This window comes from Nocardioides sp. URHA0032, from assembly GCF_000620645.1.
Lineage (GTDB): Bacteria > Actinomycetota > Actinomycetes > Propionibacteriales > Nocardioidaceae > Nocardioides.
The window spans coordinates 110,898-166,478 of the sequence record NZ_JIAV01000019.1 but is presented as its reverse complement, the minus strand read 5'-3'; the positions used below and the strand labels follow the sequence as shown (position 1 = coordinate 166,478).

Below are 55,581 nucleotides of genomic sequence, written 5' to 3'. Positions count from 1 at the left end.
ACGAGCCCCGGCACCCGACGGCACTCGACCTCGGCTGATCCGCGCACCTCGCTCAGCACGATCTGCCCGATCAGGGGCGCCCTTGCCGGTCTCATGTTCCGGGCGCACCATGAGGAGTACGGCGCCCGGAAGTTGGTGATGACGATGGGCACGACCGATGTCCTTCGCAGTTCCCTCCAGCACACGCACTCGCGGATGGCGGAGCGGCTCGAGGCCGCGCGGGCGATGGAGGCGCCGGCCAGTCGTCCCCGGGACGGCTACGAGCGGATCGACGCCTTCCTCGCCACCACGAGCAAGCACCTGCACGCCGTCGACGCGGTGCTGCTCCCGCCGGCCCGCAAGCAGGTGCCGGACGGCTCCACGGTCGTGCACGACTACGTCCGCACCGTGAAGGAGCTGGAGATCGTGCTCGCGCACGTGAAGGCGCACGAGTACGGCTCGGTGTACGAGACCTCGTTCGCCTGGCCCGAGGTGTGGTCGGACGTCGACACGGCGCTCGCCGACAACCACCGCCAGGAGCAGGCGCTCGGCGTCCGGCTCACCGCGGTGCTCGCCGACGAGGAGCTCGACCGGCTGACGCAGCGGCTGTACCACGCCGAGCTGGTCGCGCCGAGCCGTCCGCACCCCTACACCCCGCACACCGGGCTCCTCGGCCTGGTCGCCCGGAAGGTGATGCACACGGCGGACTCCTTCTGGGACACCGTCGAGGGGCGGATGGTGCCGGTGCCGCGGCCGGAGCCGAAGAAGCCGCCCGGCCGGATCGCCCAGTACTTCCTGGCGGACCCGCGCTTCGACGAGGAGGAGCAGACTCCGGCGCCCTAGGCTCGGCCCATGACCCGAGTCGCGGTGGTCGGAGGCCACGGCAAGACAGGCCGCGCGGTCACCGCCGCGCTCCCGGACGCCATACCGCTGGGCCGCGCCGACTGGGACGACCTTCCCGGCGCGCTGGCGGGCTGCGACACGGCGTACCTGATCGCGCCGAACCTGCATCCCGACGAGCCGACGTACGTCGGGGACGCGCTCGCGGCGCTGACCGCGGCGGGCGTCGAGCGGGTCGTCTACCACTCGGTCGCGTCGCCGTACGTCCCCGCGATGCCGCACCACGTCGGCAAGGCCGTCTCGGAGGACCTGGTCCGGCGCTCGGGGCTCGCCTGGACGATCCTCCAGCCGGGCGCCTACCTGCAGAACCTCGACCTCTCCGGGCCGGTGGTCCGGGTGCCGTACGACGTGGACGCGCCGTTCGGCTTCCTGGACCTGGCGGACCTCGGCGCCGCGGCGGCGCGGGTGCTGCTCGAGGACGGCCACGCCGGTGCGACGTACGAGCTGGCCAGCCGGCAGGCGACGGTGCGCCGGCTCGCCGGCGAGGCCGGCTTCGCCGCCGAGAAGGTCGCGGACCCGCGCACGCACCCGTGGCTCTCGGCGATGTTCGACTACTACGACGAGCACGGGCTGCCGGTCGGCACCCTGACCCTGCAGGCGCTGCTGGCATGACCCGCGCGGCGGCCCTCGTGCTCCTCGGCGTGCTGCTGCTCGCCGGCTGCTCGGGAGATCCGCCGCCGGAGGATTCGCCCCCGCCCTGCAACGGCCACGTCGAGCTGTGCGACCGCGGGTACGACGAGGTCGCGTACGCCGCCACGCACAACTCGATGTCCGCGGCGTCCGAGCGAGGATGGCTCTTCGCCGAGCAGCCGGACGGGATCATCGCGCAGCTCGACCACGGGATCCGGGTGCTGCTGGTCGACAGCTGGTACGGCCAGGCCACGGAGCGCCAGGGCATCGTCGCCACCGCGGACCAGCAGCGCCGGGAGGCGTTCGAGCAGGCGAAGGCCGACTTCGGCGCGACGCCGGTCCGGGCTGCGCTCCGGCTCCGCCGCGCCGCCGGGCTCGCGCCGCGCGGCGAGGTGCGCCCGTACCTGTGCCACTCGATGTGCGAGCTCGGCTCGACGCCCTGGTTGCAGAACCTCCGCGACATCAAGGCCTGGCTGGACGGGCACCCCCGGGACGTCGTCACGCTGTTCGTGCAGGACGAGGTCACCCCGGCCGACACCGCTGGCGTCGTCGAGGCCGCCGGGCTCGAGCCGTACGTCTACACACCCGCGACCGACGGCAGCTGGCCGACGCTGGGGCAGATGATCGACGCCGGCACCCGGCTGGTGGTGCTGATGGAGAACCGCGGCGGCGGGGACCGCTGGCCGTGGCTCATCCCCGGCTTCGACGTCGTCCAGGACACGCCGTTCCTGTTCAAGAGCCCGGCGGACTTCAGCTGCGCGTCCAACCGAGGGGACCCCGACGCGTCGCTGTTCCTCGTCAACCACTGGATCGACGAGAAGGGACGGGTCCCGCAGAACGCGGCGCTCGTGAACGCCCGCGACGTGCTCCTGCCGCGGCTCGAGGAGTGCGAGCAGGAGCGCGGCCGGCCGCCGAACTACGTCGCTGTCGACTACTACGACCGCGGCGACCTGTTCTCCGTGGTCGACGAGCTGAACGGGCTCGACTAGTCCGGTTCGGGGGAGGCGGCCAGGCGCCTCGAGGAGCATCCTCCTTGTCGCCATGAAGGATGCCGAGGCCGCGCTGGAGCGGGATCCGACTCTCGCGGATGCGCTGATCCCGCTGGGGACGCTTGCCGCCCTCATCGGCGTCTCGACGCTGCTCTACCTGCCGCACGCCGTCTCCTGCTACGCACGTCCTGTGCTCAGCGTGCTGGACGGCTTCACCGGGTTCCGGGTCGAGCGGACCGAGCCCACCCAGCTGGAGGAGGACGCATGACCCGGACCGAAGAGGCGACGGCTCCCGCCGGTGCCGTCGCGAAGATGAGCGTCACGACGCTGACCGCGATGGTGGTCGGCGGCATGGTGGGGGCAGGCGTGTTCTCGCTGCCGGCCCGCTTCGGCGTCGCCACCGGGATCCTCGGCTCGCTGATCGCCTGGGCGGTCGCGGGCACGGGCATGCTGATGCTGGCGTTCGTCTTCCAGAACCTCGCGATCCGCAGGCCCGAGCTCGACTCCGGTGTCTTCATCTACGCCACGGCCGGCTTCGGCGACTACGCCGGCTTCAACTCCGCGATCGGCTTCTGGGCCAGCACGGTGGCCGGGAACACCTTCTACTGGGTGTTCATCGGGTCGACGCTCGGCGCGTTCTTCGACAGCTTCGGCGACGGCGACACCGTGCTCGCCGTGGCGTTGGGAACCGTGGGCGTCTGGACGTTCCACTACCTGATCGCCCGGGGAGTGCGCGACGCCGCCGTGATCAACCGGATCGTCACGGTCTTCAAGGTCCTGCCGATCCTGGTCTTCATCGTCGTGCTGTTCGTGAACTTCGACGCCGGCGTCTTCGCCGACAACTGGACGGCCACCGGGTACGGCGAGCTCGGCTCCCTCAACGAGCAGGTCCGCAACACGATGCTGATCACGACGTTCGTCTTCATCGGGATCGAGGGCGCCAGCGTCTACTCCCGCTACGCGAGGCGCCGCGAGGACGTCGGCCGGGCCACGGTGATGGGCTTCCTCAGCGTGCTCTCGATCTTCGCGCTGGTCACGCTGTCCAGCTACTCCGTCGTCCCGCAGCCCGAGCTCGCCGACACCCGGCAGCCGTCGATGGTCGGCGTCTTCCAGTCCGTGGTCGGGGACTGGGGCGAGTGGTTCATCAGCGTCGCGGTGATCGTGTCGGTGCTCGGGGCCTACCTGGCGTGGACGCTGATGGCCGCCGAGGTCATGTACATCCCGGCCCGGCAGGACGACTTCCCCGAGTTCCTCGGCCAGGAGAACGAGAGCGGCACGCCGATCACCGCGCTGGTGGTGACGTCGCTCGCGGTCCAGGGCCTGCTCGCGCTGACGCTGTTCGTCACCGACGCGCTCAACTTCATGCTCGACCTGTCCACCAGCCTCGCGCTGCTGCCGTACCTGCTGGCGGCGGCGTACGCCCTCAAGCTCGGGTTGACCGGCGAGGCCTACGAGGGCGTCACTCGGCGTGTCAGGCGCAAGGAGACGATCGTCGCCGGCGCGGCGACGGCGTACACGGTCTTCCTCTTCGACGCGGCTGGCATGAAGTTCGTGCTGCTGATGACCGTGCTGCTCGCACCGGCGTCGCTCCTCTACGTCAAGGCGCGCAGCGAGCACGGGCGACGGCTGTTCAGCCCGGCCGAGATCGGGCTGTTCGCACTCATCGTGGTCGGCGGCGTGATCGGGGCGGTCGGGCTCTGGACCGGCCGCATCACCATCTGAGACCGATGACAGGAAGGAAATGCCCATGAGCACCTCATCGACGTACGGCGTCCACTCCGAGGTGGGCCGGCTCCGCAAGGTGCTCGTGTGTGCGCCGGGGCTCGCCCACCGCCGGCTGACGCCGACCAACAACGACGAGCTCCTCTTCGACGACGTGATGTGGGTCGAGAACGCCCAGCGCGACCACGCGGACTTCGTGAACAAGCTCACGCAGCGGGGCGTCGAGGTGGTGGAGCTGCACGACCTGCTGGCCCAGACGATGGAGGTGCCGGGCGCCAGGGACTGGCTGCTGGATCGCAAGATCGTCGCGAACCGGGTCGGCCTGGGCCTCGTCGACCTGACGCGCTCCTACCTGGAGTCGCTCGGCTCGCGCCAGCTGGCGGACTTCCTGATCGGCGGGCTCGCGACCCAGGACCTCCCCGACGAGCACCGGACGCCGTACCTCGCGCTCGTGCGGGAGTCGACCGGCGCGCGGGAGTACCTGATGCCGCCGCTGCCCAACACGCTCTACACGCGGGACACGACCTGCTGGCTGTACGGCGGCCTCACGATGAACCCGCTGTACTGGCCGGCCCGCAAGGACGAGACGCTCATCTACAAGACCATCTACCAGTTCCACCCCGACTACGTCGGCTCGACCGTCTGGTGGGGCGACCCCGAGGTCGAGTGGGGCCAGGCGACGTTCGAGGGCGGCGACGTGATGCCGGTCGGGAACGGCGTGGTGCTGGTGGGCATGAGCGAGCGGACCTCCCGGCAGGCGATCACGCAGGTCGCCCGGGCCCTCTTCGAGCAGGGTGCGGCGACCCGTGTGGTCGTCGCCGGCATGCCCAAGCTGCGGGCGGCGATGCACCTCGACACCGTCTTCACGTTCGTGGACCGCGACATCGTCACGCTCTACCCGACGATCATGGACGCGGTGCACACCTTCACGCTGACGCCGTCCGACGCGGCGCCGGGCGTGGAGGTCCGCGACGAGGGGACGACGCCGTTCGTCGACGTGGTGGCCCGCGAGCTCGGGCTGCCGTCGATCCGGGTCATCGACACCGGCGGCGACGTCTACCAGTCCGAGCGGCAGCAGTGGGACAGCGGCAACAACGCCGTGGCCGTGGAGCCGGGCGTGGTGTTCACCTACGACCGCAACACGCTGACGAACACGCTGCTGCGCAAGGCCGGCGTCGAGGTGATCACGATCGTCGGCGCCGAGCTGGGCCGGGGCCGCGGGGGCGGCCACTGCATGACCTGCCCGATCGTCCGGGACCCCGTGCAGTTCTGAGCAGCGCCATCGGCGCGGCTTGCCGCCGGGCCGATCTCGTGGTCAGGTGGGAGGACGACCTTCTCGGGGAGCTGAACCGAATGCGCATGCTGCTGGGCCTCGTCGCCCTCACGCTGCTGACTGCCTGTGGCTCTGACGACCAGGACGGTGCCGCTGCGCCGGACACGTCCGACCTCGAGGCCTCGACGTACTCCTCGACCGACGTGAGTGGTCACGACCTCGTGGAGGGCACGACGCTCACGCTGTCCTTCCAGGACCAGACGATCGCGGTCAAGGCCGGCTGCAACACCCAGACCGGCAGGTACGACGTCGTCGACGGCGTGCTGAAGTGGACCGCTCCGGCCGCGTCCACGACGATGGCGTGCCCCACCTCGGACCTGGCCGACCAGGACCAGTGGCTGGCCGGCGTCTTCACCGACGGCATGGACGCGTCACTGGACGGTGGCACCCTCACGCTGACGAACGACGACGACGTGAAGCTGGTGCTGACGTCCGGCTGACCGGAACGTCGGCCGGTCAGCTGTTGTTCTGCGTGGGCAGTCGCGGGATCAGCCAGTCGAGGAACGCGTCCTGGCTGCGCGTCTGGAGATAGATCCGGCCGGGTCCGGTGAGGTCGCAGACCAGGCCCTCGCCGGAGAAGAAGGTGGACTTCCAGCCGCCGACCTTGCGCACGGCGTACTGGATGCCCTCGGTCCACGCGACCATGTGGCCGGTGTCCACCGTGTAGGTCTGGCCGGCCTGCAGGTCGACGGCGTGGATCGCGCCGTAGCTCGAGAGCACCAGCTCGCCCTGGCCGGAGACCCGCAGCATGAACAGGCCCTCGCGGGAGAAGAACGTCTTGGCCCCGCCCCAGTCGGTGTCGACCTGGACGCCGGCGGAGCTCGCGACGAACGAGCCCGACTGCACGTAGAGCGTGCCCTGGTGCGGCCACGCGACCATGTCGCCGGGTAGGGAGGGCGCGACGAACAGCTCAGCGCCGTCGACCTGGGCGGTGAAGGTGTTCATGAAGAACGACTCGCCCCCGAGCACGGAGCGCTTCAGGCCCTTGAGGAGCCCACCTTGCGTGGACGTCTCGAGGGTGATGCCGGGGGACATGGCGAGCATCGCGCCGGCCTCGGCACGCACGGTCTCGCCCTGGGCGAGGGTGAGCTTGGCGGCGGCGTACGCGGGGCTGTAGAGCACTTCGGTCTGCATTGCGAGTTCTCCTGAGCGGTCCCGAGCCGGATGGGTGTGCGGCGAGCGTAGCGACCGCTCCCCGCCCGCGGTCAGCCCCAGACCTCGTCCGCGAGCTCGACCAGCAGGGCGAGCTTGGCCCTCTCCTGGTCGACGCTGAGGGAGTTGCCCTCGGACGTCGAGGAGAAGCCGCACTGCGGCGAGATGCAGACCTGCTCGAGGTCGACGTACTGCGCGGCCTCGTCGAGCCGGCGTCTGAGCACGTCCCTGGACTCGAGCTCGCCGTGCTTGGTCGTGACGATGCCGAGCACGACGAGCTTGCCGGCGGGCACGTGCCGCAGCGGCTCGAACGAGCCGGACCGCTCGTCGTCGTACTCGAGGAAGAAGCCGTCGACGCCGAGCTGGGTGAACAGCGCCTCGGCGACGAAGTCGTAGCCGCCCTCGGCGACCCACGAGTCGCGGAAGTTGCCGCGGCACATGTGCGTGGTGACGGTGAGCCCCTCGGGCCGACCGTCGAGCGCCTCGTTGAGGTGCCGGATGTAGGCCTCGTGGAGGTGCTCGGAGTCCTCGCCGCGGTCGGCCATCGCGCGCCGCTGCTCCGGGTCGTTGAGGTACGCGAGAGAGGTGTCGTCGAGCTGGAGGTAGGTGCAGCCGAGGTCGTGGACGCGGCGCACCTGCTCGCGGTACGCCGCGGTCAGGTCGATCCAGAAGTCCTCGATGCCGGGGTAGACCGCCGGATCGATGGCCGCCGCGCCGCCGCGGTAGTGGACCATGCTCGGGGACGGGATCGTGAGCTTCGGGGTGACGCCTTCGGCGACGTGGTCGCGGAGGAAGGTGAACGCGTCGCCGAAGATGGTCTCGGAGACGCCGAGCTTCCCGTCGACCCGCAGCGCTGCCGGGGTGAAGTCGATCTCGCCCGCGGCGTTCTTGAAGTGCACGGTGAGGTTGTCCTGGGCCTTGCTGACGCCGTCGAGGCTGTAGATGAAGTCCATGTGCCACGACCCGCGGCGGAACTCGCCGTCGGTCGCCGACCGCAGCCCGGCCGCGCGTTGCAGCTCGATGACCTCGACGATCGCCTCGTCCTCGATCGCGCGGAGGCGGTCGGCGTCGATCGTCCCGGCGGCGTGGTCCTCCCGGGCCCGCAGCAGGTGCCGCGGGCGGAGCAGGCTGCCGACGTGGTCGGCCCGGAACGGCGGCGTGTCACGGAGCACCTCCCCACCATGCCACGCCGCGCCGCGCGGGCTGAGAGACTCGGGTGCGTGAGCGTGAGCGAGACCGACCTCCAGCACCTGCGCCGCTGCGTGGACCTGGCCCGCGAGGCCCTCGACGACGGGGACGAGCCGTTCGGCTCGGTGCTCGTCTCGGGCACCGGCGAGGTCCTGTACGCCGACCGCAACCGGGTCAAGGACGGCGACCAGACCCGGCACCCCGAGTTCGACATCGCCCGCTGGGCGGGCGAGAACGTCCCGGCCGCCGACCGCGCCGCGTGCACCGTCTACACGTCCGGTGAGCACTGCGCGATGTGCTCGGCCGCGCACGCGTGGGTCGGGCTCGGCCGGATCGTGTATGCCGTCTCGACCGAGCAGCTCGTCGGCTGGCTGACCGCCTGGGGCGTGGCACCCGGACCCGTGCGACCGCTGGCCGTGAACGACGTCGCCCCCGGCGTACCCGTGGACGGGCCGGCGCCGGAGCTCGAGGCCGAGGTCAGGGCGCTGCACGCGCGGCTGCACGGGGTCGCACCGTGACCCGCCCCGCTCTCGCCGAGGCGCTCGACCTCGAGCCGCACCCCGAGGGCGGGTGGTACCGCCAGACCTGGGTCTCGCCCGAGACCGTCACGCTGCCCGACGGCCGGGCGCGGCCGGCCGCGACGCTCATCCACTTCCTGCTGCCGGCAGGGGACTCTTCCGCGTGGCACCGGGTGACCTCCGACGAGGTCTGGCTCGCGCACCGGGGCGCCGTGACGCTCGAGCTCGGCGGCGCGGGTGGCACGCCGGAGACGGGCGCGGTCGTCGAGATCGACGCCGGGCACCCGCAGGCGCTGGTGCCGGGCGGGACCTGGCAGCGCACGGTCCCGCGCGCAGCCGACGCCCTGGTCAGCTGCCTGGTCTCGCCCGGCTTCGACTTCGAGGACTTCGAGCTCGCATGAGGACCCTGATCACGGGAGGCACCCGCGGCATCGGCGCCGCCACCGCGCTCCGTCTCGCGCGTGACGGGCACGAGCTGGTGCTCGGGTACGCCCGCGACGACCGGGCGGCCGAGGAGACCCGGCTGGCCGTCGAGGACGCCGGTGCCCACTGCGAGGTGGTCCGCGTGGACCTCACCGATCCGTCGGCCGTGGACCGCCTCTTCGAGGAGGCGGGCGCCGTCACCGGTGTCGTGAACAACGCCGGCGCCACCCTGCACATCGGACCGCTCGCCGAGACCCCCGTCGACGTGATCGCCGCGACCGTCGACCTCAACCTCACCTCGGCGCTCTACGTCGCCAGGGCCGCCGTCCGCGCCATGGGCACGTCGTACGGCGGCTCCGGGGGCGTGCTCGTCAACGTCAGCTCGGGCGCGGCGACGCTGGGCTCGCCGGGGGAGTACGTCCAGTACGCCGCCGCGAAGGCCGGTGTCGACACGCTGACCGTCGGGCTCGCCCAGGAGGTCGCGGGCGAGGGCGTCCGCGTGGTCGGCGTCGCGCCCGGCATCGTGCGCACCACCATCCACGCCGACGCCGGCGAGCCCGGCCGCCTCGACCGGGTCGGCCCGTTGGTCCCGCTCGGCCGTGCCGGCGAGCCGCACGAGGTCGCGGACGCGATCGCGTGGCTGATGAGCGACGAGGCGTCGTACGTCACCGGCACGACGCTGCGGGTCGCCGGCGGTCGCTAGGTCGTCCGCCCCGGCGTGTCGGCGTTCGCGGATTGGTCACCAACCGCACGTCCGGCGCCGGAAATGCTGCGGTTTGGTCACCAACCGCGGGGCTGGGGACGGACACCGGGCCCGCCGCGTCGCCCCGTGGACAGTTGTCGGGCTCCGGCCCGTCGACTCCTCCGACGGTGACGGCGCGACCCCCACCGGCCCCACCCCGCCAGCGCTGGCAACAGTTGCCAGCGAAACCGCTTCGGACTCGTGGAGCGGCGACGGTGCCCGGCGCCCACGCGGTCACTAGGTTCGTCGCATGAGGGTCCTGCTCGCGCTCGGTGGCAACGCCATGACGAACGCCGACGGCCGGGCCCGTCCGGAGGACCAGATCGCCGCCGCGCAGGTCGCGATGGCCGCGGTCGCCGACCTGCTGCGCCGGGACGTCGAGGTGGTGATCACCCACGGCAACGGCCCCCAGGTCGGCAACCTCCTGGTCAAGAACGAGCTGGCCGCGGCGGTCGTCCCCCCGGTCCCGCTGGACTGGTGCGGCGCGCAGACCCAGGCGACGCTCGGCTTCGTGCTCATGAACGCGCTCGAGGGGGCGATGGCCGACCGCGGCGTCGACCGGCGGGCCGCCGCTCTCGTGACCCGCACTCTCGTGGACGCGGACGACTCCGGGTTCACGCACCCGACCAAGCCGATCGGCCGGTTCCTGCCGGCTGCCGAGGCGGCGCTGCTGGTCGAGCACGGCGAGACCTGGGAGGACCGCGGTGAGAAGGGCTGGCGGCGCGTCGTCGCCTCGCCCGCGCCGCTCGAGATCCTGGACGCGCCGGCCGTCCGGGCGCTGGTCGACGCGGGCTTCGTCGTCGTCGCGAACGGCGGCGGCGGCATCCCCACGGTCCGGGACCCCGACGGCTCGCTGCGCGGGGTCGAGGCGGTCATCGACAAGGACCTCGGCGCGGCACTGCTCGGCCGGACCGTCGACGCCGACGTGCTCGTGATCGGCACCGACGTCCCGAACGCCGTCCTCCGCTTCGGTACGCCGGACGCGGAGGCACTCGGCACGGTCACGCTCGCGCAGATGCGGGAGTACGCCGCGGCGGGCCACTTCGCCAGCGGCTCGATGGGCCCCAAGGTCGACGCCGCGTGCCGGTTCGTCGAGCAGGGCGGCGTGCGGGCCGTGATCACCGACCTCGACCACATCACCTCAGCCATCACGGGCGACGCCGGCACGGTCGTCGTACCGAACTGACCCCCAGGAGAAGGAACCCCATGCCCAGCGCCATCGAAGTACGCAAGGTCCCGATCCACTCGGTCGCCGACGCCAGCGAGCTCGCGAAGCTCATCGACGACGGGGTCATGGAGGCCGGCCGGGTGATCGCGATCATCGGCAAGACCGAGGGCAACGGCGGCGTGAACGACTACACGCGGATCATCGCCGACCGGGCGTTCCGTGAGGTCCTGGTCGCCAAGGGCGCCCCCGCGGACCAGGTCAGGCAGGTCCCGATCGTCTGGTCGGGCGGCACGGACGGCGTGATCAGCCCGCACGCCACGATCTTCGCCACCACCGACGCCGAGCCGACCGAGGACCCGCGGCTGACCGTCGGGTTCGCGATGAGCGAGCAGCTGCTGCCCGAGGACATCGGGCGCACGCCGATGATCACCAAGGTCGCGGACGCCGTGAAGGTCGCGATGGAGCGGGCCGGCATCACCGACCCGGCCGACGTGCACTACGTCCAGACCAAGACGCCGCTGCTGACCATCCACACCATCCGCGACGCCAAGTCGCGCGGCAAGACGGTGTGGACCGAGCACACCCACGAGTCGATGGACCTCTCCAACGGCTGTACGGCGCTCGGCATCGCGGTCGCGCTGGGCGAGATCGAGATGCCGACCGACGCGGACGTCATGCACGACCGGTCCCTGTACTCCTCGGTCGCGTCCTGCTCCTCCGGCGTCGAGCTCGACCAGGCCCAGGTCGTCGTGGTCGGCAACGCGACCGGTGTGGGCGGCCGGTACCGCATCGGGCACTCCGTGATGGAGGACGCCCTCGACCAGGACGGCATCTGGGAGGCGATCCGCTCCGCCGGGCTCGACCTGCCCGAGCGGCCGCGCACCTCCGACCTCGACGGCCGGCTGGTCAACGTGTTCCTCAAGTGCGAGGCGTCGCAGGACGGCGAGGTCCGCGGCCGGCGCAACGCGATGCTCGACGACTCCGACGTGCACTGGCACCGCCAGATCAAGGCCTGCGTCGGCGGTGTCACGGCGGCGGTCACCGGCGACCCCGCGGTCTTCGTCTCCGTCTCCGCCGCCCACCAGGGCCCGGACGGCGGCGGCCCGGTCGCCGCGATCGTCGACCTCGGCTGAGCGGGGGCGGGATCCCCGGCTCACCGGGGATCCCGGCACTTGGCGGGCGTTGCAATGCCCGGGAAGCGACAGCAGTGCCCGGGAAGTTCCGGGGGAGAGGAAGGCAGCAGTGCCGCAGCGCATCCAGCTGAGGCGGACGGCGGGCTGGCGCAAGCCCGAGCACGCCGTCGTCGTGGCGCGCCCGACCTGCTGGGGCAACCCGCACCCGATCGGAGAGCACACCGTCGAGGCGCACCGCGCGTCGGTCGAGGCGTTCCGCCGAGACCTGCTCGGGGGCGCACTGCCCTACACCGCCGACGACGTACGCCGGGCACTGGCCGGCAAGGACCTCGCCTGCTGGTGCCGGCCGGAGCTGCCCTGCCACGCCGACGTGCTGCTCGACCTCGCCAACCGCGACTGAGTTCCGCTGAGCAGAACGCCCGCTTCCGGAGCCGCCGACCGCGGGTCACACTCGGAGGATGACGCTCCTCGACCCGCAGACCTGGACCGGCAAGCTCTTCATCGACGGGTGGACCGACGGCGGCGGGGGGACCGCCGCCAGCATCGAGCCGGCGACCGGCGAGACCCTCGGGAGCTACGGCGTGGCGAGCGTCGAGGACGTACGCCGGGCGGCCAGCCGCGCGGCGGACGCCCAGAAGGAGTGGGCGGCGCGCAGGCCCGAGGAGCGCGCGGCGGTGCTGCGCAGGGCCGGGGACCTCTTCGAGCAGCACGCCGAGGAGATCCAGGACTGGATCGTCCGCGAGTCCGGCGGCATCCCGCCGAAGGCGGGTCTCGAGACCCACGTCGCCGCGAGCGAGTGCTTCGAGGCGGCGGGGCTCCCGACCCACCCGGCCGGCGACGTCCTCGCGACGAACGACGACCGCTGGTCGTTCGCGCGCCGGCGGCCGGTCGGTGTCGTGAGCGTGATCGCGCCGTTCAACTTCCCGCTCATCCTCAGCGTCCGCGCGGTCGCCCCGGCCCTCGCGCTCGGCAACGCCGTCCTGCTCAAGCCCGACCCGCGCACGGCGGTCTGCGGCGGCGTCGTCGTGGTCCGGGTCTTCCAGGAGGCCGGACTGCCCGACGGGCTGCTCGCGCTGCTCCCCGGTGACGGAGAGATCGGCGCCGCGGTCGTCGAGGCGCCCCAGGTCGGCGTCATCGCGTTCACCGGCTCGACCGCCGCGGGCCGAAAGGTCGGCGAGAGCGCGTCCGGGCTGCTCAAGCGCGCCCACCTCGAGCTCGGGGGCAACAACGCCCTCGTGGTCCTGCCCGGCACCGACGTCGCGAAGGCCGCCAGCGCCGGCGCGTTCGGCGCGTTCCTGCACCAGGGCCAGATCTGCATGACCGCGGGCCGCCACATCGTGCACGAGTCGCTCTACGAGGAGTACGTCGCCGCGCTGGCCGAGAAGGCCCAGCACCTGCCGGTGGGCGATCCGAAGTCCGGCACGGTCGCGCTCGGCCCGATGATCGACGAGAAGCAGCTCAAGCGCGTCGACTCGATCGTGCAGGACGCCGTCCAGCACGGCGCCCGGCTGCTCGCCGGCGGCACCAACGACGGGCCGTTCTACCAGCCCACCGTGCTGGCCGACGTGGCGCTCGACAACCCGGCCTGGACCGAGGAGATCTTCGGCCCAGTCGCGCCGGTCGTGAGCTTCTCGACCCTGGACGAGGCCGTCGAGCTCGTGGACGGCACGGACTACGCGCTCTCGGTCGGCATCCTCGGCGACGTCGGCGAGGCCATGCGGCTCGCGGACCGCGTCACCTCCGGCAAGGTGCACATCAACGAGCAGACCGTGTCCGACGAGGCGCAGGCGCCGTTCGGCGGCTTCAAGTCCTCCGGCAACGGCTCCCGGATCGGTGGCGCGCAGGCGAACCTCGAGTCCTTCACCGAGATCCAGTGGTTGACGATGCGGCCCGACGTGGCGCCGTACCCCTTCTAGGTCCCGCTACAGCCTAGGAATCGAGCCACTCCCGGATCGACTCGTCGTGCTGGCCCAGCGTCGGGGGCGCCTGGTGCTCCGACCGCCCGCCGGAGAACGGCTGGTCGTCGAAGCGCACGGGTGAGCCGGGCAGGTTCAAGGTGCCCTGGGTCGCGTGCTCGACCGAGAGCAGGAGGCCCTGCGAGAGCGTCTGCTCCCAGGTGTAGACGTCGTCCATCGACCGCACCTTGCCGGACGGCACGCCCGCCTCCGCGAGCAGCGCGAGCCAGTGCTCGGCGGGCCGGTCGGCGAACAGCGCCTCGATCCGCTCGACCAGCCGGTCGCGGTTCGCCACGCGCAGCGGGTTGGTCGCGAAGTCCGGCTCGGCGGGGTCCCACCCGAAGGCGCCGCACAGCGCGCGCCAGAGGTTCTCGGATCCGCAGGCGATCTGCACCGGCGCCGTGCTCGTCGCGAACATGCCGTACGGCGCGATCGACGGGTGGTGGTCGCCCGCGAGGCCCGGGACCTCGCCGGCGACGGTCCATCGGGTGCCCTGGAACGCGTGCACGCCGATCATCCCGGCGAGCAGCGACGTACGTACGACGCGGCCGCGGCCGGTGCGTTCGCGCTCGTGGAGGGCGGCGAGCACGCCGAAGGCGCCGTTCATCCCCGCGATCAGGTCGGCGATCGGGACGCCCACCTTGGTCGGCTGCTGGGTGCCGGTGATCGACATCAGCCCGCCCTCGCCCTGGGCGATCTGGTCGTAGCCCGCTCGCTTCGCCTCCGGTCCGTCGTGTCCGAAGCCGGTGATCGACAAGACGATGAGCCCCGGGTTGAGCTCGTGCAGCCGGGAGACGGGGAAGCCGAGCCGGTCGAGGACGCCGACCCGGTAGTTCTCCATCAGCACGTCGGCGCGCGCGACGAGCCTGGCGAGCACCTCCTTGTCGGCCTCGTCCTTGAGATCGAGGACGAGCGACTCCTTGTTGCGGTTGGCCGAGAGGAAGTACGTCGACTGGCGCTCGTCCTCCTCGCCGATGAACGGCGGCCCCCAGGAGCGGGTGTCGTCGCCGGTCGGCGGCTCGACCTTGATGACCCGCGCCCCCATGTCGCCGAGCATCATCGCGGCGTGCGGTCCGGCGAGCGCCCGGGTCAGGTCCAGGACGAGCAGGTCGGAGAGCGGTCCTTCAGTCATGGGGGCACGCTACTGAGGCGCGTCGGGGCGTCCTACGGCGAGAGGTGCCAACACGTCGGTCTGCTGATGGTCTCGATACGCCGTCGCTCGTCCCTCGCGACGGCTACTCGACCAACGATCGTATGTTGGGTCCGCGAGGGCGGCCTGTCGTTGGTCGAGTAGCGAGCGTCGGCGAGGGCGGCCTGTCGTTGGTCGAGTAGCGAGCGTCAGCGAGGGCGGCCTGTCGTTGGTCGAGTAGCGAGCGTCAGCGAGCGTATCGAGACCTCACGACTGCCACATCCACTCCATCTCGGTGACCGCGCGCTCCCTCGTCTGCTGTCCGGCGAGCAGCTGCACGACGTGCAGTGCGAGGTCGACGCCGGCCGACACCCCGGCGGAGGTCAGGGTCGTCTCGCTGCTGCGGACGAAGCGCTGCCCGCGCACGACCTTGGTCGTCGGCGAGATGGCCTCGAGCTCGTCGTACGCGTCGTGGTGGGTGGTGGCCGGCTTCCGCTCGAGCAGCCCGGCTGCGCCGAGCACCAGCGCACCGGTGCAGACCGACATCAGCAGCTCGACCTCGGCGGCGCGCTCCCGGACCCAGTCGAGCAGCCGGTCGTCCTTGGTCAGCGGCCGGGTGCCGGCGCCGCCGGGGATCACCAGCAGGTCCGGCGGCGGGGCGTCGTCGAGGGAGTACGTCGGCTGCACGGTGAACCCGCCTCGGCCGACGGCCGGGGCGCCGGTGAGGCCGACGGAGAACACCGAGAACGGATGGCCGTCCCCGAGCTCGCCGGCCACGTTGAACACCTCGTAGGGCCCGGCGAAGTCGAGCACCTCCATGTCGTCGAAGGCGAGGATCGCCACAGTCCGCTGACTCACCGGCCCATTGTCGAGCCTTGTCGGCGCCAGGTGGTCGAATGGCCACATGACGGCCACCCCGACGACGTACCACTTGGTGCGTCCCGAGCACGTCGTCGCGACCCCCGAGCTCGACGAGCACCAGCGGCGCGTCGTCGACCACCCCGGCGGGCCGCTGCTGGTGCTGGCGGGCCCGGGCACCGGCAAGACGACGACGCTGGTCGAGGCGATCGTCGACCGCATCGACAACCGCGGTGCGAAGCCCGACGAGGTGCTCGCGCTGACGTTCTCCCGCAAGGCCGCCGAGCAGCTCCGCGACCGGGTCACCGCGCGGCTCGGCCGGACCATGTCGACCACGCTGAGCTCGACGTTCCACTCGTTCGCCTACGCCCTGATCCGGCGCTACTCGCCGGCCGAGCTCTACGAGGCGCCGCTGCGGCTGCTGTCCGCGCCCGAGCAGGACGTCGTGCTGCGCGAGCTGCTCACCGACCACCCCGAGTCGGTCACCTGGCCGGAGTCGCTGGCCCGGGCGCTCGGCACCCGCGGCTTCGCGCGCGAGGTGCACGCCGTCCTGTCCCGCGCGCGCGAGAAGGGCCTTGACGGAGTCGCGCTCCGGGAGCTCGGCGAGGCCGAGCGGCTGCCGGAGCTCGTGGCCGCCGGCCTCTTCCTCGACCAGTACCTCACCAACCTCGACTCCCAGGGTGCGACCGACTACGCCGACCTGATCCGCCGCGCCACGATCGAGGCGGAGGCACACCGCGAGGAGCTCCGGGCGCGGATCGGCGCCGTGTTCGTCGACGAGTACCAGGACACCGACCCCGGCCAGGTCGCGCTGCTGCGCGCGCTCGCGGGCGACGGCCGCGACCTGGTCGTCGTCGGCGACCCGCACCAGTCGATCTACGGGTTCCGCGGTGCGGAGGTCCGCGGCATCCTCGACTTCCCGGCCGCGTTCCCGCGCGCCGACGGCGCGCCCGCCGACGTCGTCGCGCTGCGGACCACCCGCCGGTTCGGACCCCGGCTGCTGGTCGCCTCCCAGCGGGTCGCCGGCCGGCTCGCGCTGGCCGGCAGCATCCCCGAGGAGGCGCGGACCGCGTTCCTCGCCCCCGAGGCCGCACCGAACCCCCACGGCGACGGCCGGGTCCTGGTGCGCACCTTCGACACCGAGCGCGCCGAGGCCGAGCACCTCGCGGACCTGTTGCGCCGCGCGCACCTCGAGGACGGCATCCCCTGGGACGAGATGGCGGTGCTGGTCCGCTCCGGCCGCACCTCGATCCCGCCGCTGCGCCGGGCGCTCGGCGCGGCCGGTGTGCCGGTCGAGGTGGCCAGCGACGAGGTCCCGCTGGTGCGTGACCCCGCCGTGCTCCCGCTGCTGGAGGCGCTGCGCGCCGTCGTCAACCTCGACAACGAGGACGTCGACCACCTCGACTTCTTGGACCCGGCCCGGACGGAGGCCCTGCTGCTCGGCCCGCTCGGCGGGCTCGACGCGGGCGACGTACGCCGCCTCGCCCGCCGCCTCCGGACGCGCGAGAAGGAGCAGAGCAAGGACGAGGGCCGCACCCCGCGCACGTCCCGCGACCTGGTGCGCCGGGTCGTCGTCGAGCCGGGGTTCCTCGACGGGTTGGACGGTCCGGAGGTGGTGCGGGCCCGGGCGCTCACGCAGCTGCTGCTCGACGCGCGCGAGGAGATGCGCGGTGGAGCCTCCGCGGATGAGCTGCTGTGGATGCTGTGGTCGCGCACGAGCTGGCCGGCCCGGCTGCGCCGCTCCGTCGACCTCGGCGGGGGAGCCGCACGCCGCGCGCACCGCGACCTCGACTCCATCTGTGCCCTGTTCGACGTCGCGGCCCGGTCCGAGGAGCAGCGCGACCACGTCGGCGTCCGCGCGTTCCTGGCGACCCTCGTGCAGCAGCAGATCCCGGCCGACACGCTCGCCGACCGCGGAGCGCGCGGCGCCGCCGTCCGCCTGCTCACCGCGCACCGCGCGAAGGGCCTCGAGTGGCGGCTGGTCGTGGTCGCGCACGTCCAGCAGGAGGGCTGGCCCGACCTCCGCCGCCGGTCCACGCTGCTGCAGGCCGACCGGATCGGCGAGCACGGCGTGGTGCCGCCGGTGTCGTCGCGCGAGCTGCTGATGGAGGAGCGCCGACTGTTCTACGTCGCGTGCACGCGCGCGCGACAGCGGCTGGTCGTCACCGCGGTGGCCTCGGGCGAGGACGACGGCGAGCAGCCGTCCCGCTTCCTCGACGAGCTCGGCGTCAAGGTCGAGCGGGTCGTGGGGCGGCCGCCACGGCCCCTGTCGGTGCCGGGGCTGGTGGCGGAGCTCCGGCGTACCCTCGCCGACCCCGCCACCGCCGAGCCGCTCCGCGACGCCGCGGCCCGCCGGCTGGCCCGGCTCGCGCCCGAGGTCCGCATCGCCGACCCGTCGACCTGGTGGGGCACCCGGTCGGCCACCCGCTCGGCGCAACCGGTCCGCGACCCCGACCAGCCGGTGCCGGTCTCGGCGACGCTGCTCGAGTCGGTCGCCCTCTGCCCGACGCAGTGGTTCCTCGAGCGCGAGGCGGGTGGCATCGCCCGCGCCCACCAGTCCGCGAACCTCGGCGAGATCCTCCACGAGCTCGCCCAGCGGGTCGCGACCGGCGAGCTCGAGCCGTCGGTCGACGTCCTGATGGAGCACGTCGATGAGGTCTGGGACCGGCTCGACTTCCGCACCCCGTGGTCGAAGCTCCGCGAGCACGAGCGGGTGCGCGCGGCGGTCGGCCGGTTCCTGCAGTGGCACCTCGCCAACCCGCGCGAGCTGATCGGCACCGAGGCGAAGTTCACGACGGTCGTCGCGCTCGACGACGGTGAGCGCGTCACGATCAGCGGGTACGCCGACCGCCTCGAGCTCGACGCCGACGGCCACGTCGTGGTGGTCGACCTCAAGTCAGGACGCTCCAAGCCGAGCAACAAGGCCGTCGAGAGCCACGTCCAGCTCGGTCTCTACCAGTACGCCGTCGACCACGGCGCCGTCGCCGAGCAGGCGCCCGGTGCCCGCGCCGGCGGCGCCGAGCTGGTCCAGCTCGGCCTCATTGACGGCGGCGAGACCGCGGTCGTCCAGGCCCAGGCCGCGCAGCCCGAGGACGGTGCCGAGCGCGACGCGCTGCGCCTGCGGCTCCGGCACGCCGCGGGCCTGCTGCGCGCCGAGTCGTTCCCGGCGGTAGCCGGGCAGCACTGCCGCGACTGCACCTTCGTGCCGATCTGCCCGATCAAGAGCGCCGGGTCGGTGACCGACCAGTGAGGATCGACAGCCCGGAGGCGCTGGCCGAGGTGATGCGCACGCCGTACGCCCCCAGCGACCAGCAGTGGGCGGCCATCTCGGCGCCGCTCTCGCCGGCCGTCGTGATCGCCGGTGCGGGCTCGGGCAAGACCACGCTGATGGCCGCCCGCGTCGTCTACCTCGTGGTCACCGGGCAGGTCCGGCCCGAGGAGGTGCTCGGTCTGACGTTCACGACCAAGGCCGCCAGCGAGCTGCGCCGCCGGATCCGCGACTCGCTCCGCGACGCCGGCGCGCTCGAGGAGCCCGAGGACGCCGAGGACGGGTCCGGCGACGTGCTGGAGCCGACGGTCGCGACGTACAACGCCTACGCCGCCGGCCTGCTCACCGACCACGGCCTCCGGATCGGCCACGAGCCGGACACCCGCGTCATCACCGACGCGGCGCGCTACCAGCTCGGCGCCCGCGCGATCGACCGGTTCACCGGCGACGTCCGGCACCTCTCGGACCACCCGGCGACGGTGATCCAGAACCTCCTCGCCCTCGACAGCGCGATGAGCGAGCACCTCGCCGGGCCGGACGCCGTCCGGGCGCTGGACGCGGAGGCCAGGGCAGGCTTCGACCGGGCGCTCGCCGAGGAGGTCGCGGGCAAGAACCGCGTCACCTACCGCGAGGCGATGGAGAAGGCGATCTTCGCGATCGACCGGCGGACCGAGCTGCTCGACCTGGTGGCGGCGTACCGGCGGCTCAAGGCCGACCTGGGGCTGATGGACTTCTCCGACCAGATCGAGCTCGGCGCCCGGCTGGCCGAGGAGCAGCCAGACGTCGGGGAGCTGGAGCGGTCGCGCTTCAAGGTGGTGCTCCTCGACGAGTACCAGGACACCTCCGTCGCCCAGGCCGTGATGCTGTCCCGGCTGTTCTCCGGGGGGCACCCGGTCACCGCGGTCGGGGACCCCAACCAGGCGATCTACGGCTGGCGCGGCGCCTCGGTGTCGAACATCCTCAACTTCGCCGACACGTTCCCCGCCGCGAGCGGCGCGGTCCCGACCTACCCGCTCACGGTCAACCGCCGCTCCGACGCCCGCATCCTCGAGGTCGCGAACCGGCTGGCCGCGCCGCTCCACGACAAGTACGGCCAGGTCGAGCCGCTGGTCGCGAAGCCCGAGGCCGAGCAGGGCTCGGTGACGACCAGGGTGTTCCCGACGCACGCCGAGGAGCTCGACTGGCTGGTCTCGGCGGTCCGAGACGCCCACGAGGCGCTGCCGGATCCGGGGGGCTGGGCGAAGATCGGCGTCCTGACCCGCGACAACAGCCACGCCGAGGACGTCTTCGACGCGCTCACCGGCGCCGGCGTCCCGGTCGAGATCGTCGGCCTGTCCGGCCTGCTCCGGCTGCCCGAGGTCGCCGAGATCGTCGCGACCCTGCACCTGCTGCACGACGTCACCGCCAACGCCTCGCTCCTCACGCTGCTGACCGGCCCGCGCTGGGCGATCGGGCCGCGCGACCTGCGGCTGTTGAGCCAGCGGGCCCACGAGATCGCCGGCCGCCAGCGCCGGTCCGCCTCGGCGGCGTCGGTCACCGACAGCCTCCTCGAGATCGCCGACGGCATCGACCCGGCCGAGCTCCCTGCGCTCGACGACGCCCTGGCCGACCCGGGGGAGCACCCCTACTCGCCTGAGGCCCTCGAGCGGTTCGCGCTGCTGGCCGCCGAGCTCCGGATGCTCCGGACGTACGTCGGCGAGCCGCTGCTCGACATCGTGCGGCGGATCATCGACACCAGCGGCACCGACGTCGAGCTCGCCTCAGCGGTGTCCCCGGCGGCGTCCGCGCGTCGCGACAACCTCGACCTGTTCGTGAAGGCCGTCGCGGAGTTCCAGGCCGTCGACGGCGACGTCACGCTGCCGGCCCTGCTCGCGTACCTCACCGCCGAGGACGACCAGGGCAACGGCCTGGACGTCGCGACGCCCACGGAGGCCGACTCGGTCAAGCTGCTGACCGTCCACCGCTCCAAGGGGCTGGAGTGGGACTCCGTGTTCCTGGTCGGCGTGTGCGAGACCAGGTTCCCGTCGAACCGGTCCCGCACGCTGTGGACCTCGTCGCCCGCGATCCTCCCGGCCCCGCTGCGCGGCGACGCGCGGGACCTGCCGCAGCTCGAGGGCCACGACAAGGCCGCGCTCGACGCCTACCGCGCGGCCACCCGCGACCACGACGCCGAGGAGGAGCTCCGGCTCGGGTACGTCGCCTTCACCCGCGCCGCCCGCCGGCTGTTCGTGTCGTCGTACCTCTGGAGCCCGCGCGCGACGCCGTTCGGACCGTCGGCGTACCAGCAGGTCGTCCGCGACCAGCTCGACGCCTGGGGAGAGCCCGCGGAGTGGCTCGAGAAGCCGCAGAAGGGCGACCCGAACCCGTACGACGCCGTCGACCCCTCGCGGCCGTGGCCGGCGACCGGCACCGGACGCGAGGCGGCGCTCCGGATCGAGGCGGCGCGCCGGGTGCGCGAGGCCGACCCGGAGGCCGAGGACGCCGGGCTGGACACGATCGAGGCCGCCCGGGTCGCGGAGTGGGACGCCGAGCTCGAGCGGCTGCTCGCCGAGGCGCGCCGGGACCGCGGCACCGACCTCGCCGTACCCCTCCCGTCGAGCCTGTCCGCCACGGCGCTGAGCCGGCTCCGCGACGACCCCGAGACGTTCGCGCGCGAGCTCGCCCGGCCGATGCCGCGACCGCCCTCGAGCGCGGCCCGGTTCGGCACCCGTTTCCACGCCTGGGTCGAGGCCCGGTTCGGCCAGCAGGACCTCTTCGACTACGGCGACCTGCCCGGCCGTGCCGACGCCGGCATCGACGACGACTCCGACCTCAAGGACCTCGTCGCGACCTTCGAGGCCGGGCCGTTCGCGACCCGCGTCCCGCACCAGGTCGAGGCGCCGTTCGCGCTGGTCCTCGCCGGCCAGGTCGTCCGCGGCCGGATCGACGCCGTCTACGCCGAGGGCGACGGCTACCTGGTCGTCGACTGGAAGACCAACCGCTCGGCCACCGCCGACCCGCTCCAGCTCGCGCTGTACCGGCTCGCGTGGGCCGAGCTGCACGGCGTACCGCTGGAGCACGTCCGCGCGGCGTTCTACTACGTCCGCACGGGCCAGGTCGTCGAGCCCGGCGACCTCCCGGGCCGTCAGGCGCTCGAGGCGCTGCTCTCGCTCTGAGCCAGCCACGCGGCGACACCGCGGGCGGCGACCCGGCCGGCGCGGTTGGCGCCGATCGTGCTGGCCGACGGGCCGTACCCGACCAGCTGCACGCGCCGGTCCTGCACCGCGGTCGTGCCGTCGAGACGGATGCCGCCGTGCTCGGAGCGCAGGTGGAGGGGGGCCAGGTGGGCGATCGCCGGGCGGAACCCGGTCGCCCAGAGGATCACGTCGGCCTCCCACAGCGACCCGTCCGGCATGCGTACGCCGTCCGGCTCGATCGCCGTGAACATCGGGTGCCGCGCGTAGGCACCCAGCCGCTCGGCCGCGCGCTCCTGCTCGCGCAGGACCAGCCCGGTCACACTGACCACGCTGGCCGGCGGGAGACCACGGCGTACCCGCTCCTCGACCAGCGCGACGGCGGCCCGGCCGACCTCGGGCGTGAAGTCGTCGGTGCGCCACACCGGCTCGCGCCGGGTCACCCAGAGCGTGTCCGCCGCGACCGGCGCGATCTCGCCGAGCAGCTGGACCGCCGAGGCACCCCCGCCGACGACGACCACCCGCCTGGCGCGGAAGTGGCCGGGACCGGGGTAGCGGTGCGTGTGCAGGTGCTCGCCGCGGAACGTCTCGATGCCGGGGTAGTACGGCAGGTGCGGCTGCGACCAGGTGCCGGTCGCGTTGACGATCGTCCGCGCCGTCCAGCTGCGGTCGCCCGCGCGCACGACCAGGAGGTCGCCCTCGCTCGTCACCCGGTCCACCCGCACCGGACGGACGACGGGCAGGTCGTGCTCGCGCTCGTAGCCGCCGAAGTAACCCGGCACGACGACGTTCGCCCGGCCGGCCTCGTCCGCCGGCGACGCCGAGTCGGGGAGCGCCGCGATCCCGTGGACGTCGCGCATGGTCAGCGAGTCCCAGCGGTGCTGCCACGCGCCACCCGGTGCGTCGTCCGCGTCGAGCACGACGTGCGAGATGCCGCGCCGCTTCAGGTGGTACGACGCCGACAGCCCGGCCTGGCCGGCTCCGATGACCACCGCGTCGAGGATCTCCACGCCCGGTGCAACGCTCCCGGAGCCCCCCGTATTTCGGGTCGTCCGCCTCTGGCGCGCCAATACGCCGCCCTCAGGCGGACGACCCGGTGTCAGGCGGTAGCCGTCCCCGCCGCGAGCGCGATCTCGACCATGTCGCCGAACGTCTGCTCCCGCTCGTGCGACGTGGTCTCCTCGCCGGTGTCCAGGTGGTCCGAGACCGTGCAGATCGCGAGCGCCCGGCGGGCGTGCTTCGCGGCCAGTGTGTACAGCGCGCTGGCCTCCATCTCGACGGCGAGCACGCCGTACTGGACCATCCGCGCCGACAGCTCGGGCCGCGCGGGGTAGAACGAGTCGCTGCTGTAGATCAGGCCGACGTGCACGCCGGACCGGCCGGCTGCGGCGGAGTACGCCGCCTGCAGCAGCGAGAAGTCGGCGACCGGTGCGTAGTCGAGGCCCTCGAACGCGATCCGGTTCATCGAGGAGTCGGTGCAGGCGCCGGAGGCGATGACGACGTCGCGGATCGCCACCTTCGGTGACATCCCGCCGCAGGTGCCGACCCGGATGATCGACTGCACGTCGTACTCGCGGAACAGCTCGTTGACGTAGATCGCCAGCGATGGCTGCCCCATGCCCGAGCCCTGCACGGAGACGGGGTGGCCCTGCCAGGTGCCGGTGAAGCCGTACATGCCGCGCACCTCGGTGTAGAGCCGCGCGTCCTCGAGGAACGTCTCGGCGATCCACTTCGCGCGCAGCGGGTCCCCGGGCATCAGGACGAGGGGTGCGATGTCGCCGGCCCGGGCGCCGATGTGAGTGCTCATTCCGGGGTCCCCGCGAGAGCGCGAGCGGAGCGAGTGGTCGAGTGGGGTGAGATCACGGGCAGGAAGCCTAGGGCTAGGGTCGGAGGAGTGACCTATCCGCACGAACGGCTGGCCGCGAACCCCCATGACCGGATCGCCGAGCACCGCGCGGACGACGAGTGGCTCGCGGCCAGGTGGGCCGACCCCGACACCCGGGTGCTCGTCGTGTCCGGCACCCGGATCCGCCCCCGGGACGGGCACATCGACTGGATCTCGCCGGCGGACGCGCCGGACGGGCTGCGGGTGCTGCTCGGCGAGCACGACGGCCGGGCCTGGTTCGCGGTGGTGGTCGACACCGAGGTCTCTCAAACCGCCGAGGAGGGGGAGTGGACGCCGCTGCGCGGACTGCTGCCGCGCCTCGCCGACGACGCGGTGGCCGGGGCGCCGCTGGTCTTCCACGCCCTCGGCTTGGCGGAGTGGCTCTTCGTCACCCGGTACTGCCCCCGCTGCGGCGAGCCGCTCGAGCCCCGCGCGGCCGGCCACGAGCTGGTGTGCGCGAACGGCCACACGCAGTTCCCGCGCACCGACCCGGCGGTGATCATGGTCGTCATCTCGGGCGAACCCGGCTCCGAGGACGAGCGCTGCCTGCTGGGCCGCCAGGCGGTCTGGCCCGAGGGCCGCTACTCCACGCTGGCGGGCTTCTGCGAGCCGGGGGAGACCCTCGAGGACGCCGTACGCCGCGAAGTTCGCGAGGAGGTCGGTGTCACGGTCGGCGAGGTCGAATACTTCGGCAACCAGCCGTGGCCGCTCCCGGCCAGCCTGATGCTCGGCTTCGTCGCGCACGCCGACACCACCGACGTGACCGTCGACCGGCGCGAGATCGAGGACGCGCGCTGGTTCACCCGCGCGGAGATGAAGGCGCTCGCCGAGGCGGGCACCCTGGTGCTCCCGGGCGGCGTCTCGATCAGCCGCTCGCTCGTCGAGCACTGGTACGGCGGGCCGCTGCCCGGCCAGTGGTGACCGCTCCACCCGGAGCGCGTTCCGCTGCCCACCCCCAACACGCCGTACCCGAATCGTCGGGTTTCTCCGGTCAGCCGGGGAAACCCGCCCGACACGCCGTACCCGCCCCGGCGTGTCGTCGGGTTTCTCCGGTCAGCCGGAGAAACCCGCCCGCGTCAGCCGTCAGCGGTCAGCTGGCCAGCGCGGCGAGCTTGTCCTTGACCTGCGCGAGCGACGGGTTGGTCTGCGCGGTGCCGTCGGTGAACACCAGCGTGGGGACGGTCTGGTTGCCGTTGTTGGCCGACTCCACGATCTCCGCGGCGCTCGGCACCTGCTCGATGTCGACGATGTCGTAGGCGATGCCCTCACGGTCGAGCTGGCTCTTCAGGCGGTGGCAGTAGCCGCACCAAGGGGTCGTGTACATCGTGAAGGAACTGCTCATCTGGGACTGTCGCCTCCGACGTCTAGGGTGTGGATCTGTCCACCGGATCCAACCATCGAGCCCGAGGAGTTGTTCCCCCGCATGCCCTCGCCCGACGACCTGCTCGCCGCGCTGGACCCCGAGCAGCGGCGGGTCGCGGAGGCGCTGCGGGGGCCGGTCCGGGTGCTCGCGGGAGCCGGCACGGGCAAGACCCGGGCGATCACGCACCGGATCGCGTACGGCGTCGCGACGGGCGTCTACGCGCCCACCGAGGTCCTCGCGGTCACGTTCACCACGCGTGCCGCCGGCGAGATGCGCGGCCGGCTGCGGGTGCTCGGCGCCTCCGGCGTCCAGGCCCGCACGTTCCACTCGGCTGCGCTCCGCCAGCTGCGGTACTTCTGGCCGCACGTGCAGGGCACCGAGCTGCCCACGCTGATCGAGTCCAAGATCGGACTGCTCGCCACCGCCGTCCGCCGGCAGCGGCTGCACGCCGACCAGGCGCTGCTGCGCGACCTGGCCTCCGAGATCGAGTGGGCCAAGGTCAGCAACGTCCACCCCGACGACTACGCCCGGATCGCCGCCGAGCGCGGCCGCAGCGTGTCCGGGCAGCCTCCCGAGACGGTCGCGCACGTCTTCGGCTCCTACGAGGAGGTCAAGCGCGGCCAGGGCCGGATGGACATGGAGGACGTGCTGCTGCTGACCGCGGGCCTGCTGGCCGAGGACGAGCGCGTCGCCGCCCAGGTACGCCGCCAGTACAAGTGGTTCGTCGTCGACGAGTTCCAGGACGTCTCGCCGCTCCAGTCCGCCCTGCTCGACCTCTGGCTGGGCGGTCGCGACGAGCTCTGCGTCGTCGGCGATCCAGCCCAGACGATCTACTCCTTCGCGGGCGCCAACGCGGCGTACCTCCGCGACTTCCCGCAGAAGTACGCCGGCACCACCTCGGTCGAGCTGGTCCGCAACTACCGGTCCACCCCCGAGGTCGTCGACGCCGCGAACACCCTGCTCGCGGGCTCGCCCAGCCAGGGCGTCGAGCTGCGCGCGCAGCGGCCGTCCGGCCCGTCGGTCAGCTACACCCCCCGCCCCGACGAGGTCGCCGAGGCGGAGGCCGTTGCGGCGCAGGTGCTGCGGATGCGCGACGCCGGCCGGTCCCTCGGCGAGGTGGCGATCCTGTTCCGGATCAACGCCCAGTCCGAGGCGTTCGAGGAGGCGCTCGCCGCGCGCGGCCTGCCGTACGTCGTCCGCGGCGCCGCCCGGTTCTTCGAGCGCCCGGAGGTCCGGGAGGCGGTGACCCGGCTGCGCGGGTCGGCCCGGTCGGGCGAGTCCGCGACCGCCGACGACTGGGTCGACGTGGTCCGCGCGACACTGGCCGGCATGGGCTGGACGCCGGACGCCCCCACCGCCCGCGGCCAGACCCGCGACCGCTGGGAGTCCTGGCAGGCGCTGGTCGACCAGGCCGCGGAGTTCGCGACCAGCCACCCCGACGCGGAGCTGAACGCGTTCGTCGACGACCTCGACCGCCGGGCCGCCGAGCAGCACGCCCCGGTCGCCGACGGCGTCACGCTCGCGACGTTCCACGCCGCCAAGGGCCTGGAGTGGGATGCCGTCTTCCTCTGCGGCCTCCAGGACGGCACGCTCCCGATCACCTACGCCGACACCCCCCTCGCGATCGAGGAGGAGCGCCGGCTCCTCTACGTCGGCATGACCCGCGCCCGCCTCGACCTGCACCTGTCGTGGGCGCTGTCGCGCAACCCCGGTGGCCGCGCGTCCCGCAAGCCGTCCCGGTTCCTCGACCCGCTGCTGCCCGACGAGGCCCGCGCCCGCACCGACCAGCCGCGGCACCGCAAGGTCGCGAGCTGCCGCGAGTGTGGCCGGCCGCTCGCCACCGGTGCCGAGAAGAAGCGCGGCCGTTGCGCGGACTGCCCGGCGTCGTACGACGAGGAGCTGTTCGAGCGGCTCCGCGACTGGCGCAAGGAGCGAGCGGGCGAGGAGAGCGTGCCGGCGTTCGTCGTCTTCACCGACGCCACCCTCCAGCTGATCGCCGAGCAGAAGCCGCGCACCCCCGAGGCGCTGCTGCGGATCAGCGGTATCGGCCGGTCCAAGCTCGAGCGGTACGGCGAGGACGTGCTGTCGGTGGTCGGCTGAGCGCCTGCACCGGAACAAAGCGAAAAAAATGGGGAAATACCCACTAAATCGTTTGCCCATTACACGCACCTGACGATAGGTTTCCGGACAAGCAATCAGACGCGCACCACGATCTTTGGCAGGATCGGCGCCCGAAGAACCGAAGGAGGTGGCCTCGTGAACAGCACCAAGCTCTGGATGACGGCTCAGACCCCGTCCGGCTTCGGCATGCCCATTTCCGGCGGCCACGCCTTCGGCGTGAGCACGGATGTCTGCACCGCTGCGGCGACGATCGTCGTGCGCGAGCGCGCCGGCATCGCCGTCACGACGGGCGCCACCAAGGGAGACATGGGCCTTGCCCAGTCCTACTTCCCGGGGACCAGTGCCTGGAGACCACCGACCTGTTGAGAACCAACAGCATCGGCAGCCTCCAGGCCGCGGAACCCGAACCGGGATCCGCGGCCTTTCTGTTTCTCACAGAGCTGGATCTCGACCACGAACCGCACCACCCAACGCGATCAGGTCAGAAGGAGGTGAAACATGACCATCAGTGAACTCGTCCGCACCGATGGGGCGCTGCCGATGACGGAGTCGTTCGAAGCGGTCAGCCTGGGACAGCTGCACGACCAGGCCAGCCAGGTCGACGACGAGCTGCTGCCCTGCCGGGTCAACAACCCCGAGCTGTGGTTCGCCGAGTCGCCCGTCGACGTGGAGTCCGCGAAGGCCCTCTGCCAGGAGTGCCCCGTGCGGTCCCTCTGCCTCGACGGTGCCCTCGAGCGCCGCGAGCCGTGGGGCGTCTGGGGAGGGCAGCTCTTCCTCCAGGGCGTGGTGATCGCGCGCAAGCGGCCCCGCGGCCGGCCCCGCAAGAACGAAGTCGCCGCCTAGTCAGTACCGGCAGCGTCCAGCACCACCACCCTTCCGACAACGACGTCAAGGACACCGAGATGAATCTCAGCCACGAGAACCTGGCCCGCGCTCAGGTGAGCGCCCGCTTGGGTGAGGCACAGCAGTGCCGACCGGGTCGCCAGCTGACCCGCGTGCTCCGATCCGGCCGCCGCGCCGAGGAGATCGCCCAGCAGGCCCGGCTCGCACTCGCCCGGTCGCTCTGAGCGCGCCGGACACACCAGAAAGCAACCACCACCGATGAACGTGAACTTCAACCCGAACGGACGGCACGACATGAATCTCATGCACGAAAATCTGGCCCGCGCACAAATGTCCGCGCGCCTGGGAGAGGCGCAGCAGCTCCGGCGTGGGGCCCAGATGGTCCGCGCCCGCCGGCTCAGCCGCAAGGCCGAGCAGGCAGCCCAGCAGGCTCGACTGGCCCTCGCCCGAGCGCTGTGACGACACCTCAGGACTGACCTGGTCGCGGGTGTCACACGGAGGGGTCGGTACGACAGGACGTCGTACCGGCCCCTCCTGCACGTCCGGGCTAGGTTGGAGCCATGGCGACCTGCGACTTCTGCGGACGCACCGAGACCGACGACGCGACGACCCTGTCCTGGACGGTCGCGGTCGAGAACGGTCACCGGAAGACGTACTGCGACGAGTGCTCCCGCGCGCACCTGCGCTCGATGGAGGGGAAGCTCGACTCCGAGTTCTGGTGAGCCCGGGCGCATCGAGCGCAGGCCCGGCTAGCCCCAGGAGCAACCGCAGTGCGGGTGCCGCGACCAGGTACGCCGGCGCGGGCGCAGGTCGGACCCGAGCTCGACCGTCGCGGACCACGTGGAGGGCCGCCCGCCGTCGAGGTGGGTGAGCACGTCACGCACCGCCCAGGCGGCCGCCAGCGTCGCCAGTGCGGGGTCGTCGGGCGCGGCGGGCAGCCCCGCCAGCTGCTCGACCACCAGCGCGCGCCGGGGATCGCTCTCGCCGCGGTGCGCGTCGACGCACCGCAGGCAGGCGTTGGCGCCCGGCACCACGAACGGCCCGACCGTCCAGCCGGCCACGCCGGCCGCGAGGACGAGGTGCGCACGACCGTCCCGGACGTGCGCGTCGGCGTCGGTGCGGGCGATCTCGCCGGCGGCCGCGAGCAGGGCCACCGAGCCGTCCCCGAGCTCGCAGCCGGACGCGTGGAGCGCCCGGGCGACCTCGTCGCCGATCTCGTCGTCGGCCTGGACCGTCACGGTCCGCCGTGCCGGCCGGGCCCGCTCGACGAGCATCCCCGCCCGGCCCAGCGCCAGCAGCGTCCGGTGCTCCGCCTCGCCGGCCGGCTCGGGGGCGACGCCTGCGGCCAGCTCACCGAGCAGCCGGCGTACGCCGGGGTGGTCCGGCACCACCACCCGCCACGGCGGGTCGACCCCGACCTGCAGGTGGCGGTCGTCGCGACGGACGACGTGCAGCCCCGGTCGCAGGAAGGTCATGCAGGGCATCTACCCCGTCGGCGCCACGCGGTGGCGCCTCTCCACAGGCCGGCCACGAGCCCGGCTCGACAGCCCGGACAAGACGACACCCGCCCGGTCACGCGGACCGGGCGGGTGCCGTATCAACTCGTGGGGCGCTGCGCTGAGGTCAGGCCTTGCCGAGGATCCGGTTGAGGTTCGTGCCACAGACAGGGCAGACGGCCTTCGCCATCCGGGTGCCCTTGTCGTTGACCTTGACCTCGCCCTCGGCCTCGCGCTTCTCCTTGCACTTCACGCAGTAGAACTCGCCGCTCCAGGTCTCCGCCATGACGGCCTCCTTGCCTAGTTCATCTCTCGGTCGTCGCGACGGGGTAACGAAGGGAAGACCCGCCGGAGTCCGACGCATGTGCCGCCGGACCGCCTCGACCCTACGACACGGGTGCACACAACCCGCGCAGGCACACCGTGAGCGGTGAAACCGGTCACGGCGTGTCGCGCCGCCGATCAGTACCTTGAGCCCATGTCCGAGCACTCGCACCTGCGCCTCGAGCGCCCCTCCGACGGCGTCGCCGTCCTCACCCTCGACAACCCCGACCAGCGCAACGCGATGTCCGACCAGATGACCGCGTCCTGGGTGGCGGCGGTCGACGAGCTGGCCGCGGACCGGTCCGTGCGCGTCGTCGTGGTGACCGGCGAGGGCTCGGCGTTCTGCTCCGGGGGCAACACGTCGTGGATCGCCAGCGAACCGGACGCGACCGTGGACCAGCTGCGCACCCGGATGATCGCGTTCTACCGGGCCTGGCTGTCGATCCGGAAGCTGGAGGTCCCGACCATCGCGGCCGTCAACGGACCGGCGATCGGCGCCGGCCTCTGCCTGGCGCTGGCCTGCGACCTCCGGTACGCCGCCACCGGGGCTCGCCTCGGCGCGCCGTTCGTCAAGCTCGGCATGCACCCCGGCATGGCCGCGACCTTCCTGCTCCCGAACGTCGTGGGCGCGGCGCACGCGCGGGACCTGCTGCTCACCGGCCGGGTCGTCGACGCGGACGAGGCGCTCCGCCTCGGCCTGGTCTCGCGCGTCGTCGACCCGGCGTCGTTCCTCGACGACGTGCTCGGGACGGCGGCCGGCATCGCGGCGACCGCCCCGATCCCGAGCAAGCTGACGACGCTGGCGCTCCGCGACGGCGGGCACGCCGACCTCGAGAGCTGCCTGCAGTGGGAGGCGATGGCCCAGCCGATCACGCTGGCGACGGCGGACCTCCAGGAGGGGATCCGCGCCGCGCAGGAGAAGCGGCCCCCGACCTTCCGGGGCGTCTGAGGTCCGGGGCAGGTGACCGGGGACGTGAGAGGGCCCCCGGCCACCGCGTGGACGCTTGCCTTCCCCTTGCGAGCGTCCGTTGGTGGGCCGAGGGCCCCATCTGCCGCACACGCTAGGAGCCGCCGCCGACGGGGGTCAACGCGGGACCGTCCCCGCCTGTGGACAGAGCTGTGGATAAAGCTGTGGACGAGTGGCCCGGGCCGGTGGACGAGCCCGGGATGCCGTTGTGGACGAGGCGGAGTCCGGTGCGGCGTACCGGCGGCTGACCAGCGACAATGGCCCTCCACCGGGTGTGGACGAAAGAAGAACGGGTGACGAGACCGCGAAATCGCGAGGAGGCCGGCGTGTCGGAGCCGTACGACGGCGGTCCGGTGGCCGCCCTGCGCCGGATCGCGTTCCTGCTCGAGCGCGGGCGCGAGGAGACCTACAAGGTCAAGGCGTACCGGAACGCTGCCGCGACGATCCTCCCGCTGCCGCCGGACCAGGTGGCCGCGGCGGTCGAGGACGGCAGCATCACCGACCTGCCCGGCGTCGGCGCCAGCACCGCGAAGGTGATCGCCGCGGCCGTGCGTGGAGAGATGCCGGAGCGGCTGGCCGCTCTCGAGCGTGAGCACGGTGCTCCGCTCACCGAGGGCGGCGACGGGCTGCGGGCCGAGCTGCGCGGTGACCTGCACTCCCACTCGGACTGGTCCGACGGCGGCTCGCCCATCGAGGAGATGGCGTTCACCGCGCTCGAGCTGGGCCACGAGTACCTCGTGCTCACCGACCACTCGCCGCGGCTCACGATCGCCCACGGGCTGAGCCCCGAGCGGCTGCGGCGCCAGCTCGGCGTCGTCGCGGCCGTCAACGAGCACCTCGCCGCCCGGGGAGGCGACGGCTTCACGCTGCTCACGGGCATCGAGGTCGACATCCTCGACGACGGCTCCCTGGACCAGGACGACGACCTGCTCGCGCGGCTCGACGTGCGGGTCGCGAGCGTCCACTCGAAGCTCAAGATGGACGCGAAGGACATGACCAGGCGGATGATCGGCGCGATCCGGAACCCCCGCACCAACGTCCTCGGTCACTGCACCGGCCGGCTGGTCACCGGCGGCCGGGGGACCCGGCCCGGGTCGCAGTTCGACGCGAAGGCGGTGTTCGAGGCCTGCGCCGAGCACGACGTCGCGGTCGAGATCAACAGCCGCCCCGAGCGCCGGGATCCGCCCACGAAGCTGTTGGAGCTGGCCCGCGACACCGGCTGCCTGTTCTCGATCGACAGCGACGCGCACGCGCCCGGCCAGCTGGACTTCCAGGTGTACGGCTGCGAGCGCGCCGAGGCGGCCGGGATCCACCCGGATCGCATCGTCAACACCTGGCCGCGGGACCGGCTGCTGACCTGGGCGAACGGGTAGGTTCGGCTCATGTCGCGGCCGGAGGTGGAGGTGCGGCGGTCCAAGCGCCGCCGGCGTACCGTCTCCGCCTACCGCGACGGCGACCGCGTGGTCGTGATGATCCCCGCCTCGCTCTCCCGCAAGGAGGAGGCGGAGTGGGTCGAGAAGATGCTGGCCCGGCTGGAGCGCTCCGAGCGACGGCGCAAGCCGAGCGACGGGGACCTGCTCCGGCGGGCCCGCGAGCTCAGCAACAAGTACCTCGGCGGCCTGGCGACCCCCGAGTCGGTCCGCTGGGTCGACAACCAGCAGTCCCGGTGGGGCTCGTGCACTCCGGGCGACCGCACGATCCGGCTCTCCGCCCGCCTGCAGGGGATGCCGCAGTGGGTCGTCGACTACGTGCTGGTGCACGAGCTCGCGCACCTGCTCGAGTCGGGCCACGACGCGAAGTTCTGGGCGTGGGTGGACCGCTACCCGCAGGCCGAGCGCGCGAAGGGCTACCTCATCGGCTGGTCGACGGCGGCACACCTCGACCTGCCGCCCGGCGACGAGCTCGACTGAGCGCGACCAGCTCGACCAGGTCGTCCTGAGGATCCGGCAGCGCGTCCGCCGGCCACCAGCGCACGTCCAGCGACTCCTCGCTCACCGCGTGCCCGGCGCCGTCCGGCGCCACCGCGAGGAACCGCACGTCGAGATGGTGGACCGGTCCTCCGGGCGCGTCCGGGCCGCAGAACGGTACGGCGTGCTCGCTCAGCTGCACCGGCTCCGGGTCGAGCGCGAGCCCGCCGAGTCCGGACTCCTCGGCCGCCTCGCGCAGCGCGGCGCCGGCGAGCGTCTCGTCAGCCGGCTCGCAGTGACCGCCGAGCTGGAACCACTGCCCGGCCTTGGCGTGCAGCGTCAGCAGCACGGCGTCGCCGGCCTCGTTCACGACCAGGGTGCTCGCCGTGACGTGGCCGGGTCGGCAGCCGCGGGACAGCCCGTCCGGGTGCGAGCGGAGGTGATCGACGTACCGCCGGCGCAGTGCTTCCTGGCCGTCGTTCGGAGCGCGCCAGCCCTCGAGGAGGGCCAGCGCATCGGCGTGGAGCGTCACTCGTCGGGCTGGCCGGGGTCCAGCAGCTTCTGCAGCTCCGTGTCGAAGTCCGCGTCGCTGAGCTCGGGCGGCGCGGTCGCGTCCTCGCGGAATCCGAGCGGGTCGTCGAGGTCCGCGGCGGTCGGCAGCAGGTCGGGATGCATCCAGACGCCGTCGCGGGCCTCGGTGCCCTGCCGGGTCCGCAGCGAGCCCCACAGCGTGGAGGCGTCCCGCAGCCGGCGCGGGCGCAGCTCGAGGCCGACCAGCGTCGCGAACGTCTGCTCGGCCGGGCCGCCGGCCGCGCGGCGGCGCCGGAAGGCCTCCTGCAGCTTCCCGGCGGAGGGCATCCGCTCCGCGGTCGCCTGGCCGACGACCTCGTCGACCCAGCCCTCCACCAGCGCGAGGGTGACCTCGAGCCGCTGGAGCGCGGCGTCCTGAGCGGGGGAGCGCGGCATGTCGAACAGGCCGCCCTCGAGCAGCTCCTGCATCGACTCCGGGTTCGACGGGTCGATCCCGCGCATCTGCTCCTCGATGCGCGACTGGATGCCCTCGGCGTTGATCTCGATGCCACGGGCGTAGTCGGCGACCGCGCCGATCAGGTGGTCGCGCAGCCACGGCACGTGCGCGAACAGCCGCTGGTGCGCGGCCTCGCGCAGGGCGAGGTAGAGGAGGACGTCGTCCTCGGTCACGTCCAGCCCGGCAGCGAACGCCGCGACGTTGACGGGCAGGATCGCGGCCTTCCCGGCCGCCGCGAGCGGCAGCCCGATGTCGGAGACGCTGAGCACCTCGGCGGCGAGCGCGCCGAGGCCAGAGCCGACCTGCTGGGCGAGCATGCCGCCGACCGCCTTGCCCAGGATGCCGAGCAGCGGCCCGGACATCGCCTGGGCCTCCGCGGGCAGGGCGCCCGAGAGCGCGTTCACCGAGGACTCCGCGATCGGCTCGACGAGCACCTTCCACACGTCGGTGGTGCCGACGATCCACTCGGCGCGGCTCCAGGCAGCAGTCGAGCTGACGCCCGAGGGGAACGCCGTGGTGTCGTCGAGCCAGTGGTCGGCGAGGCGGACGGCGTCCGCCACCGCGTCCTTCTGCTTCTGGCTGGGCGTCGGGTCCGGCTCCTGGGCGGCGGCCTTGCGCGCCATGTCCAGGGCGAAGTCCCAGTTGAGCGGGCCGTCGTACGGCTGCATGAGGAACTGGATCTGGCTGAACAGCTGGTTGAGGTCGGGCATCCCGCCCGCCGCGCCACCCAGTCCACCGCCCACGGCGCCACCCATGGCGCCGAAGATCTGCTCGAACGGCGTGCCCTTGAAGGGGTTCTGGCCGTCGTCGGGCGTCTCGTCCGGACTGTCGTTCATGGCTCAACCGTACGCGCCTGGCCTAGGGTCATCCTGTGAGCTCCGCCGTACGACTCGTGGACCTGCGCGAGACCCCGCTGGACGTCGCCGAGGTGGTCGCCGCGCTCGACGACGACGCCTCCGGCGGCCTCACGCTGTTCGTCGGCCGGGTGCGTGACCACGACGGTGGCAAGGGCGTCGACGGGCTCGACTACTCCGCCCACCCGAGCGCCCTGGAGACGATGCGCGCGGTCTGCGAGCGGGTCGCGGAGGAGCACGAGGTGCAGGGCGTCGCCGCCGTTCACCGGGTCGGCACGCTCGCGATCGGCGACATCGCGGTCGTCGTCGCGACCACCGCCTCCCACCGGGGCGACGCGTTCGCCGCGTCCCGTGCGCTGATCGACACCATCAAGGCCGACGTGCCGATCTGGAAGCACCAGCGCTTCGCCGACGGCTCGGACGAGTGGGTCGGCACGCCGTAGCCCCCGGCGCGGCCCGTGGCGGTCCTGCTCCACAGGCACTCCTTTCGCTTTTGGGGCGTTGCACTGCCCGGTAAGTGCCGGGATCCCCGGTGAGCCGGGGATCCCGACAGGCGCGCGCGAGCCTCCCGCCCGCAGCCACCCCACCCACCTACCCTCACGGTGTGGAGATCCTGCTCTGGCTGGTGCCGTCGGTCGTGGTCACGATCGTGGCGATGCTGTGGGTCGCCTGGCTCGGCCGCGAGGGTCGCGGTGAGGTGGACCGCGAGGTCGCCGTCCGCCGGCTCGCCACCGCGCTGGAGGGCGAGCCGCGGCGACGTCACCGCCCCGCGCCGGGGTACGCCGTCGAGCAACCCGCCCCCGACCGGTCCACCGGCATCGCGGTGCGGCCCTCACGACGCGTGTCCTAGGGCTGATCTGACAGTCTTGGCCGCATGACGCAGCGCACCCTCGCCGGCATCCTGGCCGTGCCGCTGCTGATCGCCCTGTGGGTGACCGCCGCCCTGGTACCCCTGCCCTACGTCACCTACGAGCCCGGGCTGACCGTCAACGTGCTCGGCAAGAACGACGACGGCAAGCAGATCATCCAGGTCGAGGGACGCAAGTCCTATCCCGACGACGGGCAGGTGCGGATGACCACGGTCTACGTCTCGCAGCCCAAGCCCAACGGCCGGAACAACCTGTTCGAGCTGATGCACGACTGGATCAGCGACGAGGACGCCGTCTACCCCTACGACGCGGTGTACCGCCAGGACGAGACCGTCGAGCAGAACCGCCAGGAGGGTGCCGCCCAGATGACGTCCTCGCAGGACGCCGCGACCGCGGTCGCCCTGGAGGAGCTCGGCTACGACGTCACCGAGCCGGTCGTCGCGGGCGTGACGAAGGGTGCGCCGGCCGACGGGAACCTCGAGTCCGGCGACGTCATCCTCGCCGTCGACGGCACCGACGTCTCGTCCTCCGACGACGTCGTGGACGCGGTGACGGCTGCACCCGCCGGCGCGCCGGTCGACTTCGTCGTACGCCGCGACGACGAGCGCACGACCGTGCAGGTCACGCCGGACACCGTCGACGGCAAGCCGCAGGTCGGCATCCAGGTCGGCACGGAGGCCAAGCCGGACCTTCCGGTCGACGTGACCATCAACATCAACCCGGGCATCGGCGGCCCGAGCGCGGGGCTGATGTTCTCCCTGGGCATCTACGACACCCTGACGCCCGGCTCGCTGACCGGCGGGGAGACCGTGGCCGGCACCGGCACCATGGACGCCACCGGCACGGTCGGCCCGATCGGCGGCATCCAGCAGAAGATCGTGGGCGCCCGTGACGCCGGGGCGCAGCTGTTCCTCGTGCCCCCCGACAACTGCGAGGATGCGCTCGGCGCGCCGAACGGCGACATGCGCCTGGTGAAGGCGGACACCATGCACGACGCGCGCCTGGCGATCGACGCGTGGGTCAAGGACCCGAACGCCGACCTGCCCAGCTGCGAGGAGGGGAGCTCGTGACCGACTTCGACGCCGATCTCGACGTCGACCCGGCCCTGGCCGCGGTGGTGCTCGAGATCGAGCACCACGCCGCCGGAGAGGGCTGGGACCGGCCCGCCCGGCTCTACGCGCTCGTCGACACCGCCCAGCTGGTCGAGCGGGAGCCGGCCCTGGCCGCCGCGATGGGCCTGGACTCGGCCTCGGCCGAGGGTTCGTTCACGCCCGTCGAGCAGGAGCTGCTGGTGCCCGACCAGCCGCTCGAGGTCGCGCTCGAGTCGATCGCCTGGCCACCGGAGGTCACCGGGTGTGCGGCGGTGGTGGAGCGGCTCGTGCTGCCCCCGGACGCCGACCCGCTCATCCCCGACGACCCGGCCTCCGCGGAGGAGTTCGCCCGCGAGCACCCTGACCGGCAGGAGGTGCGGATCGTGGCGGGCGCGACCCGCGCCGGAGCGACGTACTGCGCGCTGCGACTGCGCGCCCACGACGACGACCAGTCCGTGGTCGGAGGCGCCGACCTGGTGCCCGGGCTGCTGCAGCTCCTCGTCGCCACGCTGGAGGAGGAGAACCAGGGATGAGCGAGCTGTTCGACGAGGGTGCGGGGGACAACCGGCCGCCGGCGCGGACCGGGTCACGGCGCTCACGCGCTTTGATCATCACCGCGGTGGTGCTGGTGCTCGGCTTCCTCGGCCTCAGCACGTTCGCCAACCTCTACACCGACCGGCTCTGGTACCAGGACGCCGGCTACTCCGAGGTCTTCACCACGCTGTTCTGGACCAAGACCGTGCTGTTCCTGGTCTTCGGTCTGCTGATGGCCGGTGTTGTCGGCCTGAACATCTACCTCGCCTACCGGTTCCGCCCGTTCTTCCGGCCGAGCTCGAGCGAGCAGAACGGCCTGGACCGCTACCGCGACGCGGTGACCCCGATCCGCACCTGGCTGCTGGTCGGCGTCGCCGTGGTGCTCGGCGCGTTCGCCGGCAGCTCCGCGATCGGGGAGTGGCGCAACTACCTCCTGTGGCGCAACGGCGTGCCGTTCCACCAGCAGGACACCTGGTTCCACAAGGACATCGGCTTCTACGTCTTCGACCTGCCGTGGCTGCACTACCTGGTCGACTTCGCGATGGCCACGCTGGTGATCTCGATCATCGCGTCGGCGGTGGTGCATTACCTGTACGGCGGCATCCGGCTGCAGACCCCGCGGGACCGGTTCTCCGGCGCCGCGCAGGTGCAGCTGTCGCTGCTGCTCGGACTGTTCGTGCTCGTGAAGGCCGCGGACTACTGGCTGGACCGCTACGACCTGGTCAACCAGGGCGGCACGCTGATCACGGGCATGAACTACACCGACGACCACGCCGTGCTGCCGGCGAAGAACATCCTGCTGGGCATCTCGGTCATCTGCGCGGTGCTGTTCTTCGTCAACGTCTGGCGGCGCACCTGGCTGCTGCCGTCGGTCGGCCTGGCGCTGCTCGCGGTGTCGGCGATCCTGCTCGGCCTGATCTGGCCGGGCATCGTGCAGCAGTTCCAGGTGAAGCCGTCCGAGGCGGACAAGGAGCAGCCGTACATCAAGGCGAACATCGACGCCACGCGGTCGGCGTACGACCTCGACGGCATCGAGGTCAAGGACATCATCGACGCCACCGTGGACAACCCCGACCAGTCGGTACTCGACCGCGAGACCGAGTCGGTGCCGCTCGTCGACCCGAAGCTGGTGAGCCCGACCTTCGAGCAGGTGCAGCAGGCGCGCGCCTTCTACTCGGTCGCGGACGTGCTCGACGTCGACCGCTACGACATCGCGGGAGCGGACCGCGCCCTCGTGCTCGGCGTCCGGGAGCTGAACCAGTCCGGCATCCCGGACGGGGACCGCAACTGGTCCAACCTGCACACCGTCTACACCCACGGCTCCGGGATCATCGCGGCGTACGGCAACCAGCGCACCACGAACGACGACCTGCCGGTCGACAGCTCGGACGACAAGACGCAGTGGGCCGAGGGCACGGCTCCGGGCCAGGATGCGCTGTCGCAGGCGACCGGTGGCTTCGAGTCGCGCGTCTACTTCGGCGAGCAGAGTCCCGACTACTCGATCGTCGGCAAGGCCCCCGGCGCCAAGGACGTGGAGCAGGACCTGGCCACCGGCGGCGCGGACGACTCCGGCCAGCTCACGACCACGACGTACGACGGCAGCGGCGGGGTGCCGATCGGCAGCTCGTTCCGCCAGCTGATGTACGCGGTGAAGTTCGGCGACACCAACTTCCTGCTTTCCGGCCGGGTCACCGGCGACAGCGAGGTGCTCTACAACCGCGACCCGAGCGAGCGGGTCGAGAAGTTCGCGCCGTGGCTCACGGTCGACAGCGACCCGTACCCCATCGTCGCCAACGGCCACATCCTGTGGGTGCTCGACGGCTACACGACGACGGACCGCTACCCCAACGCCGAGCGCGAGTCGTTCGACACGATGACCACCGACTCGCTCCAGACGAACGACACCCTGCGCACGGTCCCGACCGACGAGATCAACTACATGCGCAACTCGGTCAAGGCCACGGTCGACGCGTACGACGGCACGGTGACGCTGTACGCCTGGAACGAGGACGACCCGATCCTGCAGACCTGGGAGAAGGTCTTCCCGGGCACCGTGAAGCCGAACTCCGAGATCCCCGACGAGGTGCGTGACCACCTGCGCTACCCCGAGGACATGTTCAAGGTGCAGCGCTACCAGTTCGCGCGCTACCACGTGCAGGACCCGATCCAGTTCTACAGCGGCAACAACCGCTGGCAGGTCCCGAGCGACCCGAACTCACCGAGTCGGCTGCAGCCGCCGTACCGCCTCTTCGACGACTCCTCCGGTCAGGCCGTCTACTCGCTGACCTCGACCTTCGTCCCCTACAACAAGAACAACCTGGCGGGGTTCGTCTCGGTCAACTCCGACGCCGCGTCGGCGGACTACGGCAAGATCGAGGTGCTCCAGCTCAAGGACCAGAACGCCAAGGGTCCTGGGCAGGTGGCCAACGACTTCAACTCCGACACCGAGGTGGCGGACCGGCTCGCGCAGTTCAACCGCAGTGGCGGCCAGGTCATCAACGGCAACCTCCTCACGCTGCCGGTCAACGGCGGTTTCGTGTACGTCGAGCCGGTGTACGCCGTGCGCGCCGGCTCGTCGGTGAGCTACCCGAGCCTCGCCTACGTCCTGGTGTCGTACAACGACGAGGTCGGCATCGGCACGTCGCTGCCCGCCGCGCTCGCCGACGCCCTCAACCGCACCCTGCCGACGAGCCCGTCCGGTGGTGGAGGCAACCCCGGCGGCGGCAAGCCGACCGGCTCGCTGGTGAGCCAGATCCGCAGCCTCATCGACCAGGCGCAGGCGCACTTCGTGAATGCGGACGAGGCGCTGAAGAGTGGCGACACCGTCACCTGGGCCCGCGAGACGAAGCTCGGCAAGGACCTGGTGAACCGGGCCTTCGACCTGTCCAGCCAGCTCCCGGACAGCCAGGGCGGCAAATCCTCGTCGGGGTCCCCGTCCACCTCGCCCTCGGCGTCCCCGCCGGAGTCGCCCTCGGCCTCGTCGTCCGGCGGGTGACCGGAGCCACGCCCTTCCGATTTGGGTTGGCGGACGCCATCCCCTAAGGTTGTGATCACCGACGCGGGGTGGAGCAGCTCGGTAGCTCGCTGGGCTCATAACCCAGAGGTCGCAGGTTCAAATCCTGCCCCCGCTACTCATCAGGCCCGGAGATTCAGCGAATCTCCGGGCCTGAAAGGTTTAGAGATTTGATCCGTGGGCCAGAAAGTGGCCACTCTTGCCGCTGCGCAGCGGCGATCGAGGCCTTGCCGCGAAATCTCTGCCCGCTACTGCTCGTTGTTGCTCACTCAGTCGGGAAGCACGGCGCACCTAGCGCGCATGGACACCCACACCACCTTGGGCGGCCTCGCGCCGCTGATCGGGATCGAGGAGCTCGCCGAGTACCTCGACCTGCCTGTGAAGACGCTCTACAAGTGGCGTCAGGAAGGCGTCGGCCCCGCCTCGGTGCGGGTCGGTCGTCACGTTCGGTACTTCGTCAGCGACATCCAGGACTGGCTCTTGGACCAACGCACGTCGACGCAGGCCGAGTTGAGGTGATCGGCCATGACAGGTAGGCGACGTACCGCCATCGGAACATTCGGTGGCATCAACTTCGAGAAGCTGCCCAGCGGCCAGGTCCGAGCACGCACCCGCTACCGCGACGATGACGGCCAACTCCGCCGGGTCTCGGCGGTGGGAGCGACGCAGAAGACGGCCGAGCGCAACCTCAAGGAGGCACTCGCTGCGAGGGCGAGCCGGACGACGTACACCGAGGTGACACCGGACAGTTCCTTCACGAGACTCGTCGAGCTTTGGCTCGACGACCTCGACCTGGAGGGCAAGGTTGCCGACAGCACGCGGGCGCTCTACGAACGCAACATGCGGCAACTGGTCATGCCGGCCTTCGAGAACTACACGCTGCGTGAGATCACCACGGGACGGGTCGACCGCTTCCTCAAGACGCTGGCGAAGACGAAGAGCTACAGCACGGCTAAGCAGGCCAAGACGGTGCTCAGCCTGGCGCTCGGTCTGGCGGTGCGGTACGACGCGTTGCGCGAGAACCCGGTGCGCGAGACCGCGAAGCTGAACAAGCCACCGTCGCAGGCCAAGGCGCTCACGGTCGATCAGGTGGAGACGATCCGAGCTGCGGCCCATCGATGGCGACGCGAACCGGGTCTGTGCGGCCCGCCGCCGGATGGACAGTTGGAGCAGATCATCGACGTGATGCTCGGTACGTCGGCTCGCATCGGTGAGGTCCTGGCGATCCGCAAGTGCGATGTGGATGTCACCAGTTCGCCGGCCACGGTGCGCATCTGCGGGACCATCGTCTCGCCGGCACGCAAGCCGACGCATCGCCAGCCGCACCCCAAGACGGCGAAGTCGACGAGGACTGTCTCGGTGCCGAGCTGGGCAGCCGCGGTATTGCGTGAGCGCCTGGTGAAGGTTGCCTCGGAGGACAGTGAGCATCTGATCTTCTTCACCCGCAACAGGACCCCGCTGACGACCAACAACGTCCGCCGACGTCTGCGGGCCATCTTGGTGGGAACGGGCGTCGAGGGCGTCACACCGCACTCGTTCCGGCGCACGGTTGCCACGTTCCTCGATCGTGCGGGTGGGGCCGACCTCGCGGCCGAGATGCTCGGGCACACCTCTTCGCAGATCACGAAGGAGCACTACATCGAGCCCGACGAGATCGTGAATCCGGTGACGGCCGAGATCCTCGAAGCCCTCGCACCGCAGGTGGTGCGTGATGACCCCAGGTGACCAGACACAGTCAGGGGACGACACCAACGAGGTCACGCCACTACCGATCCGTAATGCAATGCATTACGATAACCGGGTGTTCGAGCGCGTCGACTGGACTCACGGCGCAACGCACATGCAGGCCAACCACGGGATCACGCCGGAGGTCGCGAACGAAGCGCTCGGAGACCCCAACCGGGTCGTGATCGACCCGGACTACAACAGCAGAAGCGGTCAGAGTGTCCGGATCATCGGGTTCTCGACCACAGCCGACCAAGTGATCACTGTCATCGTCGTGGTCGATGACGGAGTTGAGTACGGCGCCAACGGGTGGGCGTCCAATGCGAAGGACCGCCGCATCTACAACCAGGACAGCTACGAAGCAGAGGAAGGAGAGGTTGATGGGCAAGAGGATTGAGGACCTGATCGCGGCCGAGGCCCAGGCCGCAGAGGAGGCCGAGGTCATCAGCGAACCCGATGCGCCGCTGCCTTCCCATGTGAAGATCACGCGCGGGCACCCACGTGCGCGCAACCTCCAGGTCCGGTTCCGCGAGGACGAGTTCGACGAACTGGCGGCGTACGCCGAGCAGCGCGGTTTGCCGGTCTCCACTGTGGTTCGTTCGCTGGTGCTCCAGGCGATTGCTCCCGCAGACGATCTCAAGTCTGCGCTGGACAAGCTGGAGACTGACCTGGCCGCGGTCCGACGCAAAGCGCTCAGCGCCTGATCACATCGTCACCAACGGGCCCGGGTCGCCCGGACGGTGACAAAGCGCGGCTTCGAAGTCGACTCGGCTCTGTGCGGCGCCTTGGGGTGGGACTGGCTTGATCGGCGCCGTCCGCAGTTCGTGGCGCACGAGGGCGATCAGGTCGGTCTGAACTGGTGAGGTGATCGGCACGTAGCGGTGCCGTGTGCCCTTCACCATCCCGGGGCCTCGATCGTCCACTCGCGGGAAGGGGACGCGCAGGAAATAGAGGCGTTTCTTGATCCCGTGCTCGACGGCTGCGCAGACTCGCTCGTCGATATGTGTGAAGAGGCGGTCGAGCTGGTGCAACTGCTTGGCGTCGGTAAGCGGGTCGCGGCTGAGTTTCTCGGCGCGGCTGGCAGCGACGGCGCCGTCGCCGGCTGCGTTCGGTTTGCCGAGGATGCCGCCGAGGTCGCGGGTCTCCTGGACGAGCTTGACGTAGGTCTGCTTGCGGGTGGTCCACCTCGCTGCGAGTTCGGGTTCGACATCACCGACTCGAGCCCCGGCTTCGTGGGCGACGACGCGTTGGGAGTCCATGACGACGCGGAGGCTGCGTGCGTCGGGGAGCTCGTCGAGGTGGAGCAGCAGGTTGTATTGCGCCTGCATGACTCCGGCCAGGCCGGGCATCCCCCGGCCGTACATCGGTTGGGGCGCGGGTCGCCAGCCGAGACGGTCGACGGTGTAGTCGGGTTCGTCATACCCGGCGTGTGCGGCACATGCCTCGGCCGCGCGACCGAGCCATCCCTGGTTGTGGAGCTTCTGCCAACCGGGCACGCCTTCGTACCGACGGTCGAGCGCGACCAGCCCCCGCACGACGTCGGCAGCGTCCTTGAGGACGGTCATGCACTGTTGCTCGCTGAGCCGGCCGTACCCGGCCCCGGCGGAGAAGTCGTGTTCACCGAGCGCGGCGGCGCGGGCGGCTTGTCGCCAGGACTCGACGGTGGCGAACTGCTGCTCGGTGATGAGTTCGTCGCCGTGGGCAAGACTGGCGGTGGACGCGGCGAGTGCCTCGGTGAGTCGGTAGCGCAGTTCTTCAGCGGGGCCGCGGGATCGCCCGGTGGTGCCTTCGAGGTTGATGCGCGGGTTGGCGGCACGGACGGCTTGGAGGCTCCAGGTCAGGACGCACTGGCGGTAGCGGCGGATCTGCTTGCCGAGTTCCTCCCGCTCCTCGACGGTCGTGGTCTCGGGCACGGTGTGGATGCCCTTGCCGCCGAGGCGTTGCTGGATGCGGTGCTCGCGGGCGAGTACGCCGAGCGCCTGGCGTAGGTGGCCGGTGTTCTCGCCGTACATCAGGGCAAGTCCTTTGCCCAGGCCACCTCCAGCATGTCGAGCAGCAGCTCGACGGAGAGCAGGTCGATGCCGTGCTCGGCGAGTTCCTCGATCGCCGCGTACGCGACGTCGAACAGGACGTCGCGGCTGTAGGCGGGGACTCGGGTGATGCCGGGGATGAAGTCCCCGTGCAGGAAGTCGACCTGGAGCAGGACGCGCTCGTACTCGACCGACGCGTTGAAGGTGAGCGCCTGATCGGCCAGGGCGGCGAGGTAGGAGCGGGCCTGGGCGAGGGTGACGGCGTGGGCGAGCAACATGATGGTGCCTTTCGTTGGGGTCCACCGTGTGAGCGACCCGCCGGGGGTCCGAGGTCGAGTGACCGGTGTTGTGGACAAGCGCGCGGATGGACTGGCTGTGCAGGGGTCAGGACGCGTTGGTGAACGCTCGGGTGTGTTCCTCGATGCGCCGCCGGACGACAACGTCTTCCATGACGTAGGCGAGAAAGTCGGCTTCCCGGTCCTCGATCACGACCTCGACCCCGGGCTCGACTGGCTCCTCGCCCGGCCACGTGGTGATCCGTGTGGGGCGGTCACGGTCGAGCTTGGTGCCGCTCGTCGAGACCCACTCGCGCAGGCGGTTGCGGGCGTCGGCGAAGTCGCGATGCCACGCCAACGGCGCGGACGGGCTGCCGTCCTGGTCATAGGCGTTCAGCCAGTGCGTGTGCAGGGCGGAGAGTTCCCAGACCAGCTCGTCGTGCCGGTGCCAGAACGGCGGGATCACGGTCGGCGGCAGGCCGTACGTCGCGCGCAACCAGTGGACCCACGCGTTGAGGTCGAGCCACTCGGACTCGGCCTCGTCGGCGGTGAGCAGGTTCCAGTTGATCGCGTGCAGTGGCTCGTCACCCGAATCGGCAGCCCCGCGAAAGTCGGGGCTGCCGCCCAGGGGGTGATCGCCACCGACGACGTAGTCGTCAGGCTCCATCAACGCGAACTGGGCCTGCTCGGTGTCGGCGGTCATCGATGGCCGCCTTCAGAGCGAGACGACCTGGGCCGGCTCCTTGCCCGCCGGCAGGTCCGCGCCGGGCGGGTCGGGCTGGCGGGACGGCGTCCGGTCGATCTCGTACCTCGTGCGCGCGAGGTCGTGACCGATCCTGCGGGCGACGAACTCCTCGCGGGCCTGGGTCTGACCGTTGCGGTCGAGTTCGTACTCGTTGATGTAGCCCGAGGCGACGAAGTTGTCCCCGACCTTGAACCTGGCGTGGGCCCGCTCTGCGGTCTTGGCGTAGGCGACGAGGTCGTGGAACGTCGGCTCCAGCTTCGTGAAGCTGCCGTCGGTCTCCTTGCGGTAGTGCTCGACCCCGACTCGGGCATAGAACCGAGCACCGCCGTTGGCGGTGAAGTTGATCTGCGGTGCAGTGGCGATGAACCCGTGCAGGCTCATCTGGATGGGAATCGTCATCCTGACTCCTGATGTCGCGCGGTCACCTCTCGTGGCAGCCGCTCTCAGGAGTCAGGTGTGCGAGTGACCCCGTTGGCTTGTCGGTGTCGATTACCCGACGCCCATCCTCAATGAGGTCTCCAGCGTCGCGGGCTCCTTGCCAGTCCAGCGTCGGGAAGCTGCTCCATGCTGTCGGGCTGGGGGGCGAATTCTTGCGCCACAGCGGAGTAGGTGTAGGCCATCGTCAACTGTTCGTGTGGTCTACCTTCGTTGAAGGCGGCGAGCACCACGTAGGCACACCGAGGGTCCGGATCTGCTTCGTCATGGAACTGCACGTCGGGGCCGGTTCGACAGAATCGGCCGCCCCCGGGCGAGCCGGTATCCGAGGGTTACAGGCCGGCCTTGAGCAGGGCTCGTGCCAACTGGATGCCCACCTGGACGCGGTCCTCCGAGTCCAGAGACTCGGCGTGCCTGTCCTTCGGGCTCACGCGGACGATGTTGTCGCTATCGATGCCGAAGGGCACCAGCGCGGCGTGGACGAGTGCGGTTTGGGTAGCGTCGTCCGGCAGGGCGATCTCGAATCCTGCGTCCTGGCTGCGAATGCCGGTTCCGGACTCCGACAGCTTCATCGCCTTTTCGGTCCCCGTGTAGTCCCAACTACGGAACTCCGGCTTCGTGAGCCATTGGGGCTGTCCAAGCTCGTCCCACACGGCAAGGAGGAATGGGTCGGTGAAGGCTGCACGGTAGTCGCCGCCTTTGAGCATGTCGACGCGGTAGCCGTACCCGACTCCATCGGAGTCGTATTCGCCCACGTAGATCCCCTGCGGTGCGCTCAACATACTTGGGTAGCGCACGAAGTAGTAGCGCCAGTCGTAGCGGCCAGACGCCTCCTGCTCCGTGAGCCACTCGCTCACGATTGCCTCCAGAGCGTCGGCTACGGGCTCGTTACGGCCTGCCACATCCTCGAGGAGTCGATCGACGGCATCTCGCATCGCCTCTCGCCCATCTCGTGATCCGCCGGTGAGGACGTCTCTCCACGATCCGCCACCGCGACGTTGCCCGGGCACGCCGAACTGCCTCCGCGCGCCGAGGGATCGCGAGTAGTCACCCTTGGTCAACAGGGCGGAGGCCAGATGTGGAAGGGCCTCGACTGTGGTGACCGCACGGAAGGTCTCGCCGCGCGCATCGAGGGTTGCCGTGTCAAGGTCGAACGCGAAGAGTCGGCCTCGGAGCAGTTCATGATCCTCAAGAGCGCACACCGACTCTTGGAGCTCTGGGTGCGCCGCAAGCAGGTCTCGCTTGAGCCTTTCGTCATCGATACGGGCCTGGTTGAACCGCTTCAATCCATCGAGGTACGAGTCGGCCGGGTCGGTCATCAACTTGGTAGTCGAGGCGATCAACTCGGGCATGTATTCGCTGCGGACATCGTCCGGTGCCGACTCGGCGATGTTGCGCAGCGACCGCAGCCGTTGATTCAGATCCTCTCTTTCGCCGTCTGGAAACGTCTGCCGGAAAATGATCACAGCGAAGAGGAAGATCGTTTCGGCGAGCGAGAACTGCTTGGTTCCGTAGTGTTCGAGGCAGGCCGCGAAGAGATTAGAGTCCTGTGACTCGAACAACAACAGCCCCGACTCCGCGTTGCTGTCGACTCTGAACAGGTCGGTGAGTACCTCCGCCGGTACGTTGTCGGATGGCCTTGCGCCGACCCAGGTGTCAAACGCGAAGAACAAGAACTCGAGATGGGTCTGCGCGTCCTCGTGATCCACAAACACCCGCTGTGCCCGTTCCAGCAGTCTGTCTGGGGTTCGGGTCGACCCAGTCCGCCACTCGCAAACGTCGACGATGAAGGTGAAGTAGTTCATGAACTCCTCGTCGACGAGGAAGTTGCCACCCTCGTAGTGCCACAGGAGGTCCGACCACTCTCGGTCCAGCTTCTCGCTGAGTTCTGTCTGGCGCCCGGTGCTGCCTAGCAGCTTCTCCAGCCGTGCCTTGAACACCTCGAACTCAGTGAGCGGCTTGCCCCGCGAGTTCATCTTGATGTAGAGGTCGTCTCCTGACTCCATGTCGTCGATGGGCAGGAACAGGAATGAGATCGCTGCATCATCGGGAGAGGTCAGGCGCTCCCACAGCGCGTCGAAGTCGTGGTCGCCGCTGGATAGGCGGTCGTGGATCGCCCCGATCATCACCAACATCGATTGGATGGTGGGATCGGTACGCCAAGGGAAGAGATACCAGGCCTGGTCGGTGATCCAGTCGACCGGATCAGCGTCGTTCGCCGGCCATGTGTGGGAAACGAGTTCGCGGCAGAAGTACTCGGCGCTCAGGCGGGTGGCATAGCGGAACTCGCTCCACGGCGCACTCGCGTCCAGCGTCCCGGCCCGTGAAGCGACGTACCAGTGCAGGAGGAACATCGTGGTCAATCGCTGCTGGCCATCGAGTGGCTTGAGAACGCCGTCGGCAACCTCGCCGTAGATGAAGTCGAGACCGACGGAGTCTGCTGTGGTCAGCGCGCGGATGAGCACGTCGAGGAACTCGCGGCGGATCGTGATTGTGTCGCTGTCTTCGCGTCCTTGGGCGTAGTCGCGCTGGATGATGGGAATTTCGATGCTGTGGACGGCCGGGCGCTCGTCACGGGCACTGTCGAAGATCCCGCTGTAGGTGGTGGCGAACCCCTTCACGACGCCGCCTCCGCAGCCTCGGGCACAAGGTACGGGGCGAGGATGTCGCGCATGACGTCGTAGTACGCCTCCCGATCTTGTGGTCCCCACATGTGGATCTGCTGGTCGGCGTCGTCCGTGTAGTACTTGAGGAAGGCGTTGCGTGTGCATGGCGGGATGTAGGAGCCAGCACGATCAAGACGAAGGATCTCCTGCCGCTTCACCTCGAAGACAGAGTTGCCAAGCGCGCTGTTGTGCCCCCGGTCCAGAAGCGCAAGATTTGGGAGGAGGTGAACGTCGTCCCCGATCACGGGATCGCCACTTGCTGCGAAGGCGGCGAGGATCTCGTCTTCCAACTTCCTGAACCTCGCCTCGATGCCCACCTCGCGGGCGTCGATGGACTCGATCAGTGCATCTATCCGGCTGAACAAGGCGACGTTCTCCGCCCCGGAGCGCCCCGGGAGTGCGTCGATCCCACGGCGATGAAGCTCCAGCCAGGTCCTCCACTGCTCTGCCCTGGTAAGGGGTGCCGCATTCTGCGCGTGAATGTGCTCGACGGACCAACTGCTCTTGGCATGGGCATAGAAGGAGAACCGCTCGCCCTCGTCGCTGGCAACCAGGTTTTCGTCGATTGCGCCGAGAACGGTTGCGACGTTCATCAGGAGCAGGATGTCTTGGCACTCGTCTCGGTCCTGCTCGTAGTTGAGGGCATCGAGTCCTGATCGAGACTCGCCGACTCGGCTGCGGATGCGCTGCACCAGCGCATGACGGAATGACTTGTTGGTACGGCCGTCCGCCAACTCGACGATGCGCTCGAACTCATACCGGCCTCCCGTGGCGATGAGGAAGCCGATGAGGTGATACAGCGTGCGGTCGTGGAACCATCCTGTGATGAGACCGTGCATCCGAACGACGTCTCGCCAGAACTCAGCAGCCGAGTTCTCGATGCGTGGTCTCAGCTCCTCGAACACCCAGTACCGGTGCTGCTCCTTGCCGTCGGTGCTTCCAGCCATTGCTCGAAAGAGGAGGTCGATATGGGTCGGCCACTCGCTGCTCGAACCTGTAATGAAGGCCCAAAGCTCAGGGTCACGCAGCTCTCGCTCGAAGTAGTCCCACTGCACCGCGACCTGCTCCTGGCGCTCTGATCGACTTCCACTGGCGGCGATCCTGGAGAGGACGAGGGCCTTGATGAGCTCGGCATCGGTGAGCGGAATCCGCCCCACATTCAGGCGCCTGAACAGCTCGTTGTTGTCAGTACCCTCGGGTGCTTCGTACCAAATCAGGTAGACACTCTCGGCCAACGCCTTGCGGACGTTGATCGCTGCACCCTCCGAATCCGGTTGGTCCTCGAACCACCTCTCGATCGCCTCGTAGGCCGAGTAAATGTAGTGGAAGTCGATGTTCGCGTGCCGCGACGTCGAGTCCAGAGTCTCCAGGTACTTGCGGCTGTTCTCCCGGGTCTCATAGGCCAGGGAGTAGTTGACCTTGGCCCGGGGAAGCCAGTTGCTGTCGCGCAAATACTTGACGATCAGATAGAGCGTCGTGAGGCGCTGCTGGCCGTCGATCAACTCCCAGTTGCCCTCGGACTCCCGCCACGTGACGACGATGGGCTGAAGGTAGTAGCTTCGCGCCGTCGGAGCAGCGATGACATCGTTCTTGATGTCGTCGAGGAGCTTCACAACCTCGGTCGCGCCCCAGCGATAGCCACGCTGGTAGGACGGAATCAGAAACTCGCCGGACAGCTCTTCGCTGATCACGAGCTTCCTCATCAGTTCGGCGGAACGTGTGTACAGGGTCATCGGCAGAATCCTATGGATGATGCCGTGGGGTGTGCGGAAGATTGGGGCCCCGGCGCCGGGGTCGGGAAGGTCGTCACGACGCCTCGCGCCTCCCGCTACCCGCCGCGACCAGGCGTTGGGCGGTGGCCTCCCGGACGTCCTTGAGTGCCCACACCTGGTCACGGACCTCGATGACTGCCAGCCGGGCGATCCGCTCAACTTGCGCTCGCTGGGCGTCGGTGAGCTGGACGGCGGAGTCGAGGAAGACCCAATCGAACTGTCCGTCGGTGAACGTGCCAGTTTCGAGTAGATCGGTGACGTTCATCGGGTAGATCGCGGCGACCTTCGCGTGCTTGCGCACCAACATGTTGAGCATGGCCTGGCTAGAGTCGGCGCCGGCGTACCGATCCGGGGTCGCGAGTCCGAGGTCGAGCACTCGCCCTGTCCCGCATCCGAGATCGAGGACGTGTGGCGGGTAGGTACCACGCACCTTGTTGAGCATGACGGAGTGGACTTCAGCCTCGCCGTCATACGCCGGATGGTCGGCATCCCACGTAGTAGCCACGCCGTCGAATTCCGACCAGACCCCGCTCGCGGTGGAAGGCGCGTTCTGGACTCCGTAGAACAACTCGGTGGTTGCGCGGTTAACCAGCGTGGTGTCAGTGAAGTGGTTGTCCTCGGTCCACCAGCGGTACTCCCCGTCCGGGCTGACGAGGTAGATCTTGGTCAGCGAGTAGTACCTGCCGGGCTGTCCGAACGTGTGGATTACGCGCGCGGCGCGAACCACGTGCTCGTGGGTCACGCCTGACGTGCGGCCCTCGACGATGTAGTGATGGGGTGCCGTCTCGGCGTAGGTCTTGGCGAACATCCACTCGCGTGAGGCTGCGAACTCGAGCCACCAATCGAGGTCTGCATGGGTAGTCCGGTCTTCAGACATCTGTCGTCTCCTAGTTACGTGCGTCCGGTCCCGCGGGATTGAGAATGCCCGGCACCGCCGACAGAACTGTGGCTCAGCGTCGTTGGAGCGCGGCCTCGACCGCTGTGCGCTGGTTGCGGAGCTGCTCGGCTTCCTTGCGGTCCGTCCACGGTCGAAGGTCGGTGACCAGTGGTGGTGCGCTGCGGAGCAGGACGAGTGCGGCGCCGAAGGGCAGGGTGCGGATGACCTCGGGTGGCATGACCGGCACTCGCCGGACCGAGCGTTGCAAGGAGCGGGAGCCGTAATCGCCGACGGAGACGGTGTCGGTGCGTTCATCGCGTTCGCCGATGAGCGCGGAGAGGTCCTGGAGGTCGCGTGCCGACGAGGTGCCGCCGAGGATGACCTTGACGATGCTTGCGTCCCAGATGGCGCCGGCCGCGTGGTCGCCCCATTTGTCTCGTGCCTGGGACAGCGACTGAAGGACCGGCATGGTCGTGATCCCGGTGCCGCCGCCCTCGGCCATGAGCACCGGCAGCGACGGGAGCGGTGAGAGGTTGCCGATCTCGTCGAGCGCCAGGAGCAAGGGCGGGTCGAGGCGAGCGCCAGGAGATGCTGCGGCGAGGTGGCGAGCGGTCTCGACGAGGTCTTCGATGAATGCCGCGACGAGCGACCACGAGGCACCCGCGCCGGCGCCGGTGGCGAGCAGGTAGAGGGTGCCGTCGTTGGTGAGGAAGTCGACGGGGTCGAAGTGCTCCCCGGGCTTGGGTGAGACGGCGTGGAGGACGCGGGGGTCGGCCAGGCAGGACAGGGCGAGGGAGACGCCCATCCAGATGGAGTCGCGGGTGCGGGGGTCGGCGTGGATCATCGACTCCAGTGAGTCGGCCCAGCCGGGGGCAGCCTTCGGGTTGCTCGACAGGATCGCCACCGCGTCGGCGGCGGCCGAGGGCGAGAGCGTCCAGCCGAACAGCTCGCGCGGCGTCCGGTTGTCGAGCGCAGCGGCATGCAGGAGGGCTTGGAGCGCGGTGCGGGTCTTGCCCTCCCAGAAGCCGCCCGACTCGACACCACCCGTCGATAGCCCGGTGGCCGAGGCGAGGCCGGTGGCGCGGATCATCGCGGTCAGCGGGTCTTCACATCCGCGCACGGGAGACCAGCGGAGGCCGGCGGGCAGCCCCCCGGCGAGACGCTGCGGGTCGAAGACAGCGACCGGGCCGAGTTCCCTTCGGGCGCTGAGGGTGGCGGCGACGTTGTCGGGCCTTGTCGCGGTGGTGATGACAGCGCCGGGTGCGTCGAGGATCGCGTTGATGACGACGTGCAATCCCTTGCCCGATCGCGGTGGGCCAAGCAGCAGAATCGAGTCCTCGACGGACGCCCACACACCCTGCCCGCGGGACCGTCCGAGCAGGTAGCCGATGTCGGACGCCCCGGGTTTGTCGAGCGAGGGGCGCAACGTACGGCCGCGTGACAGCAGTGCCTTCTGGGAGGCGACGGCTCGGACGTCGCGCCCGGTGGCGACGCCGGCCAGGCGGCGAGGGTCGTGGGACGTCTTGTGCTTCACCGACCCGATGCGCCGACACAACACCAGTGCACTGGCAACGACGGCGGCGACCATCAGGACCAGCGTGAGCCAGTAGACCCACGCAGCGAAGCCGTCAGTGCCGAGAGCCGAGGCCGGGTCGTCCGGGCGGCTGAGCACGCGGAAGCCCGCTGCCCAGCCAGCACTCGGTTGCGATGCCCCGGACGCGAAGGCGGCTACGGAGCCGGCGAGCCGCAAGACCGCGGCGAGGGCGCCGACGGCTGCGATGAGGATGAGGCCGAGGTTGACCAGGTCGTCGTCGATTCCCTGTCCGCGCGGGTTCACGGCGTGGCCTCGCTGAGGGCGATGACTCCCGACGTTCGTCCGACGAGGACAACCTGCGGGTGGGAGGCCAGCAGCGCGGGCGGTAAGCGAAGCTGGGCGGTGCCGTCGCCGTCCGCGATCTGTCGAGCCACGACGACGCAGACCTCGACCTGTTCGCCGGCAGAGAAGCCATCGCCCGAGATCCCGAACGCAGACGCCAGTGCGGGGCGTTCCGCAGGACGTACGGTCTCGGCTGCTGGTCGTCTCGGCGTGATGATGTCGATGAAGGTCGAGTCGTCGGCTTCGTGAACCTCGACTCGGATCGGCGTGCGGAGGTCGGTCGCAATATCGCTGAGAACAGGTTTGAGGTCTTCGCGGGTGAGCGACTCGTCGGCGGAGTAGGGCTCGCGGTCGAGAGTGACGGTCAGGTAGCCCTTCCTGTCGACGTCGACTTCGACCAGCGGCAACACGACTGGGACGCGCATGGTCTGGTGGTCGTCGCGGCGGTAGGGCGCGGCGGCGTTGAGCATGCTCATAGCCCCATCGGCTCCACCTGTCGCCGCGAGACCGTATGCACCGGAGCAGCACCTCGACCGGCGGCGAGTGCCTCGCGGTCGAGTGCGGGCGGGTTGCCGTCGCTGACCTGTTGGGTGTCGAGCTTGTCGAGGATCGTGACCGCGGCGCCACGCACGCGCTCGGCAGTGGATTGCACAACCTCGACGGGCGTCTTGCCCGGCACGTTCGATGCCCACGAGGCGACGTAGGGGATCGTGTAGTCGTCGGTCGCGAACCCGTGAGCGGCGCCCACCATGAGGGCAACGCTCTCGGCTTCGACCTCGGCGATCCCTCGATGCATCGCTGCGTCCGCGTTGTCGGGACCGTGGAGCATGACGTGGCCCAGCTCGTGCGCGAGCGTCTTGACCTGGGCCGCGTCGTCCATGTCCATCCGCACCGACACCTCACGGGTCATGTAGTCGGTCAGCCCGTTTGCCCCGCCAATCGACTTCGCGTTGGAGACCAGTCGCAGCTCGAAGCCGTGCGCGGTGATCTGATCGGCCAGCCCGTTCCACAACCCTTCGGGCGCTTCGCCTTGCAGCAGCGTCGGTTGTGGGGTCTCGGGAATGGGTTCGCCGTCGGTCTGGGAGATGTCCCAGACGTGCGCGGGCTTGAGCCCGACCAGCTTGGAGCGGACGGCCTCACCGAGGCCGGGCTTCTCCCCGCGAGCGAGGCGTCGCCACGATTCCGGGTCAGAGGGGTTCGACGATGCGAACCGTGCAGTGACCGGCGCGAGGATGGCGTACCCGGACTGGCCCTTGATCACGGCACGGTTGAGGCTGAGCCACTGGCGGAACCCAGCGACGTACGTCGGCGTCGGCTCGGGGACGCGGCCCTCTTGGAAGGCGGCGTAGTGCTGGGCTGCGATCAGCATCGTGTTGCCAAATGACCGCGCGCGGAACTTCGCGGCGAACTCCAACGCCCGCTTCCAGTCCTCCCCGGTCACCAGCGCACCGACGGACGAGGTGAGCTTCTTCTGTAGCGCTTCGAGTTTCTCCTCGCGGGCCGCGAGGTCTCTGGCTTGTACTCGCATCCCCATTCCTCCTGACATGGTTGTCGGAGGACAGGTGTGCGAGCGCGTCCGGTTACCGCCAGGGGGCCGTCGTTCCAGACGTTGATGTCACTCTTGGCCGGGCGCAGGACGGCGAGGGTAGCCAGGCTTGGCAGATCGGCTCCTTGAGGCCGGCGATGTCGATCCAGACCGCCCAGGCCTTCAAGCGGCCCGAGTCGCGCCACATCTCCATCTGGTCCTGGACCTCGGGCACCGGCCGGCGCTGGAGCACGTCGAGAGGCACGTCGGCGTGATGCGCGGCGAGAAACGCACAGCTGAGGGCCGCAGCCCGTGCTCCTGAGTCGTCTAGCCCGAGGACTACGCGGCTCGGGGCAAGGAGGCGAGAACGGTTCGCCGGCCCGACGACGACAACGGAGCTGTTGGCATGGCGAGCGACCCTCAGGCTCAGGGATCTCGAATGAGCGAGGAGCCGACCCATGTCACGTCCTCGGCCGATCACGATCATCTCGGCGTTCTGCCCTTCTCGGAGGATCGCCGCGTCCGCGAATCCCACGTGCAAGCGGGTGGAGATTGGGAGGTGCGGGTCGATGTCGCATGCTCGTCGGGTGGCCTCCTGGAGGACCAGCTCTCCGGTCCGACGCGCCGACGCGTCCCACTGCTGAGCCGCGATGACGCCGTAGGGGTCGAACATGAGCGGATGCGAACCGACGGTGCAGACGATGCGGAGGTGTCGGCCACGCGCCGCGGCCTCCGACGCCGCCCACTCCAGAGGGCTCCAGTCGCCGTCGTGTCTATCGACCGCCACCACGATCGGACCGCTCCGGTGGCCGCTGGTGCGAACGTAGCGGCTCATGGGCGCGGCCGCTGCTCGCTGTCGGTCTCGACGTCTGCGAAGGCGATCCGGACTCCACCTGTCGCGAGCGCGAAAACACTCGGGAAGAACGCGCCGGCCTCGTCCGTCGTCACCGCCTGGCTCGCGGCGTCGTAGTCGGCGAAGTACAGGTCGACCATCCGGTACGCCGGGGTGGGACTTCCATCCTCCTTCGGCCATACCTTCGACGTCTCGATCCTCTGGATCCCGGGGATGTTCTTCGCCGACGCGAGCTGTGCGCCGTACCC

At 70.6% G+C, this 55,581-nt stretch carries 59 protein-coding genes and 1 tRNA gene (2 of these 60 running past the window's edge); 37 read left to right on the top strand and 23 right to left on the bottom strand.

Annotated elements, in window-relative coordinates; all coding sequences use genetic code 11:
• From N538_RS0109550 to N538_RS24640, 8 genes are all read left to right on the top strand, one after another.
• Positions 1 to 38, top strand: the 3' end of a protein-coding gene (locus N538_RS0109550; RefSeq protein ID WP_028637121.1) for a VOC family protein. Its footprint begins 316 nt before the window's first position; 38 of the gene's 354 nt are visible here — the last part of the coding sequence; its start codon lies beyond the left edge, outside the window; it ends in the stop codon at positions 36 to 38.
• Between the two features lie 106 nt (positions 39 to 144).
• Complete coding sequence (locus tag N538_RS0109545; RefSeq protein WP_155992027.1) at positions 145 to 822, top strand: hypothetical protein; 678 nt, start codon at positions 145 to 147, stop codon at positions 820 to 822.
• 9 nt (positions 823 to 831) lie between these two features.
• Positions 832 to 1,491, top strand: coding sequence for an SDR family oxidoreductase (locus N538_RS24650; protein ID WP_036570077.1), 660 nt, complete (start codon positions 832 to 834; stop codon positions 1,489 to 1,491).
• Entirely contained in the window at positions 1,488 to 2,498 is a 1,011-nt protein-coding gene (locus tag N538_RS24645) for a hypothetical protein (protein WP_051549093.1), read from the top strand. Before N538_RS24650 ends, N538_RS24645 begins: the two co-directional genes overlap by 4 nt.
• Positions 2,499 to 2,550: 52 nt before the next feature.
• Positions 2,551 to 2,766, top strand: a complete 216-nt coding sequence (locus N538_RS0109530; protein WP_028637119.1) for a hypothetical protein — start codon at positions 2,551 to 2,553, stop codon at positions 2,764 to 2,766.
• Positions 2,763 to 4,220, top strand: coding sequence for a basic amino acid/polyamine antiporter (locus N538_RS0109525; protein WP_028637118.1), 1,458 nt, complete (start codon positions 2,763 to 2,765; stop codon positions 4,218 to 4,220). Before N538_RS0109530 ends, N538_RS0109525 begins: the two co-directional genes overlap by 4 nt.
• 25 nt (positions 4,221 to 4,245) lie before the next feature.
• On the top strand, positions 4,246 to 5,493 hold the full coding sequence (locus N538_RS0109520) for an arginine deiminase (protein ID WP_197025293.1): 1,248 nt from the start codon (positions 4,246 to 4,248) through the stop codon (positions 5,491 to 5,493).
• Between the two features lie 80 nt (positions 5,494 to 5,573).
• The gene (locus N538_RS24640; RefSeq protein WP_028637116.1) at positions 5,574 to 5,993 is read left to right on the top strand and encodes an META domain-containing protein; all 420 of its coding nucleotides are present in this window, start codon (positions 5,574 to 5,576) and stop codon (positions 5,991 to 5,993) included.
• A 16-nt stretch (positions 5,994 to 6,009) separates the two neighbouring features.
• On the opposite strand, the gene N538_RS0109510 is transcribed toward N538_RS24640, so the two are convergent.
• Both N538_RS0109510 and N538_RS0109505 read right to left on the bottom strand, forming a co-directional pair.
• Positions 6,010 to 6,687, bottom strand: coding sequence for a TIGR00266 family protein (locus tag N538_RS0109510; protein WP_028637115.1), 678 nt, complete (start codon positions 6,685 to 6,687; stop codon positions 6,010 to 6,012).
• Positions 6,688 to 6,758: 71 nt separating this feature from the next.
• Positions 6,759 to 7,877 (bottom strand): 5-methyltetrahydropteroyltriglutamate--homocysteine S-methyltransferase, encoded by a 1,119-nt coding sequence (locus tag N538_RS0109505; RefSeq protein ID WP_028637114.1) that lies wholly within the window; start codon positions 7,875 to 7,877, stop codon positions 6,759 to 6,761.
• A 48-nt stretch (positions 7,878 to 7,925) separates the two neighbouring features.
• Here N538_RS0109505 and N538_RS0109500 point away from each other — a divergent pair, with 48 nt between their 5' ends.
• The 7 genes from N538_RS0109500 (at position 7,926) to N538_RS0109470 (ending at position 13,793) form a co-directional block, all read left to right on the top strand.
• Positions 7,926 to 8,411 (top strand): nucleoside deaminase, encoded by a 486-nt coding sequence (locus N538_RS0109500; protein WP_028637113.1) that lies wholly within the window; start codon positions 7,926 to 7,928, stop codon positions 8,409 to 8,411.
• Complete coding sequence (locus N538_RS0109495) at positions 8,408 to 8,812, top strand: cupin domain-containing protein (RefSeq protein WP_028637112.1); 405 nt, start codon at positions 8,408 to 8,410, stop codon at positions 8,810 to 8,812. The genes N538_RS0109500 and N538_RS0109495 overlap by 4 nt, the downstream gene beginning before the upstream one ends.
• Positions 8,809 to 9,537 (top strand): SDR family oxidoreductase, encoded by a 729-nt coding sequence (locus tag N538_RS0109490; RefSeq protein ID WP_028637111.1) that lies wholly within the window; start codon positions 8,809 to 8,811, stop codon positions 9,535 to 9,537. Before N538_RS0109495 ends, N538_RS0109490 begins: the two co-directional genes overlap by 4 nt.
• A 289-nt stretch (positions 9,538 to 9,826) precedes the next feature.
• Positions 9,827 to 10,762: a carbamate kinase gene (locus N538_RS0109485; protein ID WP_028637110.1), complete on the top strand. Its 936-nt coding sequence runs from the start codon at positions 9,827 to 9,829 to the stop codon at positions 10,760 to 10,762.
• Between the two features lie 20 nt (positions 10,763 to 10,782).
• Positions 10,783 to 11,877: a ring-opening amidohydrolase gene (locus N538_RS0109480; protein WP_028637109.1), complete on the top strand. Its 1,095-nt coding sequence runs from the start codon at positions 10,783 to 10,785 to the stop codon at positions 11,875 to 11,877.
• Positions 11,878 to 11,986: 109 nt separating this feature from the next.
• Positions 11,987 to 12,277, top strand: coding sequence for a DUF4326 domain-containing protein (locus tag N538_RS0109475; RefSeq protein ID WP_028637108.1), 291 nt, complete (start codon positions 11,987 to 11,989; stop codon positions 12,275 to 12,277).
• A gap of 58 nt (positions 12,278 to 12,335) precedes the next feature.
• Positions 12,336 to 13,793: a benzaldehyde dehydrogenase gene (locus N538_RS0109470; RefSeq protein ID WP_028637107.1), complete on the top strand. Its 1,458-nt coding sequence runs from the start codon at positions 12,336 to 12,338 to the stop codon at positions 13,791 to 13,793.
• 13 nt (positions 13,794 to 13,806) lie between these two features.
• Here the strand turns inward: N538_RS0109470 and N538_RS0109465 are convergent, their stop codons facing one another.
• Together N538_RS0109465 and N538_RS0109460 are read right to left on the bottom strand one after the other, a co-directional pair.
• Positions 13,807 to 14,964, bottom strand: a complete 1,158-nt coding sequence (locus tag N538_RS0109465; RefSeq protein WP_028637106.1) for a CaiB/BaiF CoA transferase family protein — start codon at positions 14,962 to 14,964, stop codon at positions 13,807 to 13,809.
• 264 nt (positions 14,965 to 15,228) lie between these two features.
• A complete protein-coding gene (locus tag N538_RS0109460) occupies positions 15,229 to 15,819 on the bottom strand; it encodes a DJ-1/PfpI family protein (RefSeq protein ID WP_036569995.1) in 591 nt (196 codons plus the stop codon).
• Between the two features lie 46 nt (positions 15,820 to 15,865).
• Here N538_RS0109460 and N538_RS0109455 point away from each other — a divergent pair, with 46 nt between their 5' ends.
• Positions 15,866 to 19,069, top strand: a complete 3,204-nt coding sequence (locus tag N538_RS0109455) for an ATP-dependent helicase (protein WP_051549089.1) — start codon at positions 15,866 to 15,868, stop codon at positions 19,067 to 19,069.
• Entirely contained in the window at positions 19,066 to 22,242 is a 3,177-nt protein-coding gene (locus tag N538_RS0109450) for an ATP-dependent DNA helicase (protein ID WP_028637103.1), read from the top strand. Before N538_RS0109455 ends, N538_RS0109450 begins: the two co-directional genes overlap by 4 nt.
• Here N538_RS0109450 and N538_RS0109445 read toward each other — a convergent pair.
• Together N538_RS0109445 and deoD are read right to left on the bottom strand one after the other, a co-directional pair.
• Positions 22,212 to 23,270, bottom strand: a complete 1,059-nt coding sequence (locus tag N538_RS0109445; protein ID WP_028637102.1) for an FAD-dependent oxidoreductase — start codon at positions 23,268 to 23,270, stop codon at positions 22,212 to 22,214. The genes N538_RS0109450 and N538_RS0109445 overlap by 31 nt on opposite strands.
• A gap of 89 nt (positions 23,271 to 23,359) precedes the next feature.
• Positions 23,360 to 24,067 carry a purine-nucleoside phosphorylase gene (gene deoD, locus N538_RS0109440; RefSeq protein WP_028637101.1) on the bottom strand — a complete coding sequence of 236 codons (708 nt, stop codon included), beginning with the start codon at positions 24,065 to 24,067 and terminating at the stop codon, positions 23,360 to 23,362.
• Between the two features lie 87 nt (positions 24,068 to 24,154).
• Here deoD and nudC point away from each other — a divergent pair, with 87 nt between their 5' ends.
• Positions 24,155 to 25,066, top strand: a complete 912-nt coding sequence (gene nudC / locus N538_RS0109435) for an NAD(+) diphosphatase (RefSeq protein WP_028637100.1) — start codon at positions 24,155 to 24,157, stop codon at positions 25,064 to 25,066.
• A 169-nt stretch (positions 25,067 to 25,235) separates the two neighbouring features.
• Here the strand turns inward: nudC and N538_RS0109430 are convergent, their stop codons facing one another.
• Positions 25,236 to 25,487 carry a mycoredoxin gene (locus N538_RS0109430; RefSeq protein ID WP_028637099.1) on the bottom strand — a complete coding sequence of 84 codons (252 nt, stop codon included), beginning with the start codon at positions 25,485 to 25,487 and terminating at the stop codon, positions 25,236 to 25,238.
• A gap of 81 nt (positions 25,488 to 25,568) precedes the next feature.
• Here N538_RS0109430 and N538_RS0109425 point away from each other — a divergent pair, with 81 nt between their 5' ends.
• From N538_RS0109425 to N538_RS28965, 6 genes are all read left to right on the top strand, one after another.
• On the top strand, positions 25,569 to 27,608 hold the full coding sequence (locus N538_RS0109425) for an ATP-dependent helicase (RefSeq protein ID WP_036569993.1): 2,040 nt from the start codon (positions 25,569 to 25,571) through the stop codon (positions 27,606 to 27,608).
• 156 nt (positions 27,609 to 27,764) lie between these two features.
• Positions 27,765 to 27,995 carry a hypothetical protein gene (locus tag N538_RS0109420; RefSeq protein ID WP_028637097.1) on the top strand — a complete coding sequence of 77 codons (231 nt, stop codon included), beginning with the start codon at positions 27,765 to 27,767 and terminating at the stop codon, positions 27,993 to 27,995.
• A 132-nt stretch (positions 27,996 to 28,127) separates the two neighbouring features.
• Positions 28,128 to 28,472 carry a WhiB family transcriptional regulator gene (locus tag N538_RS0109415; RefSeq protein WP_081790387.1) on the top strand — a complete coding sequence of 115 codons (345 nt, stop codon included), beginning with the start codon at positions 28,128 to 28,130 and terminating at the stop codon, positions 28,470 to 28,472.
• 59 nt (positions 28,473 to 28,531) lie between these two features.
• Positions 28,532 to 28,696 (top strand): hypothetical protein, encoded by a 165-nt coding sequence (locus tag N538_RS28970; protein WP_197025292.1) that lies wholly within the window; start codon positions 28,532 to 28,534, stop codon positions 28,694 to 28,696.
• A gap of 34 nt (positions 28,697 to 28,730) precedes the next feature.
• Positions 28,731 to 28,931, top strand: coding sequence for a hypothetical protein (locus N538_RS27335; RefSeq protein WP_051549087.1), 201 nt, complete (start codon positions 28,731 to 28,733; stop codon positions 28,929 to 28,931).
• Positions 28,932 to 29,032: 101 nt separating this feature from the next.
• On the top strand, positions 29,033 to 29,194 hold the full coding sequence (locus N538_RS28965) for a hypothetical protein (RefSeq protein ID WP_197025291.1): 162 nt from the start codon (positions 29,033 to 29,035) through the stop codon (positions 29,192 to 29,194).
• A gap of 27 nt (positions 29,195 to 29,221) precedes the next feature.
• Here N538_RS28965 and N538_RS27330 read toward each other — a convergent pair whose 3' ends face one another.
• Together N538_RS27330 and N538_RS28960 are read right to left on the bottom strand one after the other, a co-directional pair.
• Positions 29,222 to 29,947: a hypothetical protein gene (locus N538_RS27330; protein WP_155992026.1), complete on the bottom strand. Its 726-nt coding sequence runs from the start codon at positions 29,945 to 29,947 to the stop codon at positions 29,222 to 29,224.
• 148 nt (positions 29,948 to 30,095) lie between these two features.
• Positions 30,096 to 30,254 (bottom strand): DUF5679 domain-containing protein, encoded by a 159-nt coding sequence (locus N538_RS28960; RefSeq protein ID WP_011754982.1) that lies wholly within the window; start codon positions 30,252 to 30,254, stop codon positions 30,096 to 30,098.
• Between the two features lie 192 nt (positions 30,255 to 30,446).
• On the opposite strand from N538_RS28960, the gene N538_RS0109385 reads away from it, so the two are divergent.
• The 3 genes from N538_RS0109385 to N538_RS0109375 all read left to right on the top strand — a co-directional run bounded on the left by N538_RS0109385 (position 30,447) and on the right by N538_RS0109375 (position 33,169).
• Positions 30,447 to 31,241, top strand: a complete 795-nt coding sequence (locus tag N538_RS0109385; protein ID WP_028637093.1) for an enoyl-CoA hydratase/isomerase family protein — start codon at positions 30,447 to 30,449, stop codon at positions 31,239 to 31,241.
• 344 nt (positions 31,242 to 31,585) lie between these two features.
• Entirely contained in the window at positions 31,586 to 32,632 is a 1,047-nt protein-coding gene (locus N538_RS0109380; RefSeq protein WP_028637092.1) for a PHP domain-containing protein, read from the top strand.
• Between the two features lie 9 nt (positions 32,633 to 32,641).
• Positions 32,642 to 33,169, top strand: a complete 528-nt coding sequence (locus N538_RS0109375; RefSeq protein WP_036569988.1) for a M48 metallopeptidase family protein — start codon at positions 32,642 to 32,644, stop codon at positions 33,167 to 33,169.
• Here the strand turns inward: N538_RS0109375 and N538_RS0109370 are convergent.
• Positions 33,111 to 33,698 (bottom strand): NUDIX hydrolase, encoded by a 588-nt coding sequence (locus tag N538_RS0109370; protein ID WP_028637090.1) that lies wholly within the window; start codon positions 33,696 to 33,698, stop codon positions 33,111 to 33,113. The two genes, N538_RS0109375 and N538_RS0109370, sit on opposite strands and share 59 nt — an antisense overlap.
• Entirely contained in the window at positions 33,695 to 35,029 is a 1,335-nt protein-coding gene (locus N538_RS24625) for a zinc-dependent metalloprotease (protein WP_051549085.1), read from the bottom strand. The genes N538_RS0109370 and N538_RS24625 overlap by 4 nt, the downstream gene beginning before the upstream one ends.
• Before the next feature lie 35 nt (positions 35,030 to 35,064).
• On the opposite strand from N538_RS24625, the gene N538_RS0109360 reads away from it, so the two are divergent.
• The 10 genes from N538_RS0109360 (at position 35,065) to N538_RS24615 (ending at position 42,983) form a co-directional block, all read left to right on the top strand.
• Entirely contained in the window at positions 35,065 to 35,490 is a 426-nt protein-coding gene (locus tag N538_RS0109360) for a molybdenum cofactor biosynthesis protein MoaE (protein ID WP_028637089.1), read from the top strand.
• A 161-nt stretch (positions 35,491 to 35,651) separates the two neighbouring features.
• On the top strand, positions 35,652 to 35,897 hold the full coding sequence (locus tag N538_RS0109355) for a hypothetical protein (RefSeq protein ID WP_028637088.1): 246 nt from the start codon (positions 35,652 to 35,654) through the stop codon (positions 35,895 to 35,897).
• A gap of 24 nt (positions 35,898 to 35,921) precedes the next feature.
• Positions 35,922 to 36,986: a YlbL family protein gene (locus N538_RS0109350; RefSeq protein WP_028637087.1), complete on the top strand. Its 1,065-nt coding sequence runs from the start codon at positions 35,922 to 35,924 to the stop codon at positions 36,984 to 36,986.
• A complete protein-coding gene (locus tag N538_RS0109345) occupies positions 36,983 to 37,540 on the top strand; it encodes a PPA1309 family protein (protein WP_028637086.1) in 558 nt (185 codons plus the stop codon). The genes N538_RS0109350 and N538_RS0109345 overlap by 4 nt, the downstream gene beginning before the upstream one ends.
• Positions 37,537 to 40,536, top strand: coding sequence for a UPF0182 family membrane protein (locus tag N538_RS0109340; RefSeq protein ID WP_028637085.1), 3,000 nt, complete (start codon positions 37,537 to 37,539; stop codon positions 40,534 to 40,536). The genes N538_RS0109345 and N538_RS0109340 overlap by 4 nt, the downstream gene beginning before the upstream one ends.
• 62 nt (positions 40,537 to 40,598) lie before the next feature.
• Positions 40,599 to 40,672 (top strand) — tRNA-Met (locus N538_RS0109335).
• 182 nt (positions 40,673 to 40,854) lie between these two features.
• Positions 40,855 to 41,073, top strand: coding sequence for a helix-turn-helix transcriptional regulator (locus N538_RS0109330; RefSeq protein WP_036569985.1), 219 nt, complete (start codon positions 40,855 to 40,857; stop codon positions 41,071 to 41,073).
• Between the two features lie 6 nt (positions 41,074 to 41,079).
• Positions 41,080 to 42,279 (top strand): tyrosine-type recombinase/integrase, encoded by a 1,200-nt coding sequence (locus N538_RS0109325; RefSeq protein ID WP_028637083.1) that lies wholly within the window; start codon positions 41,080 to 41,082, stop codon positions 42,277 to 42,279.
• Positions 42,280 to 42,355: 76 nt separating this feature from the next.
• Positions 42,356 to 42,676 carry a hypothetical protein gene (locus N538_RS24620; RefSeq protein ID WP_197025290.1) on the top strand — a complete coding sequence of 107 codons (321 nt, stop codon included), beginning with the start codon at positions 42,356 to 42,358 and terminating at the stop codon, positions 42,674 to 42,676.
• Positions 42,660 to 42,983, top strand: a complete 324-nt coding sequence (locus tag N538_RS24615; protein WP_051549083.1) for a hypothetical protein — start codon at positions 42,660 to 42,662, stop codon at positions 42,981 to 42,983. The genes N538_RS24620 and N538_RS24615 overlap by 17 nt, the downstream gene beginning before the upstream one ends.
• Here N538_RS24615 and N538_RS0109310 read toward each other — a convergent pair whose 3' ends face one another.
• From N538_RS0109310 to N538_RS0109250, 12 genes are all read right to left on the bottom strand, one after another.
• Positions 42,984 to 44,291, bottom strand: a complete 1,308-nt coding sequence (locus tag N538_RS0109310) for a hypothetical protein (RefSeq protein ID WP_028637082.1) — start codon at positions 44,289 to 44,291, stop codon at positions 42,984 to 42,986.
• Positions 44,291 to 44,587: a hypothetical protein gene (locus N538_RS0109305; protein ID WP_028637081.1), complete on the bottom strand. Its 297-nt coding sequence runs from the start codon at positions 44,585 to 44,587 to the stop codon at positions 44,291 to 44,293. The genes N538_RS0109310 and N538_RS0109305 overlap by 1 nt, the downstream gene beginning before the upstream one ends.
• Positions 44,588 to 44,693: 106 nt before the next feature.
• Positions 44,694 to 45,287, bottom strand: a complete 594-nt coding sequence (locus N538_RS0109300) for a hypothetical protein (RefSeq protein ID WP_197025289.1) — start codon at positions 45,285 to 45,287, stop codon at positions 44,694 to 44,696.
• A 12-nt stretch (positions 45,288 to 45,299) separates the two neighbouring features.
• Complete coding sequence (locus N538_RS0109295) at positions 45,300 to 45,728, bottom strand: single-stranded DNA-binding protein (RefSeq protein ID WP_028637079.1); 429 nt, start codon at positions 45,726 to 45,728, stop codon at positions 45,300 to 45,302.
• Positions 45,729 to 46,096: 368 nt separating this feature from the next.
• Positions 46,097 to 48,385: a DUF262 domain-containing protein gene (locus tag N538_RS0109290; RefSeq protein ID WP_028637078.1), complete on the bottom strand. Its 2,289-nt coding sequence runs from the start codon at positions 48,383 to 48,385 to the stop codon at positions 46,097 to 46,099.
• Complete coding sequence (locus tag N538_RS0109285; RefSeq protein WP_051549082.1) at positions 48,382 to 50,163, bottom strand: DUF262 domain-containing protein; 1,782 nt, start codon at positions 50,161 to 50,163, stop codon at positions 48,382 to 48,384. Before N538_RS0109285 ends, N538_RS0109290 begins: the two co-directional genes overlap by 4 nt.
• A 73-nt stretch (positions 50,164 to 50,236) precedes the next feature.
• Positions 50,237 to 51,079 (bottom strand): class I SAM-dependent methyltransferase, encoded by an 843-nt coding sequence (locus tag N538_RS27325; RefSeq protein ID WP_051549078.1) that lies wholly within the window; start codon positions 51,077 to 51,079, stop codon positions 50,237 to 50,239.
• 73 nt (positions 51,080 to 51,152) lie between these two features.
• A complete protein-coding gene (locus N538_RS0109275) occupies positions 51,153 to 52,916 on the bottom strand; it encodes a type IV secretory system conjugative DNA transfer family protein (RefSeq protein ID WP_028637076.1) in 1,764 nt (587 codons plus the stop codon).
• Positions 52,913 to 53,431, bottom strand: a complete 519-nt coding sequence (locus N538_RS27320; protein WP_051549077.1) for a hypothetical protein — start codon at positions 53,429 to 53,431, stop codon at positions 52,913 to 52,915. Before N538_RS27320 ends, N538_RS0109275 begins: the two co-directional genes overlap by 4 nt.
• Positions 53,428 to 54,483 (bottom strand): serine/arginine repetitive matrix protein 2, encoded by a 1,056-nt coding sequence (locus N538_RS24600; protein ID WP_036570060.1) that lies wholly within the window; start codon positions 54,481 to 54,483, stop codon positions 53,428 to 53,430. Before N538_RS24600 ends, N538_RS27320 begins: the two co-directional genes overlap by 4 nt.
• Positions 54,484 to 54,535: 52 nt before the next feature.
• On the bottom strand, positions 54,536 to 55,315 hold the full coding sequence (locus N538_RS0109255; RefSeq protein WP_028637075.1) for a universal stress protein: 780 nt from the start codon (positions 55,313 to 55,315) through the stop codon (positions 54,536 to 54,538).
• Positions 55,312 to 55,581: the 3' portion of an EthD family reductase gene (locus N538_RS0109250; RefSeq protein ID WP_028637074.1), read on the bottom strand. Its footprint extends 60 nt past the window's final position; the window shows 270 of its 330 coding nt (coding positions 61–330); the start codon falls outside the window, past its right edge; the stop codon is at positions 55,312 to 55,314. The genes N538_RS0109255 and N538_RS0109250 overlap by 4 nt, the downstream gene beginning before the upstream one ends.

Excerpts from the sequence above, each read along its gene's own strand:
- N538_RS0109305 (WP_028637081.1), bottom strand. The coding sequence starts at position 44,587 with ATGTTGCTCGCCCACGCCGTCACCCTCGCCCAGGCCCGCTCCTACCTC.
- N538_RS0109325 (WP_028637083.1), top strand. The coding sequence starts at position 41,080 with ATGACAGGTAGGCGACGTACCGCCATCGGAACATTCGGTGGCATCAAC.
- N538_RS0109285 (WP_051549082.1), bottom strand. The coding sequence starts at position 50,163 with ATGACCCTGTACACACGTTCCGCCGAACTGATGAGGAAGCTCGTGATC.
- N538_RS0109375 (WP_036569988.1), top strand. The coding sequence starts at position 32,642 with ATGTCGCGGCCGGAGGTGGAGGTGCGGCGGTCCAAGCGCCGCCGGCGT.
- N538_RS24625 (WP_051549085.1), bottom strand. The coding sequence starts at position 35,029 with ATGAACGACAGTCCGGACGAGACGCCCGACGACGGCCAGAACCCCTTC.
- N538_RS0109455 (WP_051549089.1), top strand. The coding sequence starts at position 15,866 with ATGACGGCCACCCCGACGACGTACCACTTGGTGCGTCCCGAGCACGTC.
- N538_RS0109415 (WP_081790387.1), top strand. The coding sequence starts at position 28,128 with ATGACCATCAGTGAACTCGTCCGCACCGATGGGGCGCTGCCGATGACG.
- N538_RS0109255 (WP_028637075.1), bottom strand. The coding sequence starts at position 55,315 with ATGAGCCGCTACGTTCGCACCAGCGGCCACCGGAGCGGTCCGATCGTG.
- N538_RS0109525 (WP_028637118.1), top strand. The coding sequence starts at position 2,763 with ATGACCCGGACCGAAGAGGCGACGGCTCCCGCCGGTGCCGTCGCGAAG.
- N538_RS24650 (WP_036570077.1), top strand. The coding sequence starts at position 832 with ATGACCCGAGTCGCGGTGGTCGGAGGCCACGGCAAGACAGGCCGCGCG.
- N538_RS27325 (WP_051549078.1), bottom strand. The coding sequence starts at position 51,079 with ATGTCTGAAGACCGGACTACCCATGCAGACCTCGATTGGTGGCTCGAG.
- N538_RS0109485 (WP_028637110.1), top strand. The coding sequence starts at position 9,827 with ATGAGGGTCCTGCTCGCGCTCGGTGGCAACGCCATGACGAACGCCGAC.
- N538_RS28970 (WP_197025292.1), top strand. The coding sequence starts at position 28,532 with ATGAATCTCAGCCACGAGAACCTGGCCCGCGCTCAGGTGAGCGCCCGC.
- N538_RS27335 (WP_051549087.1), top strand. The coding sequence starts at position 28,731 with ATGAACGTGAACTTCAACCCGAACGGACGGCACGACATGAATCTCATG.
- N538_RS0109465 (WP_028637106.1), bottom strand. The coding sequence starts at position 14,964 with ATGACTGAAGGACCGCTCTCCGACCTGCTCGTCCTGGACCTGACCCGG.
- N538_RS28965 (WP_197025291.1), top strand. The coding sequence starts at position 29,033 with ATGGCGACCTGCGACTTCTGCGGACGCACCGAGACCGACGACGCGACG.
- deoD (WP_028637101.1), bottom strand. The coding sequence starts at position 24,067 with ATGAGCACTCACATCGGCGCCCGGGCCGGCGACATCGCACCCCTCGTC.
- N538_RS0109545 (WP_155992027.1), top strand. The coding sequence starts at position 145 with ATGGGCACGACCGATGTCCTTCGCAGTTCCCTCCAGCACACGCACTCG.
- N538_RS0109430 (WP_028637099.1), bottom strand. The coding sequence starts at position 25,487 with ATGAGCAGTTCCTTCACGATGTACACGACCCCTTGGTGCGGCTACTGC.
- N538_RS24600 (WP_036570060.1), bottom strand. The coding sequence starts at position 54,483 with ATGCGAGTACAAGCCAGAGACCTCGCGGCCCGCGAGGAGAAACTCGAA.
- N538_RS28960 (WP_011754982.1), bottom strand. The coding sequence starts at position 30,254 with ATGGCGGAGACCTGGAGCGGCGAGTTCTACTGCGTGAAGTGCAAGGAG.
- N538_RS27330 (WP_155992026.1), bottom strand. The coding sequence starts at position 29,947 with ATGACCTTCCTGCGACCGGGGCTGCACGTCGTCCGTCGCGACGACCGC.
- N538_RS0109295 (WP_028637079.1), bottom strand. The coding sequence starts at position 45,728 with ATGACGATTCCCATCCAGATGAGCCTGCACGGGTTCATCGCCACTGCA.
- N538_RS0109520 (WP_197025293.1), top strand. The coding sequence starts at position 4,246 with ATGAGCACCTCATCGACGTACGGCGTCCACTCCGAGGTGGGCCGGCTC.
- N538_RS0109310 (WP_028637082.1), bottom strand. The coding sequence starts at position 44,291 with ATGTACGGCGAGAACACCGGCCACCTACGCCAGGCGCTCGGCGTACTC.
- N538_RS24645 (WP_051549093.1), top strand. The coding sequence starts at position 1,488 with ATGACCCGCGCGGCGGCCCTCGTGCTCCTCGGCGTGCTGCTGCTCGCC.
- N538_RS0109490 (WP_028637111.1), top strand. The coding sequence starts at position 8,809 with ATGAGGACCCTGATCACGGGAGGCACCCGCGGCATCGGCGCCGCCACC.
- N538_RS0109350 (WP_028637087.1), top strand. The coding sequence starts at position 35,922 with ATGACGCAGCGCACCCTCGCCGGCATCCTGGCCGTGCCGCTGCTGATC.
- N538_RS24640 (WP_028637116.1), top strand. The coding sequence starts at position 5,574 with ATGCGCATGCTGCTGGGCCTCGTCGCCCTCACGCTGCTGACTGCCTGT.
- N538_RS0109480 (WP_028637109.1), top strand. The coding sequence starts at position 10,783 with ATGCCCAGCGCCATCGAAGTACGCAAGGTCCCGATCCACTCGGTCGCC.
- N538_RS0109470 (WP_028637107.1), top strand. The coding sequence starts at position 12,336 with ATGACGCTCCTCGACCCGCAGACCTGGACCGGCAAGCTCTTCATCGAC.
- N538_RS27320 (WP_051549077.1), bottom strand. The coding sequence starts at position 53,431 with ATGAGCATGCTCAACGCCGCCGCGCCCTACCGCCGCGACGACCACCAG.
- N538_RS0109425 (WP_036569993.1), top strand. The coding sequence starts at position 25,569 with ATGCCCTCGCCCGACGACCTGCTCGCCGCGCTGGACCCCGAGCAGCGG.
- N538_RS24615 (WP_051549083.1), top strand. The coding sequence starts at position 42,660 with ATGGGCAAGAGGATTGAGGACCTGATCGCGGCCGAGGCCCAGGCCGCA.
- N538_RS0109330 (WP_036569985.1), top strand. The coding sequence starts at position 40,855 with ATGGACACCCACACCACCTTGGGCGGCCTCGCGCCGCTGATCGGGATC.
- N538_RS0109510 (WP_028637115.1), bottom strand. The coding sequence starts at position 6,687 with ATGCAGACCGAAGTGCTCTACAGCCCCGCGTACGCCGCCGCCAAGCTC.
- N538_RS0109300 (WP_197025289.1), bottom strand. The coding sequence starts at position 45,287 with ATGACCGCCGACACCGAGCAGGCCCAGTTCGCGTTGATGGAGCCTGAC.
- N538_RS0109385 (WP_028637093.1), top strand. The coding sequence starts at position 30,447 with ATGTCCGAGCACTCGCACCTGCGCCTCGAGCGCCCCTCCGACGGCGTC.
- N538_RS0109530 (WP_028637119.1), top strand. The coding sequence starts at position 2,551 with ATGAAGGATGCCGAGGCCGCGCTGGAGCGGGATCCGACTCTCGCGGAT.
- N538_RS0109340 (WP_028637085.1), top strand. The coding sequence starts at position 37,537 with ATGAGCGAGCTGTTCGACGAGGGTGCGGGGGACAACCGGCCGCCGGCG.